The organism is Anaerofustis sp. LCP19S3_F7, assembly GCF_052119445.1.
Taxonomy (GTDB): domain Bacteria; phylum Bacillota; class Clostridia; order Eubacteriales; family Anaerofustaceae; genus Anaerofustis; species Anaerofustis butyriciformans.
The window spans coordinates 1-57,671 of the sequence record NZ_JBQKFF010000001.1 but is presented as its reverse complement, the minus strand read 5'-3'; the positions used below and the strand labels follow the sequence as shown (position 1 = coordinate 57,671).

57 protein-coding genes and 3 pseudogenes (1 of these 60 running past the window's edge) are annotated in these 57,671 nt (G+C 44.1%); 57 read left to right on the top strand and 3 right to left on the bottom strand.

What is annotated here, in order from left to right; all coding sequences use genetic code 11:
• The 35 genes and pseudogenes from ACTQYZ_RS00300 to ACTQYZ_RS00130 form a co-directional block, all read left to right on the top strand.
• A protein-coding gene (locus tag ACTQYZ_RS00300; protein ID WP_050618025.1) for a ParB/RepB/Spo0J family partition protein crosses the window boundary here: on the top strand, nt 1–318 show its end. 618 nt of this gene lie to the left of the window's left edge; the window shows 318 of its 936 coding nt (coding positions 619–936); the start codon falls outside the window, past its left edge; its stop codon occupies nt 316–318.
• A 232-nt stretch (nt 319–550) separates the two neighbouring features.
• Complete coding sequence (locus tag ACTQYZ_RS00295) at nt 551–1,255, top strand: hypothetical protein (RefSeq protein WP_080908676.1); 705 nt, start codon at nt 551–553, stop codon at nt 1,253–1,255.
• Nucleotides 1,256–1,325: 70 nt separating this feature from the next.
• Nucleotides 1,326–5,576: a SpaA isopeptide-forming pilin-related protein gene (locus ACTQYZ_RS00290; protein WP_441415798.1), complete on the top strand. Its 4,251-nt coding sequence runs from the start codon at nt 1,326–1,328 to the stop codon at nt 5,574–5,576.
• Between the two features lie 148 nt (nt 5,577–5,724).
• Nucleotides 5,725–6,018 (top strand): hypothetical protein, encoded by a 294-nt coding sequence (locus tag ACTQYZ_RS00285; RefSeq protein ID WP_003525240.1) that lies wholly within the window; start codon nt 5,725–5,727, stop codon nt 6,016–6,018.
• 9 nt (nt 6,019–6,027) lie between these two features.
• Nucleotides 6,028–6,621, top strand: coding sequence for a hypothetical protein (locus ACTQYZ_RS00280; RefSeq protein ID WP_135660704.1), 594 nt, complete (start codon nt 6,028–6,030; stop codon nt 6,619–6,621).
• A 13-nt stretch (nt 6,622–6,634) separates the two neighbouring features.
• Nucleotides 6,635–6,868 carry a hypothetical protein gene (locus ACTQYZ_RS00275; RefSeq protein WP_014635905.1) on the top strand — a complete coding sequence of 78 codons (234 nt, stop codon included), beginning with the start codon at nt 6,635–6,637 and terminating at the stop codon, nt 6,866–6,868.
• Nucleotides 6,869–7,094: 226 nt separating this feature from the next.
• Nucleotides 7,095–7,403 (top strand): hypothetical protein, encoded by a 309-nt coding sequence (locus ACTQYZ_RS00270; protein ID WP_441415797.1) that lies wholly within the window; start codon nt 7,095–7,097, stop codon nt 7,401–7,403.
• 5 nt (nt 7,404–7,408) lie between these two features.
• Nucleotides 7,409–8,092: a hypothetical protein gene (locus tag ACTQYZ_RS00265; protein WP_441415796.1), complete on the top strand. Its 684-nt coding sequence runs from the start codon at nt 7,409–7,411 to the stop codon at nt 8,090–8,092.
• 15 nt (nt 8,093–8,107) lie between these two features.
• The gene (locus ACTQYZ_RS00260; RefSeq protein WP_441415795.1) at nt 8,108–15,772 is read left to right on the top strand and encodes an N-6 DNA methylase; all 7,665 of its coding nucleotides are present in this window, start codon (nt 8,108–8,110) and stop codon (nt 15,770–15,772) included.
• Between the two features lies 1 nt (nt 15,773).
• Complete coding sequence (locus ACTQYZ_RS00255; RefSeq protein WP_441415794.1) at nt 15,774–16,154, top strand: hypothetical protein; 381 nt, start codon at nt 15,774–15,776, stop codon at nt 16,152–16,154.
• Nucleotides 16,155–16,170: 16 nt separating this feature from the next.
• Nucleotides 16,171–17,124: a DUF3991 domain-containing protein gene (locus ACTQYZ_RS00250; RefSeq protein WP_441415793.1), complete on the top strand. Its 954-nt coding sequence runs from the start codon at nt 16,171–16,173 to the stop codon at nt 17,122–17,124.
• Nucleotides 17,121–18,038, top strand: coding sequence for a DUF3846 domain-containing protein (locus ACTQYZ_RS00245; protein ID WP_441415792.1), 918 nt, complete (start codon nt 17,121–17,123; stop codon nt 18,036–18,038). Before ACTQYZ_RS00250 ends, ACTQYZ_RS00245 begins: the two co-directional genes overlap by 4 nt.
• 134 nt (nt 18,039–18,172) lie before the next feature.
• Nucleotides 18,173–18,316: a DUF3789 domain-containing protein gene (locus ACTQYZ_RS00240; protein WP_074017777.1), complete on the top strand. Its 144-nt coding sequence runs from the start codon at nt 18,173–18,175 to the stop codon at nt 18,314–18,316.
• Nucleotides 18,317–18,329: 13 nt separating this feature from the next.
• A complete protein-coding gene (locus ACTQYZ_RS00235) occupies nt 18,330–18,638 on the top strand; it encodes a MobC family plasmid mobilization relaxosome protein (RefSeq protein WP_261291988.1) in 309 nt (102 codons plus the stop codon).
• Nucleotides 18,629–19,999, top strand: coding sequence for a relaxase/mobilization nuclease domain-containing protein (locus ACTQYZ_RS00230; RefSeq protein ID WP_441415791.1), 1,371 nt, complete (start codon nt 18,629–18,631; stop codon nt 19,997–19,999). The genes ACTQYZ_RS00235 and ACTQYZ_RS00230 overlap by 10 nt, the downstream gene beginning before the upstream one ends.
• Nucleotides 19,983–20,777, top strand: a complete 795-nt coding sequence (locus ACTQYZ_RS00225) for a PcfB family protein (RefSeq protein WP_441415790.1) — start codon at nt 19,983–19,985, stop codon at nt 20,775–20,777. The genes ACTQYZ_RS00230 and ACTQYZ_RS00225 overlap by 17 nt, the downstream gene beginning before the upstream one ends.
• Nucleotides 20,778–20,782: 5 nt before the next feature.
• Nucleotides 20,783–21,667 (top strand): LtrC-like protein, encoded by an 885-nt coding sequence (locus ACTQYZ_RS00220; RefSeq protein ID WP_441415789.1) that lies wholly within the window; start codon nt 20,783–20,785, stop codon nt 21,665–21,667.
• Between the two features lie 9 nt (nt 21,668–21,676).
• A complete protein-coding gene (locus tag ACTQYZ_RS00215) occupies nt 21,677–21,880 on the top strand; it encodes a hypothetical protein (protein ID WP_003525217.1) in 204 nt (67 codons plus the stop codon).
• Nucleotides 21,867–23,081: pseudogene (locus tag ACTQYZ_RS00210) on the top strand (VirD4-like conjugal transfer protein, CD1115 family); the annotation flags it as partial. The gene ACTQYZ_RS00215 and the pseudogene ACTQYZ_RS00210, both read left to right, overlap by 14 nt.
• A 538-nt stretch (nt 23,082–23,619) precedes the next feature.
• Nucleotides 23,620–25,128, top strand: coding sequence for an LPXTG cell wall anchor domain-containing protein (locus ACTQYZ_RS00205; RefSeq protein ID WP_441415788.1), 1,509 nt, complete (start codon nt 23,620–23,622; stop codon nt 25,126–25,128).
• 82 nt (nt 25,129–25,210) lie between these two features.
• Nucleotides 25,211–25,600, top strand: a complete 390-nt coding sequence (locus ACTQYZ_RS00200) for a TnpV protein (RefSeq protein ID WP_441415787.1) — start codon at nt 25,211–25,213, stop codon at nt 25,598–25,600.
• A 904-nt stretch (nt 25,601–26,504) separates the two neighbouring features.
• Nucleotides 26,505–26,687 carry a hypothetical protein gene (locus tag ACTQYZ_RS00195; RefSeq protein ID WP_441415786.1) on the top strand — a complete coding sequence of 61 codons (183 nt, stop codon included), beginning with the start codon at nt 26,505–26,507 and terminating at the stop codon, nt 26,685–26,687.
• A complete protein-coding gene (locus ACTQYZ_RS00190) occupies nt 26,677–27,711 on the top strand; it encodes an AAA family ATPase (protein ID WP_441415785.1) in 1,035 nt (344 codons plus the stop codon). Before ACTQYZ_RS00195 ends, ACTQYZ_RS00190 begins: the two co-directional genes overlap by 11 nt.
• Before the next feature lie 344 nt (nt 27,712–28,055).
• Complete coding sequence (mobV, locus tag ACTQYZ_RS00185; protein ID WP_441415784.1) at nt 28,056–29,039, top strand: MobV family relaxase; 984 nt, start codon at nt 28,056–28,058, stop codon at nt 29,037–29,039.
• A complete protein-coding gene (locus ACTQYZ_RS00180; protein ID WP_441415783.1) occupies nt 29,040–29,876 on the top strand; it encodes a ParB/RepB/Spo0J family partition protein in 837 nt (278 codons plus the stop codon).
• A gap of 29 nt (nt 29,877–29,905) precedes the next feature.
• Nucleotides 29,906–30,124, top strand: coding sequence for a hypothetical protein (locus ACTQYZ_RS00175; protein WP_177284919.1), 219 nt, complete (start codon nt 29,906–29,908; stop codon nt 30,122–30,124).
• On the top strand, nt 30,108–31,859 hold the full coding sequence (locus ACTQYZ_RS00170; RefSeq protein WP_441415782.1) for a recombinase family protein: 1,752 nt from the start codon (nt 30,108–30,110) through the stop codon (nt 31,857–31,859). The genes ACTQYZ_RS00175 and ACTQYZ_RS00170 overlap by 17 nt, the downstream gene beginning before the upstream one ends.
• A gap of 83 nt (nt 31,860–31,942) precedes the next feature.
• A pseudogene (locus ACTQYZ_RS00165) lies at nt 31,943–32,527 on the top strand (type IV secretory system conjugative DNA transfer family protein); the annotation flags it as partial.
• Between the two features lie 14 nt (nt 32,528–32,541).
• Nucleotides 32,542–32,901, top strand: a complete 360-nt coding sequence (locus ACTQYZ_RS00160) for a glutamyl-tRNA amidotransferase (protein ID WP_080908667.1) — start codon at nt 32,542–32,544, stop codon at nt 32,899–32,901.
• A 73-nt stretch (nt 32,902–32,974) separates the two neighbouring features.
• Entirely contained in the window at nt 32,975–33,811 is an 837-nt protein-coding gene (locus tag ACTQYZ_RS00155) for a hypothetical protein (protein ID WP_003525214.1), read from the top strand.
• Between the two features lie 14 nt (nt 33,812–33,825).
• Complete coding sequence (locus tag ACTQYZ_RS00150) at nt 33,826–34,011, top strand: hypothetical protein (protein WP_332438883.1); 186 nt, start codon at nt 33,826–33,828, stop codon at nt 34,009–34,011.
• Nucleotides 34,011–34,376, top strand: coding sequence for a PrgI family protein (locus tag ACTQYZ_RS00145; RefSeq protein WP_015573062.1), 366 nt, complete (start codon nt 34,011–34,013; stop codon nt 34,374–34,376). The genes ACTQYZ_RS00150 and ACTQYZ_RS00145 overlap by 1 nt, the downstream gene beginning before the upstream one ends.
• Nucleotides 34,369–36,702, top strand: a complete 2,334-nt coding sequence (locus tag ACTQYZ_RS00140) for a VirB4-like conjugal transfer ATPase, CD1110 family (RefSeq protein ID WP_303670724.1) — start codon at nt 34,369–34,371, stop codon at nt 36,700–36,702. Before ACTQYZ_RS00145 ends, ACTQYZ_RS00140 begins: the two co-directional genes overlap by 8 nt.
• A gap of 37 nt (nt 36,703–36,739) precedes the next feature.
• A complete protein-coding gene (srtB, locus tag ACTQYZ_RS00135; RefSeq protein WP_303670727.1) occupies nt 36,740–37,510 on the top strand; it encodes a class B sortase in 771 nt (256 codons plus the stop codon).
• Between the two features lie 42 nt (nt 37,511–37,552).
• A complete protein-coding gene (locus ACTQYZ_RS00130) occupies nt 37,553–39,262 on the top strand; it encodes a CHAP domain-containing protein (RefSeq protein ID WP_441415781.1) in 1,710 nt (569 codons plus the stop codon).
• 38 nt (nt 39,263–39,300) lie between these two features.
• Here ACTQYZ_RS00130 and ACTQYZ_RS00125 read toward each other — a convergent pair whose 3' ends face one another.
• On the bottom strand, nt 39,301–39,519 hold the full coding sequence (locus ACTQYZ_RS00125; protein WP_441415780.1) for a hypothetical protein: 219 nt from the start codon (nt 39,517–39,519) through the stop codon (nt 39,301–39,303).
• An 85-nt stretch (nt 39,520–39,604) separates the two neighbouring features.
• On the opposite strand from ACTQYZ_RS00125, the pseudogene ACTQYZ_RS00120 reads away from it, so the two are divergent.
• The 6 genes and pseudogenes from ACTQYZ_RS00120 to ACTQYZ_RS00095 all read left to right on the top strand — a co-directional run.
• Nucleotides 39,605–39,796: pseudogene (locus ACTQYZ_RS00120) on the top strand (TnpV protein); the annotation flags it as partial.
• 366 nt (nt 39,797–40,162) lie between these two features.
• A complete protein-coding gene (gene tet(O) / locus ACTQYZ_RS00115; protein ID WP_118694314.1) occupies nt 40,163–42,082 on the top strand; it encodes a tetracycline resistance ribosomal protection protein Tet(O) in 1,920 nt (639 codons plus the stop codon).
• Nucleotides 42,083–42,132: 50 nt separating this feature from the next.
• Nucleotides 42,133–43,353, top strand: a complete 1,221-nt coding sequence (tet(40), locus tag ACTQYZ_RS00110; RefSeq protein WP_002578914.1) for a tetracycline efflux MFS transporter Tet(40) — start codon at nt 42,133–42,135, stop codon at nt 43,351–43,353.
• A 596-nt stretch (nt 43,354–43,949) separates the two neighbouring features.
• On the top strand, nt 43,950–44,462 hold the full coding sequence (locus ACTQYZ_RS00105) for a sigma-70 family RNA polymerase sigma factor (protein WP_332438133.1): 513 nt from the start codon (nt 43,950–43,952) through the stop codon (nt 44,460–44,462).
• 94 nt (nt 44,463–44,556) lie between these two features.
• A complete protein-coding gene (locus ACTQYZ_RS00100; RefSeq protein ID WP_441415779.1) occupies nt 44,557–45,219 on the top strand; it encodes an HIRAN domain-containing protein in 663 nt (220 codons plus the stop codon).
• An 11-nt stretch (nt 45,220–45,230) separates the two neighbouring features.
• On the top strand, nt 45,231–46,061 hold the full coding sequence (locus ACTQYZ_RS00095) for a GIY-YIG nuclease family protein (RefSeq protein WP_233105241.1): 831 nt from the start codon (nt 45,231–45,233) through the stop codon (nt 46,059–46,061).
• Between the two features lie 41 nt (nt 46,062–46,102).
• Here the strand turns inward: ACTQYZ_RS00095 and ACTQYZ_RS00090 are convergent, their stop codons facing one another.
• Both ACTQYZ_RS00090 and ACTQYZ_RS00085 read right to left on the bottom strand, forming a co-directional pair.
• Nucleotides 46,103–46,636, bottom strand: coding sequence for an ImmA/IrrE family metallo-endopeptidase (locus ACTQYZ_RS00090; RefSeq protein WP_044761228.1), 534 nt, complete (start codon nt 46,634–46,636; stop codon nt 46,103–46,105).
• Nucleotides 46,637–46,736: 100 nt separating this feature from the next.
• Entirely contained in the window at nt 46,737–47,147 is a 411-nt protein-coding gene (locus ACTQYZ_RS00085; RefSeq protein WP_015573052.1) for a helix-turn-helix domain-containing protein, read from the bottom strand.
• Nucleotides 47,148–47,297: 150 nt separating this feature from the next.
• Here ACTQYZ_RS00085 and ACTQYZ_RS00080 point away from each other — a divergent pair, with 150 nt between their 5' ends.
• The 16 genes from ACTQYZ_RS00080 (at nt 47,298) to ACTQYZ_RS00005 (ending at nt 57,463) form a co-directional block, all read left to right on the top strand.
• Nucleotides 47,298–48,533 (top strand): DNA polymerase Y family protein, encoded by a 1,236-nt coding sequence (locus ACTQYZ_RS00080; protein WP_044761227.1) that lies wholly within the window; start codon nt 47,298–47,300, stop codon nt 48,531–48,533.
• 12 nt (nt 48,534–48,545) lie between these two features.
• Entirely contained in the window at nt 48,546–48,845 is a 300-nt protein-coding gene (locus ACTQYZ_RS00075) for a hypothetical protein (RefSeq protein ID WP_003525179.1), read from the top strand.
• A gap of 2 nt (nt 48,846–48,847) precedes the next feature.
• The gene (locus ACTQYZ_RS00070; RefSeq protein WP_014635881.1) at nt 48,848–49,099 is read left to right on the top strand and encodes a hypothetical protein; all 252 of its coding nucleotides are present in this window, start codon (nt 48,848–48,850) and stop codon (nt 49,097–49,099) included.
• A gap of 19 nt (nt 49,100–49,118) precedes the next feature.
• Nucleotides 49,119–49,850, top strand: a complete 732-nt coding sequence (locus ACTQYZ_RS00065; protein WP_121959897.1) for an ImmA/IrrE family metallo-endopeptidase — start codon at nt 49,119–49,121, stop codon at nt 49,848–49,850.
• Nucleotides 49,851–50,288: 438 nt separating this feature from the next.
• Nucleotides 50,289–50,873, top strand: coding sequence for a hypothetical protein (locus ACTQYZ_RS00060; RefSeq protein WP_003525175.1), 585 nt, complete (start codon nt 50,289–50,291; stop codon nt 50,871–50,873).
• 109 nt (nt 50,874–50,982) lie between these two features.
• A complete protein-coding gene (locus tag ACTQYZ_RS00055; protein WP_107208984.1) occupies nt 50,983–51,543 on the top strand; it encodes a type II toxin-antitoxin system PemK/MazF family toxin in 561 nt (186 codons plus the stop codon).
• On the top strand, nt 51,497–51,757 hold the full coding sequence (locus ACTQYZ_RS00050; protein WP_321529612.1) for an excisionase: 261 nt from the start codon (nt 51,497–51,499) through the stop codon (nt 51,755–51,757). The genes ACTQYZ_RS00055 and ACTQYZ_RS00050 overlap by 47 nt, the downstream gene beginning before the upstream one ends.
• Nucleotides 51,758–51,854: 97 nt before the next feature.
• Nucleotides 51,855–52,088 carry an excisionase gene (locus tag ACTQYZ_RS00045; RefSeq protein WP_024532706.1) on the top strand — a complete coding sequence of 78 codons (234 nt, stop codon included), beginning with the start codon at nt 51,855–51,857 and terminating at the stop codon, nt 52,086–52,088.
• Nucleotides 52,089–52,109: 21 nt separating this feature from the next.
• Nucleotides 52,110–52,322 carry an excisionase gene (locus ACTQYZ_RS00040; protein WP_024532707.1) on the top strand — a complete coding sequence of 71 codons (213 nt, stop codon included), beginning with the start codon at nt 52,110–52,112 and terminating at the stop codon, nt 52,320–52,322.
• Nucleotides 52,323–52,337: 15 nt separating this feature from the next.
• On the top strand, nt 52,338–52,571 hold the full coding sequence (locus ACTQYZ_RS00035) for an excisionase (protein WP_024532708.1): 234 nt from the start codon (nt 52,338–52,340) through the stop codon (nt 52,569–52,571).
• A 12-nt stretch (nt 52,572–52,583) separates the two neighbouring features.
• Nucleotides 52,584–52,835, top strand: a complete 252-nt coding sequence (locus ACTQYZ_RS00030; RefSeq protein ID WP_228478237.1) for an excisionase — start codon at nt 52,584–52,586, stop codon at nt 52,833–52,835.
• Between the two features lie 12 nt (nt 52,836–52,847).
• Nucleotides 52,848–54,107 (top strand): tyrosine-type recombinase/integrase, encoded by a 1,260-nt coding sequence (locus ACTQYZ_RS00025; RefSeq protein ID WP_024532710.1) that lies wholly within the window; start codon nt 52,848–52,850, stop codon nt 54,105–54,107.
• Between the two features lie 180 nt (nt 54,108–54,287).
• Complete coding sequence (metG, locus tag ACTQYZ_RS00020; protein ID WP_441415778.1) at nt 54,288–54,737, top strand: methionine--tRNA ligase subunit beta; 450 nt, start codon at nt 54,288–54,290, stop codon at nt 54,735–54,737.
• A gap of 72 nt (nt 54,738–54,809) precedes the next feature.
• The gene (locus ACTQYZ_RS00015) at nt 54,810–55,253 is read left to right on the top strand and encodes a GNAT family N-acetyltransferase (RefSeq protein WP_441415777.1); all 444 of its coding nucleotides are present in this window, start codon (nt 54,810–54,812) and stop codon (nt 55,251–55,253) included.
• A gap of 119 nt (nt 55,254–55,372) precedes the next feature.
• On the top strand, nt 55,373–55,819 hold the full coding sequence (locus tag ACTQYZ_RS00010; protein WP_329385502.1) for a zinc ribbon domain-containing protein: 447 nt from the start codon (nt 55,373–55,375) through the stop codon (nt 55,817–55,819).
• Between the two features lie 156 nt (nt 55,820–55,975).
• Nucleotides 55,976–57,463, top strand: a complete 1,488-nt coding sequence (locus ACTQYZ_RS00005) for an NAD(P)H-hydrate dehydratase (RefSeq protein WP_441021387.1) — start codon at nt 55,976–55,978, stop codon at nt 57,461–57,463.
• Nucleotides 57,464–57,671 lie beyond the last annotated feature (208 nt).

Sequence of the window (57,671 nt, the reverse complement as noted above, 5' to 3'; positions counted from 1 at the left end):
GAATTGTCTTTTCTCGATGAGGACAGTCAGCGTGATGTGGTTGATGAAATCGACCTGAACGACGCAACCCCGTCTCACGACCAAACAATCCGTATGCGAAAGTTCTTTGAGGAGGGCAAGCTCACAACCGAAGCAATCCAAGCGATTATGTCGGAGGAAAAACCAAACCAAAGGGAGAAAATTGTTTTGAGGGGCGACAGGGTTCGACAGCTTATCCCGAAAAACATTCCCATAAGCCAAACGGAGGATTTTGTGTGCAAGGCATTGGAGCATTACAACAAGTTTCTGCGAAGCAGAGCCGACCGTGACAGCCGATAGCCTTCCCCCTTTCTCACACTCTAACCCCTATATATACCGGCTATTAACCTGCTGAAAAATATACTCTATCTCCCTTGAGTATATCTATCTCAATAACATATAGCTGTCTATTAAAGGGTTTGCACATTTGGAGCAAAAGCAAAATGTCTGCTACGATAAAAAGTTCAGCCAATCGCACCTTTGATGTTTTGACCGGTTTTGATTACGATTAAAGCAGAAAGGAGCGATGGATATGAAAAACAGGCTGATACCTTGTGTTCTTGCCTGCCTGATGATTTTCCTCGTAGGTTGTAACGGTAACACAGCCAAAGAAGCTGCACAGGAGATAACGAAAACGGAGACTTCTTTTCCGGCTGGTAATACCGAAACAAATTCTCAGGAAGATACGGCAAAAGAACCGGAAAGCACGGCAGTTCAGGAGGAAACACCGATTACGGCAAAAGAAAGCCAATCAACCGCTGAAAGTCAGACGGTTATGACGGTACAGACAAAACCGGCGGAAGAAAAAACGGCTGATACTCCTGCAACCGAAAAGCCAAAGGCAGAGCCACCGAAGCAGACAACCACGCAGGCTGAACCCGAAAAACAAACGGAACAGCCAAAAGAACAGACAACTGCCGAACAAAAGCCGGTTGAAAAACCGACTGAAAAGCCGGCAGAACCGAAACCGACAGAGCCGCACAAGCAGACATTCGATGTCAGCCCTTATGTTAGTTACGCAAAAGAGTATGCGGTAAGCATAGGGCTTTCTCTTGACATCACGGCGACAGAATGTTGGGACAACCCCATATCCGCAAATCCTAACCGAAGCGGTATCAAGTCTGATATTGAAAGCAGACTGAACCGATACAAGAACAGCGAGGGTTTTACCGCTGTGTGGATATGGACAGAAAAGCTATCCGATACGGATTACAACATCTATATCGGCTACTGCTAAAACAAAATAATTTTAAGCGGACGCACTGAGTAAAATCGGTGCGTTTTTGCATTTCAAGGAGGAAAACGCAATGGTTAAAACAAAATTCAAGAAAGCCGTCTCGCTTATGTTGGCGGCGGTTATGAGCCTTACTGCTTTTATGGGCATTGGGGCAACGACAGCCTTTGCAGCCGTAGGCGAAAAAGCCGATGTGTACCTCGTCGATTATCCCCGAAGCGGAGATACCAATAACAACGGCGAATGGGGACACGGCAATCTCAACTATATGAACGGTTGGAAAGGCTTGTCCACGAAATATACGGGACTTCGTGCAATGGGTTCGTATTCGGGCAATATCGCCTACTGTATCGAGCCGGGTACAGGTCAGCGGACAGGAGATACTCTCACCGAAAAGGACGAGAACTTCTTCAACAACATCAGTCCGAACGGTACGATTTCCGGCGATGATATTCGCCTGCTTATCGGTCGTATCTTGCAGTACGGCTACCGTGGAGGTATTTCGACAAGCTGGAAGTCGCAGAATGAAAGCGACGCAAACTGTATCGCACACGCTTATGCCACTCAGATTTTGATTTGGGAAACGATTGTCGGAGAAAGAGACGCAAGCTTCAATCACGTTTCTACCGGAGGGTACAATGCCGTGCTTGAATGTGTAAGCTCAGCACACCCTCTCCGCAGCAAAATCTTGTCGTACTACAACAGTATGGTAACAAGCGTTCAGAACCATACGAAAGTTCCGAGCTTCTGCACAAGGTCAAGCGGTTCTGCCAAGGTGAACGAGCTTGAATGGAACGGAAGCAAGTATGTTGCAACTCTCACCGATACAAACGGTGTGCTTGGCAATTACAATTTCTCGGCAAATATTGACGGCGTTTCGTTCTCTGTCAGCGGAAACAAATTGACTGTTTCGATGGAGAAAGCTCCGAGCAAGGAATTTACCATCACAGCCGCAAAAAAGAACGGTGTCCGCAGAGGTGTTGTCGTATGGTCTGACGGTATCCATCAGAATGGCAACGGCATTCAGGATGTGGTCACTTATGCTCAGGAGGTCAGCGACCCTGTCAGCGGCTTTGTCAAAATGAAGGTAAGCTACGGCTCTTGTCAGATTGTAAAGACAAGTGAGGACGGAAAGGTTGACGGTATTCAGTTTACCATCAGCGGTAACGGTGTCAATCAGACTGTTACGACTGCAAACGGCGGTAAATTCCAGCTTGATAACCTTATGCCCGGTGTTTACACGGTAACAGAACAGTCTATCGACAAATATGTACCGCAGGAGGTTCACAGAGTTACTGTTGTTGCCGGTCAGGTGGCAAAGGTCAACTTCAATAATGTTCTCAAGAGAGGTAATCTTCAGGTTATCAAATCTTCGGAGGATAATCTGGTCGAGGGTGTAACTTTCCACCTTTACGGAACTTCGCTTGCGGGTATTGCCGTAGATGAATATGCAGTGACAGATAAGAACGGTGTTGCTTCTTTCGATGATGTGCTTATAAGCGGCACTACCCCATACACCATTGAGGAAGTGGATACCGCAATCCGTTATGTTGTGCCTGCAAATCAGACCGCACCGATTAACTGGAAAGAAGCAACCACAAGAAACTTCACGAACATTCTCAAAAAGTTCAGCGTAACCGTAACAAAGAGCGACCGAGAGGAAGGCACACCGCAGGGCGACGCTACCCTTGCCGGAGCAGTTTACGGCATTTATAAGGGCGAAACCCTTGTGGACAAATATGTTACGGATAAGAACGGGCAGTTTACCACAAAGGAATATATCTGTGATAATGACTGGACAATCCGTGAAATCACGCCGTCCGAGGGTTATCTGCTCGACGGTACAATCCATAAGGTCGGTGCTGAACCGCAGCTTTATACGGTGGAACACAATCAGACCGCAAATGATGTTACCGAACAGGTTATGAAAGGCAATATCGCCATTATCAAGCACACCGATGACGGCGAAACAAAGATTGAAACACCGGAAAACGGAGCAAACTTTGAAATCTATCTGAAATCTTCCGGCAGCTTTAATTCAGCAGAAGAAGATGAAAGAGATGTGATTGTTTGTGATGAAAACGGTTTTGGTCAGACAAAGGATATGCCTTACGGCGTATATACCGTTCATCAGACCGCAGGCTGGGAAGGTCGTGAGCTGATGAAGGACTTCGATGTGTTCATTTCTCAGAACGGACAGACCTACCGCTATCTCATCAACAACGCAAACTTTGAAAGCTATATCAAGGTGGTTAAGGTGGACGCAGAAAGCGGTAAAAACATTCCGTATGCCGGTGCAGGCTTCAAAATCTTTGACCCTGACGGTAATCAGGTAACAATGACCTTCACTTATCCTACTCCGACAACGATTGATACTTTCTACACCGATGCAAACGGACAGCTTGTTACACCGGAGAAACTGGAATACGGCAAGGGATATTCTCTTGTTGAGGTTCAGGCTCCTTACGGATATGTGCTTGACAGCACACCGGTGTACTTTGATGTGGCAGAGGAACATTCTTCCAATGAGGGTGGTATTACCGTGATTAAGGTCGATAAGCCTAATATGGCTCAGAAAGGTACTGTCAGCATTGAAAAGACCGGCGAGGTATTCTCAGGGGTAAATATCTCCGGAGAGGAAAATGCCGATGTGATTTATCAGCCTGTCTATGAAGTGAAAGGTCTTGCAGGTGCGGTATATGAGATTACCGCAGCAGAAGATATTATCACTCCCGACGGTACACTCCGTTATGCAAAGGGCGAGGTCGTAGATACTGTTACCACAGATGAAAACGGACTTGCCAAGAGTAAGGAGCTTTATCTCGGAAAATATACGGTGGTTGAAATTACCGCACCGGAGGGTATGGTTATCAACAAAGAAGCTCACGAGGTTGAGCTGACTTATGCCGGTCAGGAAGTGTCTGTAACCGAAACCGCCACAAGTTTTGTAAATGACAGGCAGAAAGTAACGGTAAGTCTTGAAAAGACTATTGAAAAGAACGACATCTTCAACATCGGTAACGGCGATGAAATGAAGAATATCAGCTTTGGACTTTTTGCCGCCGAAGAACTTGTTTCTGCAAGCGGTACTTCTATCCCGGCAGACGGTCTGATTGAGATTATCTCTCTTTCCGAAAACGGTAAGGCTGTTATCAAAACCGAAATTCCTTTCGGAAGCTACTATGTTAAGGAGCTTGCCACCGATGAGCATTATATCCTTTCCGACAGCAAGTATCCGTTTACTTTCAGCTATGCGGGACAGGATACCGAAACTGTTGAGATTGCAGTCAATGACGGCAAGCCGATTGAAAACAAGCTCATTTACGGTTCTGTTTCCGGTAAGAAGATTACCGAAAACGGCGAAGCACTGGGAGGTGCTGTAATCGGTCTGTTTAAGGCTGATGAAACCGAATTTACAAAAGAAAATGCTTTGATGACTGCTACCTCCCAAAAAGACGGTAGCTTTTCTTTTGAGAAAGTACCGTATGGCAACTGGCTTGTAAGAGAAATCGAGCAGCCGGAGGGCTTCGTGCTTGATGAAACTTCTTATGAAGTTAAAATCTCCGAGGTCGCTCAGGTCATTGAGGTCGAAATCGTCAATGAGTATGTTCACGGCAATATCAAGTTGACTAAGGTCGATGAAGATTACCCGGACAACAAGCTGACAGGAGCGACCTTTGAGGTTTACAAAGATGTAAACGGCGATGGCAAACTGGACGACGGCGACGAGCTTATCGGTACACTCAACGAAACTTCTACGGGTATTTACGAGATGAAGGAGCTTCTTTACGGAAAATACCTTGTAAGAGAAACCAAAGCACCGGAAGGCTTTGAACTTGATAAGGGTGTGTACTCTGTTTTCATTGAAAAAGATGAAACCACCTACGAGGTAGAAAACAAAGCCGGCGTCGGCTTTATTAACACGGCTATGAAAGGAAACCTGAAAATCGTTAAGACTTCCTCAGACGGTAAGGTTGAAGGCTTCACTTTCAGAGTTACGGGAGTAAACGGATACGACCGAAGCTTCACGACCGATAAGAACGGCGAAATCGTTATTGAGGGACTTCGTATCGGCGATTACACCGTTTCCGAGGTTCAGGATAGTGTTTCTGCTTCCTATGTGCTTCCTGCGGATAAGATTGCAACAGTAAAGGTCGGCTCTACTACCGTTGTGGAAATGCACAATGAGCTGAGAGACACACCAAAGACCGGAGATAACAGCAATGTGGGCTTGTGGACGGCACTTGCGGGACTTTCTGCCCTCGGTATTGTCGGCACAGCCGTTGTTGCGTACAGAAAAAAGAAGAAGGAGGACAATGAGTAATGGACGCTAAAACAATCGTAGCAGTTGTATTAGTCGCCTTTATTATCGGCGGCTTTATCTTCTTGCAGATTAAGAACAGAAAGAAATAAGGAACACCAAAGTGGGCGGAGTGAAAACTTCGCCCACCGTTCTTTTACGGAGGTGCATTATGAATAAGCAAAAGACGGTTGACAGCAAGGTGCTTGCAATACTCAGAGAATGCCCCGAAACGAGGTATGACGATATGCAGCTTATCCTTTGCTATTACAACCGATACAGCTATATGAGAGTCGGAGATTTACCGCTTGAGGATATAGTCAACAACTATAAAGGCTACGGCTTGCCGTGCTTTGAGACTATCCGCAGAGCAAGACAGAGAGTGCAATCCCTGTTTCCCGAACTGTCAAGGCAGTGCAGTGGCTGCGACTGCGGAAACATCAGAATTGTGATTGAAGTAAGCTGAGGTGTGGATATGAACGAGGAAAAAAGAAAAATCGGTGAATACACTGTTCTTTGCTCGGTCAATGTGGGCGAAAAGGAAGTAATCTTGGCTTCCAATGAGCAAAGCACAAACGGCGATAAATATATGTGCGGCTTTGCAGAGCGAAACGACCTGTTTGAACTGTGTTCGGAATGTATGGTAAGCGATGACTATATCGAAATCGTACACCTTTTCGGTAGCCGTGTGGCGAATGAAGCGGAGCTTTTCAAGGAACAGGTCGAAAAGCTGGATATTCCAATCACACTCATAACGGAAGCCGATTGTATCCCCGACCACTATTCTAAAGACATCAACGGCAAAATTATAGCTATTGACCCCAAGGTATTAAAGCCCGAATTTCAGAGAGCCGACAGACAGCTCTACTATGTTACGGGAGGTTTCGGTGCGTCGGCAAACAGCCGTGGAAGTGCTGTGTTTTGTACCAATCTTCACACCGGCAAATCCACCCGATACGAAAGAATGGACGTTATGGGCGAGGTAAAGCCTGAGTGTCTGCCTGAATGGGCAAAGGAAAAGGCACAGGAGCTTTTACACAAGAAGCGAAACAAAGACAAAGAACGATAAGGAGGACAAAGCAATGAAGGAAAAATTCACTTTTCAACAGAAAACAAAGCTTCTGACGAAACTGTTTGACGCAGGCTGCAATACCGAAAAGAAATTGCAGCAGCTTGATATGGAGAGCATTTTGAAAATTCCGGGTATCACTATTCCGGATATGAGCCTGATTATCGAGCTTCAGAAGCAGACCAAAGCCAATAAGCTGTTCTCTTATTTGGGAGGTGGCACTGATGAGCAGTCAGGAACAGAATGACCGCCATATCATTTGGAGCGACATTAGCCTTGACCTTGATGATTGGCGAGAGTCTTTGGAGGAACTGTATCCCGGATATTCCGATGATGAGCTTTACGACATTATGGTAAAATCCAATGCCGAAAATCTTTATGATGAACGAGCAAATCTCAACATTCAGCTTTCACAGCCGATTATCGTAATCGGCGACCTCGGCCGATGGAACGGCAGAGTGTCGGGATACAAGATGATTGATTCAGGCAACATTAAGGACTGCCTTTATTCTGACACCGACTACACAGAATGGTATGTTGACAAATACGGAGACCTTCGAGCCGACGCTGTTCATCACGACGGTACAAACCATTATCTTTACCGTGTATTCAAAGACGGTGTTACCGATACGCAGATTGAAAATCTGCAAGTTAAAATCTACAACGGGAAAGCCACAAGAGCCGACATCACACGAGTTACCAAAAGACTCGGCGATGATATTGCCGGCGTATATGGTTTTTCTATTCCAAAGCAAAGACAACCAAACGAACAAGCGAGGTGATGAAAATGGATTACAGAGTATTGACCGAAGCAGAGCGTAAATACACCTTCAGCCAAAGTCAGCAGCTCTCTATGCAGACCGGTCTTATCGGATATTTGAGAGCCGACTTCGGTTCTACCGGGAACGAGTTTTGGACGACTTGGAACGATTTCAGAAAAGACCTGAAAACCGATGAATTTAAGGCTGAATTTGACGATGTGATAAACGGATTGCGTGACGGCGATGTTTTGTCCGGCAGAAAGTCTATGTCCTCTTACTGCTATTCCACTCCCGACAGCTCCTTTAATGATGACCGCAACCACTACGGTATTCGTCTTGATACGGAAAAGTACAGCTATCTTATGAGGTTTAACCCCAACAGGGGCGAATACAATCTGTACTGCTATTGCTATCAGAAAGAGTGGCTGAACAGCCACTTGAAAAATACCGAGCGTGGTATCCGATTTATTGACCCGCACTATCAGGAGCAGTTTCGCATTGCGGACGGAGAGAAAATTTCAATCAAGCTCAGCGACGGTAAAACAATGGAGAGGACTTGCAGATATATCGACGACTACCATTTGGAGGTCGGCACTAATCTCTACCACATCTGCGAATTTGCCAAGCTTTGCGAGAGAAACGATCATACCGTAGAACCAGCCGCAAAAGAAAATACAAAACCTGCAAAGGACAAAGAAAAATCACGATAAGGAGGTGCAGACGAGGTGGCAAGAAAATTTGACCTGATTTCGGAGCTGTATGAAAGAACCTGTTTTGCAGTTACGGATAATCCGGTAAACTGGCAATCGTTTCTGAAAACAGCAGGCAGAAATTTCAGGCTCCGATTTGATGAACAGCTTCTCATATATGCCCAAAGACCCGACGCGACAGCCGTGCTTGAAATCGAACGATGGAACGGCACTTTCGGTCGTTGGGTAAACCGAGGGGCAAAAGGTATTGCCGTATTTGAGGACGCAGACAGAAGCCGTCAAAGGCTGATTCACTACTTTGATATATCGGACACCCACGAAAGCCGATATTCCCGACCTGTGCCGATTTGGGAGATGAGACCCGAATTTGAAGCAGAGGTTATTGAAACGCTTGAAAATACTTTCGGGGCGGTAAACGATACAACGAGTATTGAAAATGTCGTTAAAGAGAGCATTGCCAATGCCGTCGAGGATAATATCGCAGACTATATCACCGACTTTATGAGCTTGGGTGCAGGAAGCGATATGGAGTATTTGTCTGCTGACGAAGCAAATGCCTTGTATTTGGAGCTTGTCAGAAACAGCGTGTCATATATGGTTATGGCACGATTGGGACTGGACGCAGACAAGGTGTATTCTCCCGATGACTTTGCCGGTATTTCAAACTTCAATTCACAGGAAGTTCTCAATGCGGTGGGTATTGCTACAAGTGACATTGCTGAAATGGCGTTGCTCCCTGTCAGCAGAACAATCAGTACGCTCAGCAAGGAAAATCGCATAATTGATGAACAGGAGCAATCCGAATACAATAAAGACATCAAAGACGAAAGGAGTCAAAGCGATGAGCGAAATCACATACACGATGGTGGGAGACTACAATCTTCCGAACCTGAAACTGCCGGAGCAGACGGAAGTGACTCTCGGCAGATGGTCGCAGATGAGGAGAACTTATCTGAGGGAACATCACAAAATCCTGTACTACAATCTTCTGACGAAAGGGATTCTGAACAGTCACTTGGCGGAGGTTCAGCAGAGAGCGAGCGAACTGGAGGAAACTCTCGTGAAGCAGATGGCAGAGAAAGCCGGGCTGACGGAGCAGATGAAAGCGGAAGATATGATGAAATGGGTTCGCCTGATGAACAACATCAGGAACTCGGCACAGGAAATCGTGAAGAATCAGGTAATATTCGCTTAGAGTATTACGACAGAAACCACGAGGACAAGAGCCTGCCGTTTTTCGGTGGTGACGATACTATCCGAGAAATACTCGGTACTACCCCGCATTTGTCCGCTTCAAAGGAAGAAATCAAAGACTTCAATGAGAGAAATACGGATAATGCGACCCGTACCGAATATATCAAGGGTATTTTCAACAACGATTACACCCAGCTTACTTTAAGCGACGGCAGGCTTGTGGGGTATAAAACATTTCAGAATGTCCTCCACTTGTGGGAGGGCGAATACGAAAACAGAACAGCTCAGAGCTTCTATGACTGGGGCGTTATCGCACAGCATTTTGAAGCAATGAGACTTTTGGGAGAATTGACCGATACAATGAAGCCGCTTCCGTCTATGGACGGTCAGTTGACTCTCATAATGGGCAATCAGGCAGAGGAACAAAAAACCTCTGCCTTTACTTTTTCTCAGGAAGTCATAGACGCTGTACTGACCCGTGGAAGCGGAGTTTCCGAGGGCAAAATGCGTATCTATGAGCAGTTTGAAAAGAGCCTTTCCGCCAAAGAGAACGCCGACTTCTTGAAGAATGAATATGGTTGGGGCGGCTCTTATCCTGTCATCATCGGTGCAGGCATTGACGAACAGCACGACGGAAAAGGTATCACAATTTCAAAAGGTATCGGAAGCGACAAGCCGCACATTACGCTTTCTTGGTCTCAGGTAGAAAAGCGTATCGGAGACCTTATCCGTATGGACAGATACTTAAACCCAAAGGAAAAAGAAAAGTACCCGGAATGGCTTGAAAAGCAGGAAGAAAGGCGAGCCGAGCTTGCAGAGCAGAGAAAAAACCGTGAGATACTCTCTACCGCACCGCCTGAGCCTGAAAACAAAGAGGACGAAACGGAAGTAAAGTGTGAATACCATCTCGGTGACAGCGTGTATATCGGGGCTTCGCAGTATGAGATTTTGTCCTTTGATGAAAACCGTGTAATGCTCTATGACTTCGATATGCCCCTTTTCAACAAGGAGTTTTCAAGGGAAGAATTTGACCGCAAAGTGCGTGAAAATCCAATGAACGACCACTTGAAGGTCAGTGCATTACCGGCGGAAGAAAAAACCGTTACAGGCGAAAATGAAGCTCAAAATGATACCGAAACCGTACAGGATTTCAGTCCGAAAACCGGTTATGACGACGCCTTCTTTATCAACCGGGAGAATGAAAGTGTAACTTGGATGTACTATAACCCCGACAGCAATGCAGGAGGACAGTATATTATAAATACGCTTTCTTTCGACGAAATACAGCAAGCCGCACAGGAGTATGACTCGGCTGAGGATTTCTTTGATTACCTCGGCAGTATTGCAAATCAGGAGCTTGCTGATGTAGGTACGGAATGGTTTGAGGACGCAGAGCGAGAGTTTCACAGGACACCGGATTTGACCGACTGTACCTCTGCCACAATGGAAGCACTCATTGAAAACGCTGAAAGAGCTGATATGGTGGCAACGAATATCGGAAATGTACCGATTGAGGATTACAGAGAAATCGTTGCAGCTCAAAACGGTTTTGACAGCTATGAGGAAATGTATAACGAGGGTGTTCGTATCGGCAACGGTTACGACAAAGTGCCTGAACCGATTGTACCCGCTTGGGAGCAAAAGAAAAAGTCAAAGGTAAAGAGCTTTGACCCCCACCCGGATATTCCGATGTCCGAGCGACACAACTTTGACCTTGCTAATAATCAGGTTGAAGAAGTGAACAAGAAAGAGCGTTTTCACAGAAACTATGCGGCGATTAGGGTCTTGAAAGACTGTCAAAGCGAAAACCGTTTTGCGACACCCGATGAGCAGAAAATCTTGTCGAGATATGTCGGTTGGGGCGGTATTCCCGAAGCCTTTGACGAACGAGCAGGAGCTTGGCATACCGAGTATGCAATGCTGAAAAATATCCTGACGCCGGAGGAATATGCGTCGGCAAGAGAAAGCACCTTGACTGCATTTTACACTCCGCTCGAAGTATCTACCGCCATTTACAAGGTATTGGAACAGATGGGATTTCAGGAGGGCAACCTGCTTGAGCCGTCCTGCGGTATCGGTAACTTCATCGGTATGCTGCCTAAGTCAATGGAAAACGCAAAGGTTTACGGCGTGGAGCTTGATACCATTTCAGCCGGTATCGCTCAGCAGCTTTATCAGAAATCTTCCATTGCGGCACAGGGCTTTGAGGAAGTAAATGTCCCCGACAGCTTCTTTGACGGTGTTATCGGCAATGTGCCTTTCGGAGATTTCAAAGTCTCCGACAAACGATACGACAAGTACAACTTCTTAATCCACGATTATTTCTTTGCAAAATCGCTTGATAAATTACGTCCCGGCGGCGTGATGGCTCTTGTGACAAGCAAAGGAACTATGGACAAGGAAAACTCCAATGTGCGTAAATATATCGCACAGAGGGCGGAGCTTCTCGGAGCAATCAGACTTCCGAATGACACCTTCAAAGGCAATGCCGGAACAGAGGTTGTATCCGATATTCTGTTCTTGCAAAAGCGAGACAGGCTCATAGATATTGAGCCGGATTGGGTTCATCTTGACACCGACGAAAACGGTATAAGGATGAACTCATATTTTGTTCAGCACCCGGAAATGATACTCGGCGAAATGAAAATGGTAAGCGGTCGCTTCGGACCGGAAGCAACCTGTGAGCCGTTTGAAAATGCCGACCTTTCGGAGCTTTTGAACGAAGCAGTCTCAAACATTCACGGAGAAATCTCCGAATACGAAGTTGCCGACGAGCTGGAGGAAGAAGATAATTCTATTCCGGCAGACCCTACGGTAAGGAACTTCTCATACACGGTTTTGGACGATAAAATCTATTTCCGAGAGAACTCCCGTATGTCCCCGGTGGAGGTATCGGCAACCGCCGAGAACCGTATTAAGGGTATGATTGGGATAAGAGATTGCGTCCGCAACCTGATTGAACTGCAAACCGAGGATTATCCCGACAGCGAAATCAAACAGGCACAGGATAAGCTGAACACTCTGTATGACAGTTTTACAAAGAAGTACGGACTGATTAACAGCCGTGCCAATACTTCTGCCTTTTCAGATGACAGCTCCTATGCTCTGTTGTCTGCTCTTGAGGTCATCAACGAAGATGGCGAACTGGAACGCAAGGCGGATATGTTCTTCAAAAGGACGATTAAACCGCACAAGCCGGTAACGGAGGTTGACACCGCAGACGAAGCTCTCGCTGTCTCTATGGGCGAAAAAGCAGCCATTGATATGGAATATATGATGGAGTTGTCCGGCAAAAGTGAGGAGGAATTATTCGCTGACCTAAAGGGTGTAATCTTCTTAAATCCCCTTTATGAGTACGGCAATTCTTATGAGCCGAAGCACCTTATGGCAGACGAATATCTGTCGGGTAATGTTCGTGAGAAGCTGGCAACCGCCAAAAAGTCTGCGGCACTGTATCCCGAAGATTATACCGTCAATGTGCAGGCACTTGAAAAGGTGCAGCCAAAGGATTTGACGGCAAGCGAGATTTCCGTAAGGCTCGGTGCGACTTGGATACCTCCCGAAGTATTCCAGCAGTTTATGTTTGAGTTTCTCGACACCCCACGCTATGCACAGTGGAATATCAAGGTTCACTACTCTCAGTTTACCGGAGAATGGAACATTGAGGGAAAGAGCTATGACCGTTCCAATGTAAAGGCGTACAGCACATACGGTACTTCCCGTATCAATGCCTATAAGATAATTGAGGAAACGCTGAACCTGAAAGATGTCCGTATCTTTGACTATATCGAAGATGACGAAGGCAAAAAGAAAGCCGTTCTCAATAAAAAAGAGACGGCAATCGCACAGGCAAAGCAGGAACTTATAAAGCAGGGCTTTCAGGACTGGATATGGGCTGACCCTACCCGCCGAGAAAAACTCACGAAGATGTATAACGAAAAGTTCAACAGCATAAGACCCCGTGAGTATGACGGAAGCCACATTGTTTTCAACGGTATGAACCCGGAAATCAAACTTCGTGAACATCAGAAAAATGCGGTTGCACACATTCTGTACGGCGGAAATACGCTGTTGGCACACGCAGTCGGTGCGGGTAAAACCTTTGAAATGGTGGCGGCTGCTATGGAGTCCAAACGACTTGGACTTTGCAATAAGTCGCTGTTCGTAGTCCCGAATCACTTGACCGAACAATGGGCGGCTGAGTTCTTACAGCTCTATCCGGCGGCGAATATTCTCGTAGCGACAAAGCGAGATTTTGAGACGAAGAACCGTAAAAAGTTCTGCGGTCGTATTGCTACGGGAGATTATGACGCAGTAATCATCGGTCATTCTCAGTTTGAAAAAATACCGATGTCCATTGAAAGACAGAGGGCAATTCTTGAGCAGCAGCTTGAAGAACTGACAGACGGTATTATGGATTTGAAGCGAAACCGTGGAGAAAATTTCTCCATTAAACAGCTTGAAAAGTCTAAAAAGTCCGTGAAGCAAAAGCTGGAAAAGCTCAACGACCAAAGCCGCAAGGACGATGTTGTTACCTTTGAAGAACTTGGCGTGGACAGGCTCTTTATTGACGAGAGTCATTATTACAAGAACCTCTATCTTTACACCAAAATGCGTAATGTGGGCGGTATCGCTCAGACGGAAGCACAGAAATCCTCCGACCTTTTTATGAAGTGCCGATACCTTGACGAGCTTACAGGCGGTCGAGGAACGGTGTTTGCAACCGGTACTCCTATCTCAAACAGTATGGTGGAACTCTATACCATTCAGCGATACTTGCAGTACAACACGCTTGTAAAAAACAATTTACAGCACTTCGACTCGTGGGCAAGTACCTTTGGAGAGACTGTAACTGCCGTTGAGCTTACCCCGGAGGGAACGGGATACAGAGCGAAAACACGCTTTGCAAAATTCTATAACCTTCCGGAGCTTATGGCGATGTTTAAGGAGGTCGCCGATATTAAGACGGCGGATATGCTGGAGCTGCCTGTGCCGGAAGCGCACTTCCATAATGTTGCGGTCAAGCCGTCGGAAATGCAGAAAGAAATGGTTGCTTCCCTTGCGGAACGAGCCGAGAAAGTTCGTGGCGGCGGTGTGGATTCGAGTGTAGATAATATGCTAAAAATCACAAACGACGGCAGAAAGTTAGCTCTTGACCAGCGTATGCTTAACGATATGCTGCCTGATTTTGAGGGCAGTAAAATCAACGCCTGCGTCGATAACATCTACCGTATTTGGGAGGAAACAGCCGATAAAAAATCGGCACAGCTTGTGTTCTGTGACCTCTCAACCCCAAAGAATGACGGCACATTCTCGGTGTATAACGACATCAGAATGAAGCTCATTGAGCGTGGTGTCCCCGAAAGTGAAGTCCGCTTTATCCACGAAGCAGATACCGATGTGAAGAAAAAAGAACTGTTCCAAAAGACCCGTAAGGGCGAGGTCAGAGTGCTTCTCGGTTCTACGCAGAAGATGGGAGCCGGCACGAATGTTCAGGACAGACTTATCGCACTTCACGATGTGGATTGCCCGTGGAGACCGTCAGACTTGGAGCAGCGTTCCGGTAGAATTATCCGTCAGGGTAACTCAAACCCCGATGTAGATATTTACCGCTATGTAACGGAGCAGACCTTTGACGCATATCTTTATCAGCTTGTAGAGGGAAAGCAAAAGTTCGCCAGTCAGATTATGACGAGCAAATCCCCGGTGCGTTCTGCCGAGGATATTGATGAAACCGCTCTGTCCTATGCAGAGATTAAAATGCTTGCCACCGGCAACCCGTATATTAAGGAGAAGATGGATTTGGACATTCAAGTTCAAAAGCTGAAGCTCTTAAAATCCAACTTTCTATCTGAAAAATACGCTTTGGAAGATAAGATAATCAAATATTATCCGCAGCGAATTACAGCTTTGGAAAACCGCATTGAAGGCTTGAAGCAAGATGTAGATACTGCGAAACAGCACCCGAAACCAACGGACGACCGCTTTGTCGGTATGGAGGTTAAGGGTGTTTTTTATTCCGAAAAAGCCGACGCCGGTAAAGCAATCATTAATGCCTGCAAGCAGATGAACAGCCCCGACCCTATTCCTCTCGGCAAGTACCGAGGGTTTGAAACGGAGCTGCTTTTTAATACCGCAGAGCGCAATTATGAGGTTCGACTGAAAGGTGCGACAAGCAGAAATGTTCCTCTCGGCGATGACGCACACGGCAATATTATCCGTCTCGATAACGGTATTGATAGATTTGCCGAGAGCTTATCGCTTGCGGAAAACGACCTTGAGAACACCAAAAATCAGTTGGAAACCGCAAAGAAAGAAGTCCAAAAACCGTTTATCCAAGAGGAAGAACTCAAGACAAAGCTTGCCCGATTGGACGAGCTGAATATCTTGCTCAATATGGATAAGCGAGATAACGAAATTGTCGGCGGCGAACCCGATGAGGGCGAAGTGCCGAACACACGAAAGGAGAAAACCTATGAACGATAAAATGACACCCGATAAGGAAAGAGAAAACTGCCCTTGCAGAAAAGCAATCATTAACCCTTTTGACGCAATGATGATGGTTGTGGTCAGGAGACTTGATAAAGCATATCTCGAATTGAAAAGAAGCAAACCGCCCGCAAAGGAAGCAGAATTTGCCCTTAGAAATGCAAAGCTTTCTTTCTACGGAGAGTTGGTTCGACAGAGCATTGAAACGGTGTTTTCGCCGGAAGAAATCATTGCTTTGTATGAAAACGACGACCTTGCGGGAGGTGCTTGGACTGTTTGGAATGACATCGGCTGCCCTGTTGATAAGATACTTATTATCATTGCAAAGCTCAGTATCAACGAACCAATACAGAAAGCGGTTGCCGATTTGCTGATGTAGAACGGCGGTGATACCTATGCCGTATATTGCACCGGAAGTCATAACCGAAGCCAAACGAATGGACTTATTAACCTATCTCAGAGAGTATGAACCGGGCGAGCTTGTTAAGTTTTCAAGCAACACCTACACCACAAGAACCCACGACAGCTTGAAGATTTCCAACGGAAAATGGATGTGGTGGTCGAGAGGTATCGGGGGCAAATCCGCCCTCGATTACCTTATCAAAGTCCGTGGAATGGATTTTGTCGGGGCGGTTCAGACCATTATGGGAAACGGTTCAGTCAGCTTTCCGACTTGCGATAATATCAAAAGCTATGAGGAACAGCCTTTGCTTCTGCCTGAAAAAAGCCCCACTGCCGATGTGGTATTTGATTACCTTTTCGGGCGTGGGCTTGATTTTGAAATCATCAACTACTGCTTGGAACAGGAGCTAATCATTGAGTCGCTCCCATATCACAATGCTGTTTTTATCGGTTATGACGAAAACAAAGAACCCAAATACGCCGCATACAGAGCAACAAATCAATCAAGGATTATGGGCGACTGCACCGGCAGTAAAAAGCAATATTCTTTCCGCCTGACTGCCGAAAACACCGGAGAGGTTCATCTTTTTGAGTGTGCCATTGACCTGCTTTCCTACGCAACTTTGATGAAGCTGGAGGGCAAAGACTGGCGACAGTTTAACCTTGTTTCTCTTGCGGGAGTGTACTCCCCAAAGCAGAAAATTGAGGACTCGAAAGTGCCTGTTACACTCGGCAGGCTGCTTGAAAAGGACAAAACAATCAGGCGAATTGTTCTTCATTTGGACAATGATATTGCCGGAAGAAAAGCGACCAAAGCGTTGCAGACGATTCTTTCAGATAAGTATGAAGTCTTTGACGACCCTCCCAAATACGGGAAAGATGTCAACGACTTTCTTTGTAAACGCTTGGGAATAAAAGATAAAACCGAAAGGAGTTTTGCACGATGAAACTAAAAGAAATCAGAGAAATGTACCCGGAGGGTACGCAGATTGTACTCACTGAAATGGCTGGCGAAAGTCAAATGCCCTATGGGTTAAAAGGAACGGTCAAGTTCGTTGACGACGCCGGACAGATTCATATGAAATGGGAAAACGGCAGCTCTCTCGCTTTGAATATTCACGAGGACACCTTTGAAAAGGTCGAAGCACCGGAGAAGATTTCCGTCATTCTTGTTGAGCCGGGCAGGTATCCGAAACTCATTGAGATTGAGGATACGCTGGAAGCAATGCAGTCTCTTGTGGAGGGAGATATTGAAGAATATATGCCCTTTGAGGACGAGGTTGCCATCATCTGCAACGAGGAAGGAAAGATGAACGGTTTGCCGTTGAACAGGGCTGTTTATTCCGAGCCTGAAAATGTTGAGATGAGTTATCCGCAGTTGAAAGCTCATTTCCGGCAGGCAGAAAAAGAAAGAAACCACACGACCGGATATATTGTTTTTACGGCTGACAGCTTTGACAAGCCTTACACAGAGGAACAAAGAACCTATGTTGTCAGCAGTAACAATAAGGCTTTCATTGAGGGGATGGGCGGATATTCTATCTATGCTTCTTCCCTTGACGGTTCGGATAAATGTGTGCGACTGGAAGCGTATATGGCTGATGAACACGGCGGCAAGGACGGTTGGAAGATTGAAAAATGTTATGTGAAAGATGACAGCAACCGTGAAATGCTCGACATTATTGCCGGCAAGTTCTTCATTGCTTACGCACCGATTGAGTCGGAAAAGTTTCTCAGTATGCCGAAAGAACTGGCTCGTAAGTACGAGGAAAAATTCAAATATCCGGAGAGGTTTTACAAGTCTTTGGACGGTATTGAAGCAAAGCCGTATAAGCCTGTCTCAAAGGATATGGAGAGATAAGAGTCAATCTATGGGGCAACCCTGAGTGTCTGCATAATCTTAGCGAGCAGACCATTTATGGACAGGAATGTCCAAAACGGTACACTCGTTAGGGGTTGCCCCTAATACCCCCAAGTAAGAAAGGAGCATAAGCAATGCGGGAGATAGTATTGGTTGCCGCCGGGTTAATTATCGGCGGCTTTTTCGGAGTAACAACAATGTGCCTGTTTCAGATAAATCGGGACAGGCACTATATTTACAGAAAGGACAGCGATAAAAATGAGCAAGAGAAACATTGAAAAGCACATTCTGATGAACAAGGCAGAAGCTCAGGATTTGCAGAAAAAAGCAAAACGGGCGTGTCTTTCCGAAGGCGGTCTTATCCGTTTGCTTCTCAAAGGATACGAGCCGAGAGAAAAGCCCGACGAAAGATTTTACGATGTTATGCGTGAGCTTTCTGCTATCGGCAACAACATCAATCAGCTTGCGGCGAAAGCAAACACCCTCGGATTTGTGGATGCACCGCAGCTTAAAAAGGAAGCCGAGCGTTGGCATAAGTTTCAGGCTGATGTGGAGCGTACTTTTTTAAGACCCGATAAGAGCGATATGAAATGGCAGTAAGTAAATTGTGGTCTGTCACATCAAGGCTCGGTCAGGTAATCGACTATGCAGCCAATCCCGAAAAGACGGCGGCAGATATTTACACCGAGGAACAGTATCAGGCTCTCCGTGATGTTCTCAGCTATGCAAAGGACGAAGAAAAAACCGAGCGTGAGTTTTTCGTTGAGGGTATCAACTGCAATCCGGCTACTGCAAGAGACCAGTTTATATCTGTGAAAAAAGCATACGGAAAAGACGATGGCATTCAAGCCTATCACGGATACCTGAGCTTTAAGGAACAGGATATTTCCCCGGAGCTTGCACAGAAAATCGGAATGGAATTTGCAAACGAAGTGTGGGGCAAAAGATTTCAGGTGGTGGTTACTACTCATCTGAATACGAAGCACCTGCACTGCCACTATGTAATCAACTCCGTTTCCTTTGTGGATGGCAAGCGGTTATGGGGCGATGAAAAAGCGTGGTTCAAGTTCCGCTTGGTTGCCGACCGTCTCTGTGAGAAGTACGGACTGTATTACAATCCGAACCCAAACCGCAGTAAGCAATCCTCTTATTACTACAAACAGGAGCAAGCCGGTATGCCGAGCCGATATTCCATTACCCGTGACGCCATTGATGAAGCGATTGCACACAGCACCAACTTAAAGACCTTTGATTATATCCTGACTCAGATGGGCTATGAGCATTGTCTCAGCGACAGTCGAAAGTATTGGACGATTGTTCCGAAAGGATACAAGAAGCCGATACGACTTAAATCACTCGGAGAAAAATATACCGAGGACGCAATCAAGCGTAGGCTTATGGAAAATCAAAAGGTTCTTATCGTTCCTTTTGCAAAGGAAACGGTAAAAGTCAGACAGTACCGACTGCCCACAAGAGAACACAAAATCAAAGAGGTCGGCGGACTGTATGGGCTGTATCTGCATTACTGCTATAAGCTCGGTTATTTGCCGAAGTACAAAAAACAGAATACCGCAAGGCTTCACTATCTTTTGAAAGAAGATTTGCTGAAGCTTGACAAAATTACTCAAGAGACAAGGCTGCTTGGACGGGAGAACATTTCTACCGACGAGCAGCTTTTCTCATATAAAGAGTCCGTGTTGTCGCAAATCAAATCCCTGACTAACGATAGAACGCACCTGCGAAAACAGTTAAGAAGAAATTTGAGTGACGATGAGCTATCAAATGTCAAAGAGCAGATTGCGGCAATCACGAGCAAACTGTGGACTCTCCGCAAAGAGGTCGGTCTTTGTGATGACATAGCCGAAAGGTCAAAGGTCATTGAAGCTAACCTTGAGACGGTTAGAGTTTACGAAGAAAAACAAGAAAGAAAGGAGCAGAACCGTAATGACAAACGGAGGTGATGCGGCAGAACAGGTCGTCAGGCTATCGCTTGAGGGCTTTGAAGTAGCCGCAAAATTGAGCGGAGCGGCAGCAAAGAATATTGCCGTTCTATTAGTCTCTGTTCTCAAACAGGAACAGAAAACAAAAGGCAAGGCTCGACTTACCAATATGATTAAGTCGGGCAAGGAGCTGAAGGTGTTTTCTATCCCCAACAAGGACTTGAAGAAGTTTACCGAGCAGGCAAAACGCTACGGTGTTCTATACTGCGTACTCAGGGATAAAAACACAAAGGGCGATAATGTACCGATTGATATTATTGCCCGTGCAGAGGACGCTTCCAAAATTCAGAGAATCGTTGAGAGATTTGAACTCGGTAAAGTTGATAAGGCTGCGATTGTCACCGAGTCTCAGAAGGCTGTCGAAAAGCGTGAAGCTTTGGAAAAAGACAAGCCGACGAAAACCAAAAACGAAATCATCACTGAGGAAGCCGTCAGAAAACCTATTCAGAAAGAGGGGTATTCCCAGTCAAACCCCACAGTCGCCAAAACGGACAAAAACCCTCCGTCAAGGCACGACTCCGAGCCGGTAGATATGCAAACTGATAAGGGTACTGTAAGCGACAGACAGAGAAAGCCGTCGGTAAAAGCAAAGCTTGACCGATATAAGGCTCAGTCCAAGCAGCAGAAAGAAGCAGAACGCAAAGAGCCGGAGGTAACAAAGCCGGAGGTCAAGAACGCCCCGGCACAGACCGTACACCAGCAGCCGAAACCCAAAAGCAAAAATGTGAAAGAGAGGTAATCACAATGACAAACAATTTTACCCCTGCTAAGGCAGGACAGCAGAGAAACAGACTTTCCAAAGAGGAATATGCCGAGAAGATGAAGGCTGAAAAGGAAGCCGTATATCAGATGGCGGACGACACCGCAAAGGCGATTGTTTCCGACCCGGAAAAGTTCAAAGCCTTCCTTGATACGCAGAGCCGTCTTGACCGATACTCTGCGGTCAATGCACTTCTGATTTTTAAGCAGCTTCCCGAAGCAAGCCAGCTCAAAAACTTTGATGACTGGAGCAAGGACAATGTGAAAATTCAGAAAGGTGCGAAAAGCATTTCCATTCTTGAACCTGTCGAGTATGCAAAGAAAGACGGTACAACCGGTATTTCCTACAATGTGAAAAAGGTCTTTGATGTTTCTCAGACCAACGGCAAGAGACCGCCTGCACCGACTGTCAATCGTGACCCGAAAGCACTCATTACCGTTATGCTGGATTCTTCTCCGGTTGAAGTGGAAGCAACAAATGAGCTTCCGTATCCCAATATGGCGGCGTTTTATAACAACGAGGAACAGACCTTGTATGTTAAGCGTGATGTGGGAGACAGCGTAGCGGTCGCTCAGTGCGTAGCACAGGAACTTGGCCACGCACAGCTCTCCATCAACAGCGACAGTTACAGCAGAGCGGATATGGGCTTTCAGGCGGTTTGTATCGGCTATATGCTTTGCAAGAAGTACGGCGTCGATACACAGAATTTTGCAATCAACCGTATCCCTGAGAAGCTCGCCGGCAAAGAGCCGAAGGATATTCGCTATGAGCTTTCCAAAACGAGAAATGCGATGGCGGATATTCACTCCCGTGTTTCCGATGAGCTTTACAAGAAGAAGCAGGAACGAAGCAAAGACTACGAAAGATAAGGTGAGACTATGGCGAAGGAAGAAATGTATCATATCGCATTGGACGATTATGAACACGGCATTATTATCCGTTCTCTCAACGACGAGAAAACAGATTTGATGAACGAGGGCAAATCTACCGATGCGGTGGACGACCTTATCATCAAGGTCGGAACTGCCCCAAAGAAAAAGTTTAGAGTTATCGAAAAGGAACGCTCCTGTGAATCGAGATAACGAAAGGCAGTCTGCGATTATTCTTTCCGTCATCGGTATTATCCCGGTCGTATGGCTGGCACTTCTGATTGCACCCTCTGTAAAAGGAGGATTGCCGGAAATACTGCCGAGCCTATTAACAGCGTTCAACAACCCATTCCATATTGAGCTATGCGAGGACAGCCTAAAAACTGTCCTCGTTTTGCTTCTCTGCTATGCAATGGGTATCGGGATTTACTTCTCAACACAGAAGAATTACCGAAGGCGTGAAGAGCACGGCTCTGCAAAATGGGGCAACGCAAGAGCCGTAAACAAAAAATACAGACAGTCTCCGGCTTCTGCAAATAAGCTGATGACGCAAAATGTCTGTATCGGACTCAATGCGAAGAAGCACCGAAGAAACTTAAACACACTTGTGTGCGGCGGTTCGGGAGCCGGTAAGACAAGGTTTTACTGTAAGCCGAATCTTATGCAGTGCAACACATCATTTGTCATTCTTGACCCAAAGGGCGAAATACTGAGAGACACCGGAAAGCTGCTTGAAAGCAAAGGCTATGAAGTCCGTGTTCTCGATTTGATTTCAATGGAGAAAAGCCATTGCTATAACCCGTTTGTCTATTTGCAGAACGACAACGATGTGCAAAAGCTCGTGACGAACCTTTTTAAGAGTACCACTCCGAAAGGCAGTCAGGCACAAGACCCCTTTTGGGACACCTCAGCTTCAATGCTTCTGCTTGCACTTGTATTTTATCTTCATTACGAAGCACCCGAAGATGAACAGAACTTTGCAATGGTAATGGAAATGCTCAGAGCCGGTGCGATTGAGGACGAGGAGGACACAAGACCTTCTCCCCTTGACGAACTGTTTGCGGAATTGGAAATGTCAAATCCCGACCACATCGCTTTGAAGTATTACCGTTCCTATCATTCGGGTGCGGCGAAAACCTTAAAGTCCATACAGATAACCCTTGCGGCAAGACTGGAAAAGTTCAACCTTGAAAGTCTTGCTTCTTTAACCACCACAGACGAGCTTGACCTCCCATCACTCGGAGAGAAAAAGGTCGCTCTGTTCGCTTTGATACCGGACAACGATTCCAGCTTTAACTTCTTGGTATCTATCCTTTACACACAGCTTTTTCAGCAGTTGTTTTATGCTGCCGACCATATTCACGGAGGCTCGCTTCCCGTTCCCGTGCATTTCCTGATGGACGAATTTGCGAATGAAACACAGTTATAAAGATGACGATGTTGTATTGGAGTGCAAAGGAAGGATGTAATAATTCAAAATGTATCGTTGACCCCATTTTTTGAACCAATTCTGAAATTTTCGCAATAAGACTTGAAATTCGGGCATTTTCTGTGTATAATATTCATGTATATATATACTCACTACCACTGCGCCCATTTTCAGGTGGCAAGGTTTAGAGTATAAACTAATTTTATAGAAAAGGAGTTGACAATTATGACTGCATTTGCGACAATCATTAGCAAGCAAGCGGTCATAGTCTGCCCTTTTTTCGAGAATATACGCAATATGTGCGTACTGCTCTATTGGCATTTTGCTGATAGGGCGGTGCGTTTTTGCGTTCAAAAGAGAAGGTGATGGGCTAACTGAGTGGAGAAGCATGCTCGGTTCGCCGTTCACCGACGCAGGAACGAATGGCAGAAGCTCTCCTTGCCGTGCGGGAGAGCAGGCAGAACTTTCTACACGGTATAAATCTCCGGCAAATAGCTGGAAAGAACTAAAGGAGGAATTGATTATGAAAGCAAAGAAAAGTAAAATAATAAGCATACTCTTGTGCAGTGTTATGATTCTGGCTTTATTACCCACAGTTGCTTTTGCAGAAGGTACTTCAGTAGCATGGATTGGGGAAACAGGATATGAGACATTGGAGGATGCAGTAAACCATGCTGTAAGTGGTGATACCATTGTATTAGGGGAAGGGAAATACACACTTTATGGCAAAAATGCAGATACAAAGGAGAAAAACCTCACCTTTGTAGGACAGGGTGCTGATAAAACTGAATGGGGAATTGGAGCAACAATACCTGACCCTGATAAATTCGGCACAGAATACAACGGAGATTACAGCTTTGACGGTTCCGGCACAATTACATTTAAAAACATGACTCTGCAGTCTGGTACAGCTGATTATCTGGGATTCATCCGTGCAGATAACACAGTTGCAGAAAATTGTGTAATAAACGGCAAGACCTTCTACTGGGGCTATACTTCGGCAAAATTCAAGAACACTACTTTCAATGCTCCGGAGGGGGATTATGCTATCTGGACCTATTCCTCACCGACGATGACATTTGACCACTGTACGTTTAATGTTTCCGGAAAAGCAATCAATGTTTATACAGACTTCAGTGCAGGAAAGTATGACATTACTGTTAATTATAATGATTGCGTAGTTAACAGCAACACGCCAGAAGAAAAAAAAGATAAGGCTGTCATGAACATAAACGACAGCAATATGGGCGATTACAAATATATCATCAATATTTCCGGAAACAATACGGTGAACGGCGTTACTCCGGATAACTTGAACAAAGAATACCCTAAGGAACAGAAGGACATCACATGCTCAAGGCTCTTCGAATTCAACACAAAGTATGGAAATGGCAATTCCGGCCGTACAGTTGTATCCATAGATGGTATTAAGGTTTGGGAAAATGGGAACATGATTGCCCATGAAATAGACACGGCAAACGATAGTTATACAGATGGTTACAAGGATGATGCTTACACGATAACCATTAGTGATTGGGAAAAGACAGACGATGATTACTATATCAGAGTCGTCAAAAAAGTTTGTGATTATTGTGGCTATACAAGTGAATACAAGGAAAAAGGTTATTCTGTAACATATACAGATGGTGTGGACAATGTTGAAATCTTCAAAGATCAGACAACCATTGTTCTTGCCGACGATGTCACTCCTGTGTTTGATGGTGGTACTCCCACAAGAGATGGATACATTTTTGATGGTTGGAATCCGGATGTAAATGAAACAGTAACTAAGAGCATTACTTATACAGCAGCATGGAAAGAAGAAGTGGTTCCGACCGACCCGACAACACCGCCAGACCCGACAACACCGCCAGACCCAACAAGACCGACAGAGACCAATCCTGACACAGGTGTTACAAGTCCGCAGACCGGAGATAACAGCAATATGCTTCTGTGGGTAGCTCTGCTGGTTGTAAGCGGAGCGGGCGTAATCGGAACAACGGTTTACAGCAAAAGAAAAAGAGTAAGATAACATGGCATAAGCTGCGTGTGCGGCGCACATTCGCAAAGCTCCCTCCTGTCGGGTACAATGTATCTGACAGGAGGAATTTTTTATGGAACTGAAAAAGCATATCACAGATGAAAAGACAGGTATCAGCTACACGCTCTGCGGAGACTACTATCTGCCGGACATAGTACTTCCCGAAGAAAAGTACTATGAACTCGGACGCTTCGGTCGTGCAAAGTTCCGTCACTTACAGCAATGCCATAAGGTACTGCTGACGAGCCTGCGAACAAGCGGGACGCTGAATGAATATCTGCACAGAGTAGACGAGGACTGCGAGGAAATGTTTTCCCGGCTGGTTAAGCAGTATGCAGAGCGCGAGGGCGTGACCGAACAGATGAAAGCTGACGAGATGATGAAGTGGCTCGGGCTGATGAATAACATCCGAAGCCGTGCGGAGGAGGTCATTATGAGGGAGTATATCTATGAGGAAAATTAAAATCCAAGGTGGACAGTATTGAACTGCAGCTCATTATCCGAGCCTTGGCGGAATGGCGGAACGCCTTGATTGCCGAGAATAAACCGACGGAGGATTTGGATGAGCTACTGATACGCTTCTGCAAATGACCGCTTACAACTGAATACAGAAAGAGAAAGCACTTATTTTCAGGGAATTATCCCACAAGAAAATAGGTGCTTTTTTTGTACCTAAGTGGCGGTATTTCCGATAAACCGGCAAGACGTTATAAACTCCTTACCCTGCTTTCTCCAACCCCTTACAGCGAAGAAAAACGGCAATTTTCATCCCGAAACTATGTCATTTCGGCACTTGATTACACAATCAGGTGCTTTTTGCTTTTCCGGTTCAAACAAGCGAGCTTCAAATTTCTTTGGGAAAAGGGTTGCCGTTCCATCTTTCTCAGTGGGAATTAGTGAAAGGATATTTTTTTCAAAAATATTTTTGAAAACACCCCCCCCAGAAACGCTCTCCCATTTCAAACAAGTGAAGGGGTAAAAATTTTTTGAGAAAAAGGGTGTCCATTTCATCTCCCCCGGTGGGAACAAGTGAAAGGATAAATTTTTTTGGAGTTTTTCTCGCAGAGCACAGATTTTGGGTGTGCATTTTGACCCCCTTTGTCCAAATGAGTGAGGGGGATTTTATCTTTGGTTTCCAAAACACCCGATAATTTTTCCTTTCCCAGTCCGAACAAGTGAAGGGACATAGTTACCCTACACCTTTTTACAACTGAATGACCGTCCGATTGGGATATGACTTTGCGATGATACGAGCAGGGCAACGCCGCTTAGATGGGGGCAGGCATACAAAAACGACAATCGGGTAAAGCGGCGGTTACATACCCACGCCTTACGGCTTGGGTTGAAAACTATGGGAGGTGGTGAAAGTGCCACGAATGAGTAAAAAACGGAAACAGGGATGGGCGCTGTTTCTGAATGAGAGAAACCGTATCACCTATAACGAGCTTTGCAGGAAGTGTCAGAACGACTGCAAGCAGAGCTTTCGGGTGCTGGTAATCGAATGCCCGAAATTTTTGAGAAAGGAGAGAAAACGAAAAAATGAAGCTTGAGATTACAAAGGCAAGCGATGTTCAGGTAAAGAGCGTGGAATGGCTGTGGTATCCGTATATTCCTTATGGCAAGGTCACGGTCTTGCAGGGCGACGCCGGTGACGGCAAAAGCACTTTGATTCTGAAGCTTGCCGCAATGCTGACAAGGGGCGAGCCAATGCCCTTTACCGACGGCGAGGGCGCAGAACCGGTCAATGTCATTTACCAGTCCACAGAGGACGACGCAGACGATACAATCGTTCCTCGATTTATTGCCGCAGGCGGCGATACGGACAGACTGCTGTTCATCAATGAGAAGGAACAGTATCTGAGCTTTTCCGACGAGCGACTGCTGGAAGCCATCCGACAGACCAAAGCAAAGCTCATTGTCCTTGACCCCTTATCCGCATATATCGGGGAGTCAACATCGATCAATTCCGCCAATGAAGTCCGCAGACAGTTTCGACCGCTGATTGACATCGCAAAGGAACAGGGCTGTGCGATTGTCATCGTTCATCATATGAACAAGGCAATCGGGCAGAAAGCACTGAACCGTGGCGTAGGTTCGGTGGATATTGTGGGTGCGGCAAGAAGCGTTCTGCTCGTCGGGAGAACCGATAAGGAACGTCCCGATGAGCGAATACTGGCACAGGTCAAAAGCAATCTTGCCCCGACAGGAAATGCCATTCTCTTTTCGGTTGACGAGGGCGGTATTCACTGGCTGGAGGAAACTGCAAGGACAGCAGATGAAGTTTTGGGGAATGTATTTGCGGGAGTCGGCAGACCCGATGAGCAAATGCAGAAAGCAAAAGAAATGCTGTCCGCTTTACTCGCTGGCACCCAGCCAAAGCCGCAGAGCGAAGTGATGCGTCATCTGAAAGAGGCGGGGGTCAGCGAGAGTACGGCAAAAAAAGCAAAAGCACTGCTGGGCATACGCTCTGTGAAACAGGGCGTGCAGTGGTTTTGGTTGTTGCCGGAGGGCAAGGACGAACAGAATTTCGTGACGGATAAAGACACGAAAAGCTGTGAGGATTTGCCCTTTTAAGGGAGTCAAGGGGGAACGCCTTGCCCACCACCTTGCTTGCAAGGTGTAGTGGGTTACACTGCAATGCACCGGGAACGGAAAACGCACGGTTTCCGTTCGGTTGGCAGTGATTTTTGCGAGCCGCCGGATATGGCGAGCAAAATATCACGGACAACAGCATTGAGGGATTGTTTACGAGCCGCAAAGGACGGCGAGCAAACAAGACCGAAAGGCGGTAAGAGGTGCTTTGCTGTGTATCAACCGTCTCTCCCGTTCACCGCAAAATGATACAGAGGAAGATAATTCAACGATACATTCTGAATTATTACTTCCTTGAAAATGAAACGACAAGGAGAGAAATGCCTATGGCAAATTACGCGATTATGCGCATAGAAAAACGCAAGCTCGGCGCTGTCGGCAGGATATGCAATCATCACGAACGACTGAAAGCCGAGTATAAAAGCAATCCCGATATTGACCCTTCGAGGACGCACCTGAACTATCACATTGTCGAGCCTACGGCAAAATACCGCAAGGCAGTACTGGACAGGATTGAAGAAGTCGGAGCCAAGCGAAGAAAGGACAGCGTGGTTATGCAGGACTGTTTCGTGGGCGGAACTCCTGACTGGCTGAAAGGAAAATCCGTTGAGGAACGGAGAGAATACTTTGATTATGCCTACCGTTTCTTTGAGAACAACTTCAAAAAAGAGAACATCATCTCGGCGGTTGTGCATTTGGACGAGGCGACTCCCCATATGCACCTTTGCTTTGTTCCGATAACGGAAAAAGGCAGATTGTCTTCCAAGGATATTATCGGAGGACCGAAAGGGCTTGTGGGCTGGCAGGATAAATTCTACGAATATATGCACGAAAAATATCCCGACATCACAAGAGGAACGCCTGCAAAGGTATCCCACAGAAAGCACATTCCTCCCTTTATGTTTAAGGTTGCCGGCGAGCTTTACGACCATTACGGAGAGATATGCGGTGCAATCAATGACATCGGGCTTGTGAACAACGCAAAGAAAAAAGACGCAGCTATTGCCCTTCTCGGCAGGTATGCGCCGGAGATGGCTCAACTCAAGGTGCAGCTTCAAAGCACGGACAAACACATCGCCTATCTGGAGCGTGAACTGTTCAGCGAACGTGACAGCAATTCCAATTACCGCAGTATCAATTACGAGCAGGAACTGGAACTCAAACAGGCAAACCGAAAAATTTATGAGCTGAACCAAAAGCAGAAGGAGCTTGAAAAAGTGATTTCCAAAATACCGCCGGAAGTACTTCAGCAGATGGCACAGCAGGAAAAAGAAACGAGAAAACGCAAATCGAAAGGATGGGAAAGATAAATGAATGTTACAGAAATCAGGGTCGCTGACTGCGTACCCTTTGAGAATTATCCGTTCAAGATACAGGATAATTCCGATATGGAAATGCTGATTGACAGCATAAAGGAAAGCGGTGTGCTGATACCGATAGTGGTACGCCCGAAAGGTAAGGAGTATGAAATCCTGTCGGGTCACAGAAGAATTTATGCTTGCAAAATGGCAGGGATCGACAAAGTCCCTGCCATTATCCGTGAGCTTTCCAGAGATGAAGCGGTCATCTTTATGGTGGATTCCAATCTTCATCGTGAGGGACTGTTACCCTCCGAAAAAGGATTTGCCTACAAGATGAAGCTGGAGGCAATGAAACATCAGGGGCGGACTTCTGACCAAGTTGGTCAGAAGTTAACCTCCGTTCAGGCGCTTGCCGATTCTTCTTCGGACAGTAAAACACAGATACAGAGATATATCCGACTGACCTTTTTGGAAAAGCCATTGCTTGACTTGGTGGACGAGGGGCGCATTGCTCTGACGCCTGCGGTGGAGCTTTCCCATTTACTGCCCGAAGAACAAAGGAACTTAATCGAAACCATAGAAAGCGAGGACTGCACCCCCTCTCTTTCTCAGTCGGTCAGAATGCGAAAACTGAGTAATGACGGATTGCTGACAATGGATAAGATATTCGAGATTATGACCGAGGTTAAGGGCAATCAGGTGGAGGTTTTGAAGATACCGACCGACAGAGTACGGCAGTATTTCAAGCCGAACACCACCTACAGGCAGATGGAAGATTATATCGTAAAGGCGTTGGAACACTATGCGCTTTACCTGAAAAGACAGAGAAACAGAGACAGCCGATAACGGCTGATTATTGTAAAGGAGGTTTTCAGATGAACAGAAACAGCAACAGACCGGTAATAGATATTCAGCGAATTCCCGTTGGTGAAAAGCCGCTTGAGGAGCTTGCGGCGGAGGTTTACGGCTGGCTTTTTCAGAGCAAAAGCACAGCGAAGTCATCAGACGGCACATTCGCAAACCGTAAAAAACAGTACTACAATGACAGTATAAAGATGATTTCAGGAGGAAAAGAAGATGACACAGCAGCTTAAGAAAACAGCCCTTTATTGCAGGCTTTCCAAGGACGATGAAAGGCAGGGTGAGAGCCTGTCCATTGAAACTCAAAAGTCCATGCTCGTGCGCTATGCACAGGAGAACGGACTGATACCCTACGAGATTTATGTGGATGACGGGTATTCGGGTTTGAACTTTGACAGACCGGACTTTCAGCGAATGATTGATGATGTTGCAACCGGTAAAATCGGTGTGGTCGTTGTTAAGGATTTAAGCCGTTTCGGTCGAGACCATATCGTTGTCGGGCAGTATCAGGAATTGTATTTTCCCTCCAAAAAGGTGCGTTTTATCGCATTAAATGACGGAATTGATACCCTGAACAGTCACAGCACCGACTATGCGGCACTGAAAAATGTAATCAACGAGTTTTACAGCCGTGATACTTCAAGGAAGATAAAAGCCGCCTTCCGTTCCAGAGCGAAAGACGGAAAGTATCATTCCAAAACTGCGCCGTTTGGGTATCTGAAAGATCCGGACGATCACAATCATCTCATTCCTGACCCGGAAACCGCACCGGTGGTGGTCAAGATTTACGACCTTGTGTTGAAGGGTTGGGGCAATCACCGTATCCGTGATTATCTGAGGGAAACCAAAGTGCCGGTGCCGTCCTGGTATATGCACATCAGGGGCATTGAGGATAAATCCCATATGTTTCCCGATGAAGAATCCAAATATATCTGGAGACCCGATACGCTTCGTCTTTTGATTCGAAACCGTGTTTACTGCGGCGACTGTGTTCTCTGTAAATCCGATACGGTTTTCAAGACAAAAAAGCACTTCAAGACAGATGAAGCCGACTGGATTACGGTAGAAAACACCCACGAGCCTATTGTATCAAGAGAGACTTGGGAAAGAGCAAACGAGCTGGTTGCCGTTAAGCGCAGAGAATACAAGGAAACGCTGAAGGACGATTTGAATATCTTTTCCGGGCTTCTTAAATGCGCTGACTGCGGAAAGGCACTGAGCCGAAGAAAATACGGCTCCAACAGTTCCCATATGATTTATGTCTGCGGAACCTATGCCACCTACGGCAGTCATAAATGCACCCAGCACAAAATTTTTGAGGAGGACTTAACGGCGGCAATGCTTGCCGATATACAGGAATTGTTTTCAGCCGTTAAAAAGGACAAGGCGAAGCTGATTGACCTGCTTATAAAGAACAAGGCAAAAAACGAGGGAAAGGCTCTGAACACGAAAGAAGCACAGTACAAGCGAGTCTGCAAGCGTTTGGAGGAGGTCAATCGCCTTGTGGACAAGCTGTATGAGGACAATATTTCGGGGAAAATCAATGAAACCAACTTTGTCCGTCTGCTCAGTAAATATCAGCAGGAACAGGAAAGCATACTTGCCGAAAAAGGAAAGCTGGAAAGTGAAACTGCCGCTGTGCGTGAAATCCGCAGTGATGCAGAGCAGTTTGCAGACCTCTTGGAGCGTTACGGAGACATTTCCGAACTGACGCCTGAAATTCTCAATATGCTGGTGGATAAAATTATGGTGTATGAGCCGAGGGCTGTTGAGGGTGTTATGCGACAGCAGATTGATGTTTATTACCGTTATATCGGCGTGGTAAAGCTGGTGGATTACGGCTCTACCACCTACTACAAGTCTGGCGAGGTGCTTACTGCCGCAAAGAAGCGTGAGAACGCAAAAATGGAAAAGAGAATTGCTGCCGTTAAGGAAGAAATGCAGAGCGATGAAGCCGTTTCAGCATAATTTCCTTTTCAGCCGGTAAAGTGTCACTCTATGTGGGTGACACTTTTCTTTTGCGGTGATGTCATCTTTATGCGTATGTCACTAATGTGAGCCTGCCCGATGACTTTGACAAGATACTGTCGGTTATGCGTTCCCGTGGAGTATCGGTAAGTATCATCTTGCAGAACTTGGCTCAGTTAAAAGCCTTGTTTGAAAAGCAATGGGAAAGTATTGTGGGCAACTGCGACGAGTTTCTGTATCTCGGCGGCAACGAGCAAAGCACCCACAAATATGTGTCCGAGCTTCTCGGTAAGGAAACCATTGATACCAACACTTTCGGAAAGAGTACCGGTCGAAGCGGTAACTACTCCACAAATTATCAGATTAGCGGTCGAGAGCTTTTAACCCCTGATGAGGTTCGTATGCTTGATAACCAATACGCAATTCTGTTTATTCGTGGAGAACGCCCCGTTATGGACTTCAAGTATGACATCTTGAAGCACCCGAATGTGGCACTTACAACCGATGGAAAGGCTTCTGCCTATAAGCACGGCGAAGTTACCGTCAAGCACTCATCAATTTCCGTTCTTTCTATTGACCCGGAAGAACTTCCGGAGGAAAGCTACGGAGAAACCAATTACGAGCTTCTGTCCGACGAGGATTTTGAAGTAAATAAAAACTTATTTTAACGGAGGAAAACACAATGAACATTTTTAAGAAGAACAACGAAAAGAAAACTACTCAGAAGTTGCCTATGACCGGAAAGGTTCGGAAAGGCTTCCGTGCTTACTGCGCCGTAATCGCAGCAGCAACTCTTGTTTGCGGTATGAGCGTTACCGCTTTTGCCGCCAGCGACCCGATTACCGTGGTCAACAATCTGTCCGATTTCATCTTCGGTCTTATCCGTGCCATCGGTCTTATCCTGCTTGGCTTCGGTATCGTTCAGGTCGGTCTCTCTTTGAAGTCTCACGACCCGTCTCAGAGAGCCAACGGCTTCCTGACCCTTGCGGGCGGTATCATCATCACCTTTGCAAAGGAAATCCTGACCCTTATTACCGGTTAAGAGAACACAGTTATCAAACGGGGCATACCTGGCATTTCAGGTATGCCCCTAATCTTAAAGGAGGTGCAAACAGATGAGTGATAACTGGGTAGTTCAGAACCTCGAAAATGCCCTTGAAACTTGGAACAGCAAGCTATCGGAAATATGGCAGTTGCTAACCACTTCGCCGCAACAGTTCAAAGGCGGCAGTATTTGGTCGGTAATGGTGAATATCAACGGAGCGGTTCAGGCTATCGGTCTTGCCTTACTTGTTCTGTTTTTTGTTGTCGGTGTGGTTCGCACCTGCGGAAGTTTTACCGATGTAAAGAAACCGGAACACGCATTAAAGCTGTTTATCCGCTTTGCCATTGCCAAAGGTGTGATTACCTACGGGCTGGAGCTTATGCTTGCCCTGTTCGACATCGTACAAGGTACGATTTCAACCATTATGACATCTGCGGGATTCGGTACGCCCAATCAAACAACCTTACCTGCTGAAATGGTAACAACCATTGAAAGCTGCGGATTTTTTGAGAGTATCCCATTGTGGGCGGTTACTCTTATCGGCGGACTTTTTATCACGGTCTTGTCGTTCATTATGATAATGACGGTGTACGGACGATTTTTCAAGCTGTATATGTACACGGCTCTCGCTCCGATACCGCTTTCCACATTTGCCGGAGAACCGTCGCAGAATGTGGGTAAGAGCTTTATAAAGAGCTACTGTGCCGTTTTGCTTGAGGGAGCAGTAATTGTACTTGCTTGTATTATCTTCTCCCTATTTGCTTCTACGCCGCCGGTAGTGAACCCTGACGCAGCAGCCGTTACTCAGGTATGGGCATATATCGGAGAACTGGTATTCAATATGCTTGTGCTTGTCGGTGCGGTTAAGATGAGCGACCGAATTATCCGTGAAATGATGGGCTTATAACGGGAGGTTCTCTGATGAAGAAAAACAAGAAAAATAACGATAGATGGCAGGGCTATATGCCTGCCGACTGCGACTGCAAATATTGTGTGTACTACGGAGGAAAGAAAAACGGCAATGTGATTTGCCTTGCGGACACCTGCGTCTGCTCTGATGAAATCCGTCACGCAAAACAAGCATATCGCAGAGAAAGGAGCTTTTGATGGAAGTCAAAATTAACCGAGAGATACGAAATTATACAGAGTCAATGTTTTTTGGACTGTCGCTCAGACAGTTCATTTTTTCTGTTCTTGCCTGTGCGGTAGCGGTAGGACTTTACTTCCTTCTAAAACCATACCTCGGAACAGAAACCGTATCGTGGGTGTGCATTTTGGGAGCTGCCCCTTTTGCGGCTCTCGGCTTTGTGAAATACAACGGAATGACGGCTGAGAAATTTATATGGGCGTGGATTAAGTCCGAGTTCCTTATGCCGAAAAAGCTGGTTTTTCATTCCACCAACACCTATTACGAATTGATGAAACCGACAATCGAACAAAAACAGAAGGAGGCTTATAAGAACAATGATTAAAACCCTTACAAACCTGTTAAAGCAGGACAAAGAAAAGTTTGTAGTACCAAAGGGCGTACAGGATTGTATTCCCATTACCGCAATCTATGATGACGGCATTTTCCGTGTGGGCAAGGACAAGTATTCCAAGAGCTTCAAGTTCACGGATATTAACTTTGCCGTAGCAAGCCGTGAGGACAAGGAAGCAATGTTCCTTGAATACTCCGAGCTTCTCAACTCTCTTGACAGCGGAGCTACTACAAAACTGACTATCAACAACAGACGGCTTAACCGTTTGGACTTTGAGAAAACCATTCTTATCCCCGAAACCGGCGATGAGCTTGATGTTTACCGAGAGGAATATAACAAAATGCTTCTCGACAAGGCGACCGGTGCAAATGCAATCGTTCAGGATAAGTATGTTACTATCTCCATCAACAAAAAGAGCGTGGAGGACGCAAGAACCTATTTTGCCCGTGTCGGTGCTGACCTGATTGCCCACTTTGCAAGACTCGGAAGCAAATGTGTGGAGCTTGAAACCGATGAAAGGCTGAGAATTGTCCACGATTTCTTCCGTGTCGGTGAGGAAACCGCCTACCACTTCAATATTAAGGAAACGAGAAAAAAGGGACACGATTTCAAGGATTATGTTTGCCCGGATACAATGGAATTTGAAAAGGACTACTTCAAAATGGGAAACCGTTACGGGAGAGTCCTTTTTCTTCGTGAGTACGCTTCCTATATCAAGGACAGTATGGTAGCTGAGCTTACCGACCTGAACCGCAATCTGATGATGTCCATTGACATCGTACCTGTTCCTACCGATGAAGCGGTGCGAGAAGCAGAGAGCAGACTGCTTGGGGTTGAGACGAATATAACCAACTGGCAGAGAAAGCAGAATCAGAACAATAACTTTTCTGCTACCGTTCCGTATGATATGGAACAGCAGAAAAAGGAAATGAAGGAGTTCCTTGATGACCTTACCACTCGTGATCAGCGAATGATGTTCGCTGTACTCACTATGGTTCATACTGCGGACTCCAAAGAACAGCTTGATAACGACACCGAAGCTCTGCTTACTACGGCAAGAAAGCATTTGTGCCAGTTTGCCATTCTCAAGTATCAGCAGATGGACGGACTGAATACGGCTATGCCCTTTGGAACACGCAAGATTGACGCATTCAGAACCCTTACCACAGAAAGCCTTGCGGTCTTTATTCCGTTCAGGGTTCAGGACATTTACCACGAAAACGGCATTTACTACGGTCAGAATGTCATCAGTAAAAATATGATTATTGCCGACCGCAGACAGCTACTCAACGGTAACTCCTTTATTCTCGGCGTATCCGGCGGCGGTAAATCCTTTGCGGCAAAGGGAGAGATTGAAAATATCATTCTTTCCTCCAACGCAGATGTTATTATCATAGACCCTGAGCGAGAGTATTCGCAGCTTGTAAAGGCTCTCGGCGGCGAAATCATCAATATTTCCGCTACTTCTCCGAGCCATATCAATGCAATGGATATGAACAAGGAATACGGCGACGGTGCAAACCCGGTTATCCTGAAATCCGAGTTCATTATGTCCCTTTGCGAACAGCTTATCGGCGGCACAAACCTCGGAGCAAAGCAGAAGTCTATCATTGACCGTTGTACGGCGAGCGTTTACCGAGACTATCAGCAGAGAGGTTATACCGGCACAGTTCCTACTTTGCAGGACTTCCGTGCGGAGCTTTTGAAACAGGACGAGCCGGAAGCAAAAGAAATCGCCCTTGCTATCGAGCTGTTTACACACGGCTCTTTGAATACCTTCGCAAAGCCGACCAATGTTGATACGGATAACCGACTTATCTGTTATGACATTCTTGACCTCGGCAAGCAGCTTATGCCTATCGGTATGCTTGTTGTCCTTGACTCTATTCTGAACCGTATTACACAGAACCGTGCTAAGGGTAAGCAGACATTCATCTTCATTGATGAAATCTATCTTCTGTTCCAGCACGAATACTCCGCAAACTTCCTGTTTACTCTTTGGAAGCGTGTGAGAAAGTACGGTGCTTACGCCACCGGCATTACGCAGAATGTGGACGACCTTTTGCAGAGCCATACGGCAAGAACTATGCTTGCAAACAGCGAGTTTTTGATTATGCTCAATCAGGCGTCAACCGACAGAATTGAGCTTGCCAAGCTCCTTAACATTTCCGACCTCCAGCTTTCATATATCACGAATGTTGACGCAGGACACGGACTGATTAAGGTCGGCAGTTCGCTTGTGCCGTTTGCAAATAAGTTCCCGAAGAATACGAAACTGTATAAGCTGATGACAACCAAACCGGGCGAGGGTGTATAACCCTTGCCCTATTCTGTATATGAGAAAGGAAACACCTATGAAAAACAAAATCTATATTGCCATAATCTGTGCTTTCAGCATTGTATTTGCCGTCAGTTCAGGTTTTCTCATCAAGCACTATTACGACTCTGCAAAGCAGGCGGAGATGTACGACAATCTGATTGAGGTTGTGGAGACCGAGCCTGAAGAAACCAAAGAGCCGATGAACTACTCCGAAGAAAAAACCCTTATCCCAGAGTATCAGGAGCTTTATCTGCAAAACAACGATATGGTCGGTTGGATTAAGGTTGAGGACACAAAAATCAATTATCCGGTTATGCAGTCAAAGGACAACCCGAACTTCTATCTGAAGCACGGCTTTGATAAGGCATACACCGACTACGGCTGTCCTTATGTTCAGGAAAACTGCGATATGGAGCTACAAAGCGACAATATCATCATCTACGGTCATCATATGAACGACGGCTCTATGTTCGCCGGTCTTATGAAATTCAAGGACAAGAACTTTTGGGAAAAGCACAAAACAATATCCTTTGATACGCTGACCGACAGACAGACCTATGAAGTAATTGCCGTGTTCAAAACCGTGGTTTATACGGACAGTCCTGAAAGCTTCAAATATTATCAGTTCGTCAATGCGGAGAATGCCGAGGATTTCACAGCCTATGTTGAGAAGTGCAAGGAACTGTCGCTTTACGATACCGGCGTAACCGCCGAATACGGCGACAAGCTCCTGACCCTTTCCACCTGTGAGTATTCCCGGACAAACGGCAGACTTGTTGTAGTGGCGAAGCTAATAAACGAATAATGCAACAGATATGGTTCAGCCTGCATAGAAAGGAGGGATTGTATGGCTGATATTAAAACGAAAGACAATGCAAAAGGTACGATACGAACCATAGATAAGGCTGCCGTTGCAACCCAACGAATGAAGCAGGCGTATATCGCTACAAAAGAAAAGGCAGAGCGGTCGGTAAATGCCAACAGCAGTTCTGCCGAGGAATATGCTTCCGATAAGCTGGAAAGCGGTATTGACGAGGTGGTTCACGATGGTGCTTATGCGTTCGATAAGGCGGGACGAAAAGGTGTAGAAACCACAAAAGAGAATATCCGCACCGCAAAGGACGGTATTCAGCGTTTCAAGCAACAGCGAGCCGAGCAGTCTTTACGAAAACAGGCTTCGCAGAATACAAGCTCGGCAATTAAGACTGTCGATAAGGCGGAAAAGACCATAAAGCAGTCTGCCACTTCCTCCGGAAAGAAAACCATTAAGTTTGCCGGAAAAGAAGCAACAAAGACTGCACAGAAATCGGTTAAGACGGCTGAGCAGACTGCAAAGACTGCGATAAAAACCAGTCAGCAAGCGGCAAAAGCGGCACAGAAAACAGCTCAGGCGACAGTTAAGGCTTCGCAGAAAGCGGCACAGGTGGCAAAAGCCACAGCCAAAGCAACTGCCGCTACGATTAAAGCCGCAGCCAAAGCCACCGTTGCCGCAGTAAAAGCAATCATTGCGGCGGTAAAAGGTCTTGTTGCCGCCATTGCTGCCGGCGGCTGGGTTGCGGTGGTGGTTATTATTGTTCTGTGTCTTGTCGGATTAATTGCCGGTTCTGTGTTTGGTATCTTCTTTTCGGGAGAGGATTCCGGCACGGGAATGTCTATGCAGACAGTCGTTCAGGAAATCAATCAAGAATATGATGACCGATTGGAACAGGAAAAGAACTCTGTAAGCTATGATGTGCTTGAAATGAGTGGAAGCCGAGCTGTGTGGAAAGAGGTTCTTGCGGTCTATTCTGTTAAAGTAAATACCGACCCTGATAATCCGATGGAGGTTGCCACGGTTGACGAAACCAAGAAGCAGCTACTGTCGGATATTTTTTGGGAGATGAACGATATTTCTTCCCAAACGGAAACGAAAACCCATACCGAAATCGAGGAAAGCGACGACGGACACGGCAATATCGTACAGACTGAAACCACGGTAACCGAAACATTTCTGTATATCACGGTAACGCACAAGACTGTTGATGAAATGGCGGCTATGTACGGCTTTAATCAAGAGCAGAAAGATTATCTTGCTGAGCTACTAAAGGACGAAAACAATCAGCTATGGTCGCAGGTGCTTTACGGTATCGGATACAGCGACGACCAAATCGTTACGGTTGCTCTGTCTCAGGTTGGTAATGTAGGCGGTCAGCCTTACTGGTCTTGGTACGGATTTGACTCCCGTGTAGAATGGTGTGCCTGCTTCGTTTCTTGGTGTGCCAACGAGTGCGGATATATCGACGCCGGTATTATTCCGAAGTATGCCGGCTGTGTAAACGGCGTTCAATGGTTCAGAGACCGAGGACAATGGGCAGACGGTTCGTATGAACCTTCGCCCGGTACAATCATCTTCTTTGACTGGGAGGGCGACGGTGTGACAGACCACACCGGAATCGTACAGAAATGCGAAAACGGTACAGTCTATACCGTCGAGGGCAACTCAGGCGACACTTGCAGAACCAAAACATATCCTGTTGGAAGCTCAGTTATCTACGGATACGGTATTCCGGCATATTAAAAAAAGATGGCTGCTCGTTTGAGTAGCCATCAAGTACATTATTCAAAATCAGTTATTTCTCTATCTTTCAGATAGACATTGTGCGTGTGATAAGTAAAACACATCAACAAATCGCTGTCTCTATTATCTTTTGCTTTGAACATAGAAAAGTCGTCGGACAGGATAAAAATAAGTCCCAGCAGTTTCTTTATATATCCATTATATGAAGCATAGTTCATATAGAGAGATGCGGTATATCCGTCATCGTCCTCTATCAAATCTGCGTCAATTTCATAGGTTTCTGATAACTCACGGACTGCCCAAATAAATTTATCTTTATTAGCTATACGCCTTTCATTGGGGATAAACGCCTACCTTGCCGACATCAACAGACAGGCACAGGAACGCTTTGAAAGGCTCATAGAGGGTATGAAACAGGCACAGGGCATAACGGAACAGCTAAAGGCAGAAAACGCCTTAGAATGGACAGGATGCCTCAATAACATAAGGGCTTGTGCGAGGGAGATTGTGGAAAAGGAAATTATTTTTGCATAAACAGATGATTAGTGGCAGGGGGAAATCCTGCCGCTTTTTCTGCTTTAGTTTGTCAGCTTGACAAATAAAGGGTTAAGGAATATAATTAGATTCAGTATTATACAAGGAGTTAATAAATATGCAGCAAGGTATTCTTAAATAAACTGTCAATTTGATAGTGGGAACAAAAAGTAGCAGTCCCGTTTCACTTTTAATATGGGGCTTAGTTTTTTGTACCCAGTTTAAGAATACTTTTATCATGTAATTTTATATGCCCGAAAACATATAAGTGTTTTGGGGCTATTGGAGTTATTTACCCAGTGATAGGAGTATTTATCACTGGGTATTTTTATGCCCTTTTTTGGGTGTTGATAGGAGGAAAATCACATGAAAATAATTAACTTAGGCATTCTGGCTCACGTTGACGCAGGAAAGACAACATTAACGGAGAGTTTATTGTATACCAGTGGTGCAATTGCAGAACCAGGGAGCGTAGATAAAGGCACAACAAGGACAGATACAATGAATTTGGAGCGTCAAAGGGGAATCACTATCCAGACAGCAGTGACATCTTTTCAGTGGGAGGATGTAAAAGTCAACATTATAGATACGCCAGGCCATATGGATTTTTTGGCGGAAGTATACCGTTCTTTATCCGTATTAGACGGAGCAGTATTATTAGTTTCTGCAAAGGATGGCATACAGGCACAGACCCGTATACTGTTTCATGCACTACAGACAATGAAGATTCCGACAATTTTTTTCATCAATAAAATTGACCAAGAGGGGATTGATTTGCCAATGGTATATCAAGAAATGAAAGCAAAGCTTTCTTCGGAAATTATAGTGAAGCAAAAGGTTGGGCAGCATCCCCATATAAATGTAACGGACAATGACGATATGGAACAGTGGGATGCGGTAATTATGGGAAACGATGAACTATTAGAGAAATATATGTCAGGGAAACCGTTTAAAATGTCAGAACTGGAACAGGAAGAAAACAGGAGATTCCAAAACGGAACGTTATTTCCCGTTTATCACGGAAGCGCTAAAAACAATCTGGGGATTCGGCAGCTTATAGAAGTGATTGCCAGTAAATTTTATTCATCAACGCCTGAAGGTCAATCTGAATTATGCGGGCAGGTTTTTAAGATTGAATATTCAGAGAAAAGGCGGCGTTTTGTTTATGTGCGTATATATAGCGGAACATTGCATTTGAGGGATGTTATTAGAATATCTGAAAAAGAGAAAATAAAAATCACAGAGATGTGTGTTCCGACAAACGGTGAATTATATCCATCCGATACAGCCTGCTCTGGTGATATTGTAATTTTACCAAATGATGTTTTGCAGCTAAACAGTATTTTGGGGAACGAAATGCTGTTGCCGCAGAGAAAATTTATTGAAAATCCTCTCCCTATGCTCCAAACAACGATTGCAGTAAAGAAACCTGAACAGCGGGAAATATTGCTTGGGGCACTTACAGAAATTTCAGATGGCGACCCTCTTTTAAAATATTATGTGGATACTACAACGCATGAGATTATACTTTCTTTTTTGGGGAATGTGCAGATGGAAGTCATTTGTGCCATCCTTGAGGAAAAATATCATGTGGAGGCAGAAATAAAAGAGCCTACTGTTATATATATGGAAAGACCGCTTAGAAAAGCAGAATATACCATCCACATAGAAGTCCCGCCAAATCCTTTCTGGGCTTCTGTCGGGTTGTCCATAGAGCCGCTCCCTATTGGAAGCGGAGTGCAGTATGAAAGCAGAGTTTCACTTGGATATTTAAATCAATCGTTCCAAAATGCGGTTATGGAGGGGGTTCTTTATGGCTGCGAGCAGGGGCTGTATGGATGGAAAGTGACAGACTGTAAAATCTGTTTTGAATATGGATTGTATTATAGTCCTGTAAGTACCCCCGCAGACTTTCGGCTGCTTTCCCCTATCGTATTGGAGCAGGCTTTAAAAAAAGCAGGGACAGAACTATTAGAGCCATATCTCCACTTTGAAATTTATGCACCGCAGGAATATCTCTCACGGGCGTATCATGATGCTCCAAGGTATTGTGCAGATATTGTAAGTACTCAGATAAAGAATGACGAGGTCATTCTGAAAGGAGAAATCCCTGCTAGATGTATTCAAGAATACAGGAACGATTTAACTTATTTCACAAATGGGCAGGGAGTCTGCTTGACAGAGTTAAAAGGATACCAGCCAGCTATTGGTAAATTTATTTGCCAACCCCGCCGCCCGAATAGCCGTATAGATAAGGTTCGGCATATGTTCCACAAGTTAGCTTAACAGCTTGCAAAAGTCATATAAAATGAGATTTGAAAGGAGAATGTAACTTCATGTTTGCTAAAAATTCAAAGGCATATTCTGTCTACCTGCTGTTCCGATTTGTCTTTTCCCTGGCGGTTTCTATGTCCACAGTGCTTTCCATCGTGTACCACCTGGAGGTGGTGCAGCTGGATGCTTTCCAGCTTGTCCTGGTAGGGACGGTTCTGGAGACCTCCTGCTTTCTGTTCGAGATACCCACCGGTGTGGTGGCGGATTTGTATAGCCGTCGGCGCTCGGTGCTGATTGGAATGTTCCTCTACGGCCTGGGCTTTCTGATGGAGGGTGCGCTACCGTGGTTCGCGCCGGTTCTGCTGGCCCAGGTTGTCTGGGGTTGCGGTGATACCTTCATCACCGGCGCTCTGGAGGCGTGGATTGCCTCGGAGGAAGAGGACAAACCCATAGACAAGGTGTTCCTGCGGGGCAGTCAAATGGGGCAAATCGGCGGCGTTCTGGGCGTGGTGCTGGGCACACTGCTGGGAAACATAAACCTGCAAATGCCTGTCATCTTGGGGGGCAGTTTGTGCTTGTTGTTGGGGCTGGTGTTGGTTCGCATCATGCCAGAAACCAACTTCTCCCCTGCTATTGAGGAACGGCAGGGCTTGCTTAAAGACTTTGTCTGCCTGTTCAAGCTCAACCTGGGCTTTGTGAAAGGCGCACCTGTGTTGCTGGCGCTCTTAGCAATCACACTATGCGGGGGACTTGCCAGTGAAGGCTTTGACCGGCTCTCCACCGCTCATTTTCTGGATGACACGGTAATACCCGTTATCGGGCCGCTGAACAGCGTCACTTGGTTCGGTGTTATCAGTCTTATCGGCAGCGGCTTAGGTATTCTGGCTTCTCAGTTGCTCATCGCCCGCATGGAGAAAAAAGGGACTGTCAGCCGAACCAGTGTGGTCATGTCCACCAGCGCCGGGTATATCCTGTGCCTGGTTCTCTTCGCGGTGGGGCGGAGCTTTTGGTTCATGTTGTTGGTGTTCCTGCTGGCGGGGCTTATGCGCACCATCAAGGAGCCTGTGCTGGCCGCCTGGATGAACGACCATGTGGATGAGAAAATGCGCGCCACAGTCTTTTCCACCAGCGGACAGCTGGACTCTTTCGGGCAGATCATCGGCGGGCCTATTGTGGGGCTGGTAGCCCAGCAGGTGTCCATACCCTGGGGGCTGGTCTGTACCGCTTTCCTGCTGTTGCCCGCGCTGTTCTTAGTGCCGGTGGCGGGAAAGAAGCGGGATTGATATGGCATAGTTAAGTTTACTGACGAGCGGGAGATTACTTCCGCTCGTCTTCATTTAGTAGCGCAAAATTTGAGGACTCTTTATTTCCTTATTCGGTATAGCGGAGGCGGCTGTCAATTCGACATAATTTTCTTGTGATACTTTACCGTACATGAGCATTTGTTTCGTATTTGAAAGAACAAACTCACCAAATAAAAAAAACGATATTCGGGTGGGTTATTTTGTTATACCCTAAATTACCCTCTGAATTTGTTTTTAAATTTGGAGGGATTTTTTTATGTCCTTTTTTCGGGCAGTTATCTATCTGCTCATACGAAGCAAAATTTATCAATACATAGCATATCAGAGAACGGCAGGAAACCAGTTAAAAAAATTTCTGCCAGTGCAACGGTACTTCTCACCTTGAAAGTAGAAGTACAATCTCCATACAATAGAATTACTATTTCCTATAACCGTAAAGGTCACAGAGCCTTTGCGGTTTTTCTTTTGTCGATTTTTGTTGGAAAGTGCCGTAGGGCTGTTTCTGATATGCGGTGTCGTTCTCCGCCTCTCCATCTGGATTTTTTACATTTCAAAAATTCAGATGGGAGGTATTTATGGTGAAATATGCACCAAGAAAGGTATATATCAGAGAAAGTGGCGGCTATGTGGAATTATCCTACACGGAGTTCTGCCGTTGCAGGGAATCCGACCAGACCTATATGGACAAGCTGTTTATCCCCATTCAAGGCTGTCTGCTTGAAGTCGTGAGGGAGCAATACACAGACTTCTACCGTGACAAGGAACGGTGGCGTTATCTGCAAAAATTAGATACAAAGAATAGACTGCTATCTCTCGACGGATTTACGGACAGCGAGGGGAATCCTCTGGACTTTATCGCTGATGAAGCGGCGGACATTGCGGAAACCGTTGTCAATGCGGTCATGGTGGACAGGCTGAATGCCGCCCTGCCTTTGCTGTCGGATAGTGAACAGGAGTTGATACAGGCAATCTTTTTTGACGGACTTTCCGAGCGTGAAGTCGGGGCGAGGTTGGGCATAACCCAGAGCGTTGTAAACAAACGAAAAGCCAGAATCCTAATAAAACTAAGAAAGATGATAGAAAGTTAAAATTTAAGGCGTTCAGCCCCCTTGTTTTTTCCTTTGGGAAAATGAGGGGGCTTTTCTCTGCCCTCTCAATCAATTCTGATTGGAGGAAGAAAGAATGGCATACAACCACGGACGGGAGGACAGGAAATGGCGTATCTGGAAAGAAGCGGAGGAAAAGCTGCTGCGTGAGTGCGGCGTTGATGAAGCGACCATTGAGCAGATACGCATTGCAGACAGGGCAGACTTCAATTCCAACAGGCGGTTTTACCGATGGACGAATGACGTTGCGGAATATCTTGAGGACATGGCAGACAGGGAGCGGCAGACGGAAGTGGGTACGGTTGCGGAGTTACTGGATGAAATTGAAAGTGAAAACCTCTATCAAGTGTTGGTTAAATCCGGCGGCAACGGACTTGTAGGACTCTTGCACGGCAAAGGCGGAGAGCTTTCCATACCCAAACCTTTTGAAAAAGATATATTTCTTTTTGATACATATGTAGCCGGGACAACCCATATTGAGGGTATCGAAGAATTAGAGCCACATCTGAATAACGATGACAGACTTGAGTTTTTCAGAGAACCCGATAACCGATATGATAAGCAAGCGATTGTCATAAAGACTGTTAACGGAGTAAAAATCGGTTATGTGCCGAAGCAGGATAATGTAATATTTGCTCGCCTGATGGACGCCGGGAAGCTCCTTTTCGGTAAGATTACCTCAAAGGAAAAGAAAGGCTCGTGGGTCAAGATTTATATTAAGGTTTTCCTGCACGAATAAGGAGATATGTTATGGATAGGATTCTGATAAATGACTTGCTTAAGATACCGGATTGCGATATTGGCAAAACCAGACTCAAGTTGAATGTTTTTAATGGAAATACAGACCCTTTAGAGGAATACAAAAGAGACCCTGATAAAATAAACATTGAGTGGTTTTTGTGGCACAATCAAAGAAGATATTTCCATACGGGACAGATTGCGATTTGTCTGCTTTACCTCTATGATGATAAATGGTTGCTGACAACAATTAAGAGAATTACAAAAGAGATAGATGTCGTTGATGATGTTGGGTTTGAAGCTGAGGAAATTGAAGAATATCGAAAGTATTATGGCAGATTAGTTTTGAAGTATCACAATACGAAGCGTGGTATGGGAAGAACTTATGAGTCAATGATGGAGGAACTGGAAGTAATAGAAATTCTTTCTACTGCTTATGATGGTGACGAATTTCCGGGTTATGAGAACATAAGATTGAGTTTTTCACAACTGGAAACGATTATTCGGAATAAACGCAGCGGCTGGCTTGATGCTTTGAGAAATCAAAAAGCAGTTTATCTTATAACTGACACCAGCAACGGAAAAATGTATGTTGGCTCGGCAACTGCTCAGTATGGAATGTTGCTTCAAAGGTGGACTAACTATATAGACAATGGTCACGGTGGAAATATCGAGTTGAAACATTTAGTTGACACTAAGGGATTTGACTATGTCAAAGAAAATTTCCAGTATTCGGTTTTAGAAAACTATAATGCACGAATGGATGACAACTATATATTAGGTCGTGAAAAGTGGTGGAAAGATACTCTTTGCACAAGACAATTCGGATATAATAAGAACTGATAAAAATTAGACCGTCAGATCTCATTCGAGACTTGACGGTCTTATATTTTTTTACTGTATTTAAGAAAATCGTTTTGGTGTTCCTGTTTGCGAAGTTGATAGCCTTGTGCAATCAGCGTATCTACTTTCAGAGCAATTAGGTTTATGTCAGAACACATTGCCCGTGCAATCTGCTGAATGTCATAGCCGTTTTCAATGTATTCCAAAATGGTGTCGTCCGGGAGCGAAGCCTGAGAAGCGAAGATATTTGCTTCATACTCCATACGGTTCTCTCTCATATCAAAGATGTTGAACTCTTTGAACCCGCCAACAGCAACCGCTTCTTGCCTGTGTAGAACATCGTGCCCGATTTCGTGCCATAGCACTATCTGCTCCACGACCGGGTGCATACCGTTTTTAAGAAAAACAAAGCGGTTCTTCAGAATAACCTTGTATGCTCCACGCTGCTTGTCAAAATTCCGGTAGATGATATTGATACCAAGCTCTTTTGCGACCTTGTACGGGTCACGAGTACCGCAACGGTCAATGAGCTTGTTTACGATTTTCACAATCTCAGCCGTAGTGTAATACCCCAATCCGGCTCACCTCCCATATTATAGTATATCGGATATTAACCCTATAATAAATTATAAACTATTATGTGTCCCATATATTGGACTTAGTTCACTTTGAGGATTACTCGTCTTTGCGGTATTTCTTCGGGGTGTATTTTTTATTGTTCTTCTTTGCAATAAGATATGCTTCCTGAATAGCGTCAACCATTTCACGCATATCCTCGTCAGCCATTTCGCCGCCGGCAAACAGACCGGTAACTTCTGCAAGCAACTCCTGAGCCTGTCTTGCCCCTCTGCGTCCGTATTTATCCTCTACATCGGCGATGAAAGCGTCATCCTCAGACAGCAGATAATTCACATTTACATTTAATGCTTCTGCCAGCTTCTTGTATCTTTCCGTTCCTCTCGGACGGGATTTATCATTTTCATAAGAACAAATTACACGTCGGGTTACGCCTATTTTTTCAGCCAATTCATCCTGATTAAGACCGAGTTTAGTCCTCTCAGCTTTGACTTTTTCACCGAATGTCATCTTTGATTTCACTCCTTAAAAGAATATTTACAGTTTAACTTCTCATTTACTCTTGACAAGTACACTTAAACTGCGTATAATAAGAAACAGGAAGTTGAACTACTCATAGTTTACACTAAACTTCCCAAAATGTCAAGGGGGGTTCAAAAAATGTTACGAAGCATACTTCATTGTGATATGAACAACTTCTATGCCAGCGTCGAATGTATGCTCGACCCCGCATTGAAGAAATATCCGATTGCTGTCTGCGGCTCTGTGGAGGAACGACACGGTATCGTGCTTGCGAAGAACTATAAAGCAAAGGCTTTTGATGTGAAAACCGGGGACGCAGTATGGCAGGCTAAACAGAAGTGCAAGGACTTGGTTGTAGTACCGCCCCATTATGAGGAGTATATCAAATACTCAAAGCTTGCGAGAAGCGTTTATGAGCGATATACAGACCAAGTAGAACCGTATGGTATGGACGAATGTTGGCTGGATATTAGCGGGACGGAAAGCCTTTTCGGTTCGCCGGAAAAGGTGGCAAATGAAATTCGTGAAACGATGAAGTTTGAACTCGGTTTGACGATTTCTGTGGGTGTTTCCTTTAATAAGATATTTGCGAAGCTCGGCTCGGATATGAAGAAACCGGACGCAGTAAGCGTAATTCCAAAGGACACATTCAGAGAAAAGATTTGGGGACTTCCTGCCGCTGACCTGCTCGGTGTAGGACGGGCAACCCAGCGAGTGCTTGACAGCTATTGTATTCGTACCATCGGGGATTTAGCGAATACCGACCCTGAGTTCTTACGCAGAAGATTAGGAAAGAACGGAGTAGTTTTATGGAACTATGCCAATGGTAACGACCTTTCCCTTGTTGCCAAGAAAGACTTCGTTTCTCCTATAAAAAGCGTAGGACACGGTATAACAACGGTAGCAGACTTAGAGAAACCGGAGCAGGTGTGGCCCGTGTTTCTCGAGTTAACCCAAGACATCGGACACAAGCTCCGTGTTCACGGACTGAGTGCAGAAGGTGTCGCAATACATATTAGAGACAACACACTCAATACAAGGCAATGGCAGACGAAGATTGCACTTCCTACACAGTCTCCGATGATTATTGCAAAGACCGCTTTTCAGTTGTTTGAAAAAAGATATGGGTGGAATAACCCTATCCGTTCTGTGACGGTACAAGCCATAAATCTTATTCCACAAGACACGCCCCGTCAAATAGATATGTTTATGGACGCCGCCAAGCAGGACAAATTGGAGAGAATGGAAAAGTGTGTTGAAGAAATCAGACGGCGTTTCGGAAAGGACAGCATAAGGAATGGGGTTCTTTGTCAGAACCTGCGGCTACCACCGGAAAAAGCCGAAATCACTATGCCGACAGGTATGGTTGGTTAAGGAGGTCTTAATGTGATTGACGAAAAAGAGGTTACGGCTTATGTTACGATACCCGACTGCTTTTTGCAGGGGTGCAGCGAAGATATTGTTATCTTCCGTGCGGACGGCGGAAACCATTTTACCGACTACGGTATATATGAAGGAATGTTCCTGTTCTTTGACCGAAAAAAACGCTTTAAGAAAGGAAGGCTTTCCTGTTACATCAATACTGCCGGAGATGACCGACCCAAGTACAGGGTGTCGGATAAGAACATCGACGGATACAAGCACTTGGGAAGATTAGTTTTGACTTTGAGAAATTACGAGGTATAAAAATGGAATCCGATAGAAGAAAAGTTTATGTTGAAGTAAATGTAACACACAGACCTGATGGAACGGCTCGTCCGAATTTCATCAAGTTTGAGAATGATGAAAAATATGAGATAGACCGTGTAATTCAGAAATGCCGTGCGGCTTCCACCAAAGTCGGAGGAACCGGTATCCGCTACACGGTACAAATTTGCGGCAAGCCCACATTTCTGTTCGACGAAGAAAACGGAAAGTGGTTTGTAGAAGCAAAATCCTAATGGTAGGAGGTTTTGTAACTTGAAACATTTATCGAGATTTGACATCGAAGCGATTGCCGACAAATATGTTCAGGCATATATGGCACTTCCCGATGTCCGTAACACACAAATATACAGAATTGACCCGGAGCTTCTCTTGGAGAAGGTTCTCGGATTGAATGTCGAATACCAGCACCTATCTTATGACGGTAGTATTCTCGGAATGACCTCATTTACGGAAATGGGTGTTCAGGTATTTGAAGATGATGATAACGAAGCCTTTTTCTTTTTGGACGGAAAAACCGTTCTCGTGGAAAAGGACTTGAACTTTGACAGCAAGCTGAAAGGCAGAAAGAATTTCACCTTAATGCACGAGGGCAGCCATCAGATATTTAAGATGTTGTTCCCGAATGATTACGGTGTGACACAGAAATCTGCCGGAGTACATTATTACAAGGCAAATTCCGAGAGGAATAAGCCAATATCTGATTGGGAGGAATGGCAGGCAAACACGCTTGGAGCTGCTATTCTTCTTCCTGAAAACCTCATAATACAAGGAATGTATCTGTTCAGTCTCGGCGAAAAGATTGAATGCCTGAACAAGATATACTATCCGAGTGTATATAAAAGGTTTGACGCACTTGCGGATTTTTTAGGGTGTTCCAAAAAGGCTCTTGCCATACGAATGAGACAGCTCGGACTTTTGAAAAAGGAGTATCTTGATAATCCTTTTGATTTGGTTACGGTTTATCCGGAGGTGAGCGAGCTATGAAATCGTTGGAACAAAAGATAATCGTAAGGTGCAAAAACTGTGGCTGGCGTATTTTTGACAAGGTAACAATGACAACAGGCGTTATTGAACTGAAATGTCCGAACTGCCACAGAGTAGTAGAGGTTGACTTGTCCCTCCGCAAAGGAACGGTCAAGTACAGATTAACAAGAAGTAGTAACAGAGCGAACAATTAAATATCGGACAGATGTACCGAGCCACGAGTCCTTGAGCGAAAGCTCTTGAGTCATCAAATTGCCGGACGCTGAGAATTAAGGGATAGAAATATCCTAATGTTCTTGGTGTCCGGCTTTTTTGTCGCTCCCGAAAGGAGCAAGACCGTGACATATAAGTGGCTGGCATATATCGCCAAGTATCCGTAATCTCCGAATTTTTGATTTCAACCAAATTCAAAAATTCAAATTTAAGGAGATTACGACAATGACAAAACTTACATTAGAACAACAGGAATTATTATTTGCGAACGACTGCAAACTCATCAATCTGCGGTATGAATACCACGGTTACACCGGCACGGAGAAATGGGCGATTGTAACAGAACTGGCGGAAGAAGAATTGTGGGTTAAATACCCTGATGTTATCCGTCGGTACACTCCGTTCATTCTGCTTTCTATGGCTCAGGGCGAAGTGATTGACGAGTCATACAGAAACAACGATAAGTACGAAAAGCGAGCAAAAAGAACAATCGATGTGTACGGGTATGAAGATGACATCTCTGAACAATTCCACCGGGAACTGATTACTCCGTTTGTTGACCCGTTTGAGCAAGCGGAAGAAGAACGGATTGAGGAAGAAAAGGAACAGCTTCGCCAGTTAGAAATTGCAAAAGTCAGAAAGGTATTGGAAATGCTGAAACCTGTTCAGAGAGAACGACTGATAAAAGCGATTTTGTTAGGTATGAGTTCAAGAAAAATTGCAAAGGAAGAAGGAGTATATTACAGCGTTGTAGATAAGTCGATTGCTGCCGCAAGAAAAAATTTCAAGAAATTTTATGAAAATCTCTGATTTTGGGTGTGCATTTTGACCCCCTTTGTCCAAATGAGTGAAGGGGTTATTTCAAATCCGGATACGAAATGCACTTTCAAGACTAAATGAACAGAGAGGTTATACATATATGCAGAGAAAAGAAATTCAGCGTGGAGATTTATTCTACTACGATTTTGGAAAAAGAGAGGGGTCTGTCCAGTCGGGCGAGAGACCTGTAATGGTAATTCAGGCAGACAATTTTAACGCCAATGCTCCGACAATTATTGTTGCGGCTGTTACGGCTGTGATGAAAAAGAAGTATCTTCCTTCACACATTATTTTGGGTGAGGACTTTGGTCTAAAGAAGCCGTCAATGGTTCTTCTTGAACAGATACAGACCGTTAATAAAGATGAGCTGACAGACTACATTGGCTCGGTAAACGATGAAAGGCTTTGGAAGCAAATTAACGCAGCTCTTAAAAAGACTTTCGGTTTATGGATTTACAACACAGACAGAAACGGAGATGTTCGCTGCTTATGTCCCAAGTGCCTGAGCGACTATATCCACGACCCGAATTATGTCGTCAGGCGTCTTGACCCGTTTGCGAAAAGCAAAGACCACTGCGATAAGTGCAATAACAGCGGTTGGGATTACATCGTTTATGACAAACGCACCTCGGTCAAAGGAAAGGGGTGCAGAAATGTCTAAACAAATCAGGAACAAGTTCAAATATGATATTCCGATTTATCACAGACCTATTATTTCCGTTGACGAAGCGACAGCTTATTCAGGAATAGGCAGAACCAAATTGTATGAGTTGACCACAATGGAAAATTGCCCCTTTGTAATTTGGGTAGGGACACGAAGGGTGATTAAAAGAAAATCATTTGTTGAGTATCTTGAAAGGCAATACTCAATTTAGCCTAAATGTCAAGTATGCGATGAGTCAATTCGCATCATTGGCTCATCGCAATTTTTCCAGTATCCTTTATGGCAGAAACGGCAAGGAGGTCATAGAGATGTCGGAAAAAAGAGCAACAAGAGTCAGGAATAAATATAAGTATGATGTTCCTTTATGGCACAGACCCATACTGTCTGTGGCAGAGGCTACCGAGTATTTTGGAATAGGCAGCAACAAGATATATGAATTGACAGAAAAAGAAAACTGCCCATTTGTTATTTGGATAGGTTCAAGGAGAGTTATTAAGAGAACTGCATTTGAACGATTTCTTGAAAAACAGTATTCGATTTAGGTAGGAATGGAGGAAATAGAAATGGCAGAGAATAAAAAGCAGTTTGAAATTCCGTTGTATGAAAAGCCTTTTCTTTCGATAGAAGAAGCGTCTGTATATACGGGAATCGGCAGAGACAAGTTATACGAACTTACAAATCCGGAAGATTGTCCTTTCGTTTTATGGATTGGCAATCGCCGAATGATTAAGAGAAGGGTTTTTGATGAGTACATTGAAAAATGCTACTCAATATGATGGGAGGTGTTAGTAATGGACAATAAAGAAACGGCAGAGCATTTTAGAAGCAGGAGTTCAGAAGTACCTTTATGGCACAGACAGAATATCTCAGTAGAAGAAGCCAGTGGGTACACAGGACTTGGAAGAGACACGATATATTCTCTCACGCAGGAAGATGACTGTGACTTTGTATTAAAAGTCGGACACAGAACGATGATAAAGCGAAAAAAGTTCGAGAATTATTTGGAAAACCTTTCGTCGATATAGGAGGTGCTTTAGGTGTTAAGAGTTATTAGTGAAGAAATCACTGCTTACAGAAGGCAGATTGATGAAAGAAAAAATGATTTACCACTATGGGAACGAAAAGTCCTTACTTGTGATGAAGCAGCCGCATATTCCGGAATTGGTATTAGAAGGCTGAGAAAAATGGCATTGGCAAAAGGGTGTCCGTTTGCTATTGCAAATGGTACACAGATTTTGATAGCAAGAGAAAAGTTTGACGCTTATATGGATAAAGCGGAAAAGGTTTAGGAGGAAAATAAAATGGCAAAGACAAAAAGACGAGATAAATCAAGAGTGGTTCTCCGTACAGGAGAATCACAACGTGCAGACGGTACATATCATTATAGTTGGACGGATGCAAATCGCAAAAGGCGTTATGTATATGCCAAGACACTCGATGAGCTTCGCTACAAAGAGGAGCAGATTGAAAAAGATAAAAAAGACGGCATAAAGGCAGAAGCTCGATATACTACCCTCAATGATATGTATGAGCTTTGGAAAGACTTGAAACGAGGTCTTAAAAACAATACCTTTGAAAACTATAAGTATATGTATGAGACATTCGTTCGTAATCAAATTGGCTCAAAGACGGTATCTTCTTTGAAAAAGACAGATATTAAAAGGTTCTATAATTACCTTGCAGATGAAAGACATCTAAAACCGGCGACTATTGACAATATCCATACGGTTCTTCATCAGATTTTGGATATGGCAGTTGATGATGATTATCTCAGAAATAACCCTTCCAATAATGTGCTGAAAGAGTTAAAGCAGTCCCATTGTTTTCAAACGGAGAAACGCAGAGCCTTAACGAGACCGGAACAGGAATTATTTTTGAGCTATCTGAAGAATACACCGTCTGCAAGTTTGTGGTATCCAATTTTTGCGGTGTTGGTTGGAACGGGACTTCGTGTTGGTGAAGCAACGGGTCTCAGATGGTGCGACATTGATTTGGACGAAGGAATTATCAATGTTAATCATACGCTGGTATATTATGACCATAGAACCGACGGTAGTAAGCGTGGCTGCTATTTTAATATCAATACCACGAAAACGCCGGCTGGCAAACGCCAAGTCCCGATGTTGGATTTCGTCAAAGAAGCATTCCTTATGGAAAAAGAAAGACAGGAGCTTCTTGATATTCATTGTGAAGCTGTTGTAGACGGATATACTGATTTTATCTTTCTTAACCGTTTTGGACAACCGCAACATCAGGCAACCCTTAACAAAGCAATCCGTCGTATTATCCGTGACTGCAATGATGAACAGCTTTTGAAAGATGAAAATGCAAAGGTTTTGCTTCCGCATTTTAGTTGCCACTCATTAAGGCATACATTCACGACAAGAATGTGTGAAGCAGGGGTTAATGTAAAGGTTATTCAGGATACGCTTGGACACAAAGATATTTCTACAACCCTTAATATTTATACCGATGTGACGAAGGAGTTAAGGAGGTCTGAATTTGAAGGTCTTGACTCGTACTTCAAAAATGAGTATAATAAGGCGAATGAAGTATTATAAACTGCTCGTTTTCGTGGGCATTAGATTTACATCATTTACACCAATTTCTACAAATAATGCTGCTCCGAGGGTGTACGTTTAGGAGATAGGAAAGTCTAAAAATGGGCTTCAAACAACATATCAGTAGAACTTGGCAGATGATAGAACAGCAAGTGAATGATGTACCATTTCGTCCCGACAATGAAACCACTTGACAGTGTAAATACTAAAGTTAGTGAATTTAATGTAGAAGTAAAAGAAGAGGATAAAAAGATTGATTTTTCAAATGTAAAAATCGAACCTCTTTTTGAAGAAATGGTAGATTTTGAAACATTCTCAAAATCTGATTTCCGTGCTGTAAAAATCGAAAACTGCGAAGAAGTTCCAAAGAGTAAAAAGCTTTTAAAATTTACTCTTAATGACGGAACAGACCGTAAACGTACAATCTTAAGCGGTATTCGTGATTATTATAAACCTGAAGAATTAATAGGTAAAACAGCTATTGCAATAGTAAATCTTCCACCAAGAAAAATGATGGGGATTGATTCTGAAGGTATGCTTATATCTGCAGTACACGAAGAAGATGGAAAAGAAGGATTAAATCTATTAATGGTAGATGATAAAATCCCTGCAGGTGCAAAATTATATTAAGATATAAATTAAATAAGTGGGCAGCTTGGTAATACAAGCTGTCTATTTTTATAATTTAAAACGGAGAGAAAAATGAAAATAAGAAAGTATAGACCTTCAGACTGTGAAGAAGTAATAAAGTTATTTTATGATACGGTTCATAATATAAATAAAAAAGATTATACCAAAGAACAGTTAGATGTATGGGCAACGGGAAAAGAAGACTTAGGAAATTGGAATAGTTCATTAGAGAAACATTTTACTTTGGTTGCTACTAATAATGGAATGGTTGTAGGATTTGGAGATATGGATAGAACGGGATATCTTGATCGTTTGTATGTTCATTCAAAGTATCAAGGTGTTGGGATTGGAAGTTCTATTTGTGATTTGTTAGAAAAATATGCAAATGAAAAAATCGTAAATTATTCCTCAATTACAGCAAAAACATTCTTTGAAAAAAGAGGGTATAAAGTTGTGAAAAAACAACAAATAAACAGGCAGGGAATTATTCTTGTTAATTATGTTATGGAAAAGTAATTTTATTTATAAATTTTATGGGGTCATATATTTATATATAATCAATTGCAGCAACAAACAGTTGCTTGTTAGAAGATTGTATTCATATTATAATGCTTTTAAAGGTGGAGGTTATTAATATGGATACAAAAGATATTATTTATAAACTTAGAAAAGAAAAAGGAATGTCTCAAGAAGAACTTGCAAATAAGGTGTATGTTACAAGACAGGCAGTATCTCGTTGGGAAATGGGAGAAACTCTGCCTAATACTGAAACACTAAAATTACTATCAAATGTTTTTAATGTTTCAATTAATACTCTTTTAGGTTCTCCTATAAAACTTATTTGTCAGTGCTGTGGTATGCCTCTTGATGATTCTATAATAAGTAAAGAACCTAATGGTGAATTTAACGAAGAGTATTGTAAATGGTGTTATAATGAAGGGGAATTTACTTATCATAATATTGATGAGCTTATCGATTTTTGTGTAGAGCATATGTACATAGAAAACTATACTAAGAAGCAGGTTAGAGAATATATGAAAGATATGTTGCCGAAATTGAATTATTGGAAAAATCAAAATTAAATAATTAGAGAAACTTAGATATCTTATTTTTTTATTGTTACATTTTAATTTTAAAATGAGAATACGTATTAAAAGATTGTTTTTAACAATCTTTTTTATTTTATATATTGTTAATATGATAAAATATATATATATAAGTTTAAAAGGAGCTTAAAAATGATAAAAGTTTTATCTGTTGAAAATATGAGGAAAAGCGATGCTTATACAATAGAAAATTATATTTCAAGTAAGGAACTTATGTATAAAGCAGGGGTAGGAGTATTTAAAAGCGTAAAATGGAAAGGTAGTGTTGCAGTCGTATGTGGCAGTGGTAATAATGCAGGAGACGGATATGTTATAGCAAGTTTATTACATGAAAACAATATTCCTTGTACCATATTTTTAATAAAAGAAAAGTTTTCAGAAGATGGGAAGTTTTATTTTGATAAATGTGTTGATGCAGAGATAAAAGTAGAAATATGCAGTGAAGAAACTACCTTTGAAAATTATGATATGATAGTTGACTGTATATTTGGCACAGGCTTTAGGGGAGATATTAGAGGTTTAGCAGGTATGATTATCCATGAAATCAATAAAAGCGGTGCATATGTCGTTTCAGTGGATATAAATAGTGGTCTAAACGGAGATAGTGGTATGTGTTCATTATGTGTTGAATCTGATTTAACTGTTTCCATTGGGGATTATAAAACAGGACACTTTTTAAATATGGCAAAAGACGTAATAAAAAATAAAGTGAACTGTGATATTGGAATAAAACCTGTTGATGAACCTTATTATTTAATTGAAAAAAATGATTTAAAAGAAATTTTTAAGGAAAGAAAAAATTATTCAAATAAAGGCAGTTATGGATATATTGCATTAATAGGTGGATGTAAGAAATACAGCGGAGCAATAAGGCTTGCATATATGGCTAATGCAGCTATGTGCTCGGGGGCAGGCGTTGTAAAAGTAGGGTTGCCTGATAGTATAAGCTCTGATGTAACATCTCATATTTTAGAAAGCACTCTTTATCCTTTGAAAGATAAAAATGGAGAAATAGAATTTGATAAAAAAGAAATTGACGGACTTATTAAAGGAGTAAAGCTCGTTGCTTTTGGAATGGGGGTAGGGTTAAGTGATGAAACTTATAAGGTGTTAAAATATATTTTAGAAAATTATGATGGCAAACTTGTTGTTGATGCAGATGGATTAACTATGCTTTCAAAGATGGATGAAAATATATTTGAAAAAACAAAGTGTAAATTAATTCTGACTCCTCATATAAAAGAATTTTCACGTTTAACCGGTCTTATCATAGATGAAATACTTGAAAATCCATTGAAAATAGCAATGAATTATGCAAGGGAAAAAGGTGTAATTTTGTTATTAAAAGGACCTAGTACTATTATAACAAATGGTGAAAAAGCATATATAACAGATAGAGGTTGTGTAGGAATGGCTACTGCAGGAAGCGGTGATGTATTATCTGGTATAATTTCCGCAGTGTGCGCATATAATGATGATTTATTGCTTTCTACAGCAGGCGCTGCATATATAAACGGTAGAGCCGGAGAATTGGCACAGGAAAAAATAAATTCTATAAGCATGATTGCCAGCGATACAGTAAATAACATTGCCGAAGCAATAAGTGAAATAATAAAATAAAGGTATATAATTCTTTAAAATGTAAATAATGTAAATTGTAAGAGTCAAGTATTAATAATAACTGTAAAAAATATTGCAAAAAACTGTAAAAAAGGTATTGACAATAAGGAAATAAAGTGATAATATAACAAAGCTGTTTCAAGCGGGGAGCTGGATAAGTATACGAGAAGAAGTCAATGAAAAAAAATGGCAAAAAAAGTTAAAAAAG

Coding starts and splice junctions, on each gene's coding strand:
- ACTQYZ_RS00295 (WP_080908676.1), top strand. CDS start 551: ATGAAAAACAGGCTGATACCTTGTGTTCTTGCCTGCCTGATGATTTTC.
- ACTQYZ_RS00290 (WP_441415798.1), top strand. CDS start 1,326: ATGGTTAAAACAAAATTCAAGAAAGCCGTCTCGCTTATGTTGGCGGCG.
- ACTQYZ_RS00285 (WP_003525240.1), top strand. CDS start 5,725: ATGAATAAGCAAAAGACGGTTGACAGCAAGGTGCTTGCAATACTCAGA.
- ACTQYZ_RS00280 (WP_135660704.1), top strand. CDS start 6,028: ATGAACGAGGAAAAAAGAAAAATCGGTGAATACACTGTTCTTTGCTCG.
- ACTQYZ_RS00275 (WP_014635905.1), top strand. CDS start 6,635: ATGAAGGAAAAATTCACTTTTCAACAGAAAACAAAGCTTCTGACGAAA.
- ACTQYZ_RS00270 (WP_441415797.1), top strand. CDS start 7,095: ATGATTGATTCAGGCAACATTAAGGACTGCCTTTATTCTGACACCGAC.
- ACTQYZ_RS00265 (WP_441415796.1), top strand. CDS start 7,409: ATGGATTACAGAGTATTGACCGAAGCAGAGCGTAAATACACCTTCAGC.
- ACTQYZ_RS00255 (WP_441415794.1), top strand. CDS start 15,774: ATGACACCCGATAAGGAAAGAGAAAACTGCCCTTGCAGAAAAGCAATC.
- ACTQYZ_RS00250 (WP_441415793.1), top strand. CDS start 16,171: ATGCCGTATATTGCACCGGAAGTCATAACCGAAGCCAAACGAATGGAC.
- ACTQYZ_RS00245 (WP_441415792.1), top strand. CDS start 17,121: ATGAAACTAAAAGAAATCAGAGAAATGTACCCGGAGGGTACGCAGATT.
- ACTQYZ_RS00240 (WP_074017777.1), top strand. CDS start 18,173: ATGCGGGAGATAGTATTGGTTGCCGCCGGGTTAATTATCGGCGGCTTT.
- ACTQYZ_RS00235 (WP_261291988.1), top strand. CDS start 18,330: ATGAACAAGGCAGAAGCTCAGGATTTGCAGAAAAAAGCAAAACGGGCG.
- ACTQYZ_RS00230 (WP_441415791.1), top strand. CDS start 18,629: ATGGCAGTAAGTAAATTGTGGTCTGTCACATCAAGGCTCGGTCAGGTA.
- ACTQYZ_RS00225 (WP_441415790.1), top strand. CDS start 19,983: ATGACAAACGGAGGTGATGCGGCAGAACAGGTCGTCAGGCTATCGCTT.
- ACTQYZ_RS00220 (WP_441415789.1), top strand. CDS start 20,783: ATGACAAACAATTTTACCCCTGCTAAGGCAGGACAGCAGAGAAACAGA.
- ACTQYZ_RS00215 (WP_003525217.1), top strand. CDS start 21,677: ATGGCGAAGGAAGAAATGTATCATATCGCATTGGACGATTATGAACAC.
- ACTQYZ_RS00205 (WP_441415788.1), top strand. CDS start 23,620: ATGAAAGCAAAGAAAAGTAAAATAATAAGCATACTCTTGTGCAGTGTT.
- ACTQYZ_RS00200 (WP_441415787.1), top strand. CDS start 25,211: ATGGAACTGAAAAAGCATATCACAGATGAAAAGACAGGTATCAGCTAC.
- ACTQYZ_RS00190 (WP_441415785.1), top strand. CDS start 26,677: ATGAAGCTTGAGATTACAAAGGCAAGCGATGTTCAGGTAAAGAGCGTG.
- mobV (WP_441415784.1), top strand. CDS start 28,056: ATGGCAAATTACGCGATTATGCGCATAGAAAAACGCAAGCTCGGCGCT.
- ACTQYZ_RS00180 (WP_441415783.1), top strand. CDS start 29,040: ATGAATGTTACAGAAATCAGGGTCGCTGACTGCGTACCCTTTGAGAAT.
- ACTQYZ_RS00175 (WP_177284919.1), top strand. CDS start 29,906: ATGAACAGAAACAGCAACAGACCGGTAATAGATATTCAGCGAATTCCC.
- ACTQYZ_RS00170 (WP_441415782.1), top strand. CDS start 30,108: ATGACACAGCAGCTTAAGAAAACAGCCCTTTATTGCAGGCTTTCCAAG.
- ACTQYZ_RS00160 (WP_080908667.1), top strand. CDS start 32,542: ATGAACATTTTTAAGAAGAACAACGAAAAGAAAACTACTCAGAAGTTG.
- ACTQYZ_RS00155 (WP_003525214.1), top strand. CDS start 32,975: ATGAGTGATAACTGGGTAGTTCAGAACCTCGAAAATGCCCTTGAAACT.
- ACTQYZ_RS00150 (WP_332438883.1), top strand. CDS start 33,826: ATGAAGAAAAACAAGAAAAATAACGATAGATGGCAGGGCTATATGCCT.
- ACTQYZ_RS00145 (WP_015573062.1), top strand. CDS start 34,011: ATGGAAGTCAAAATTAACCGAGAGATACGAAATTATACAGAGTCAATG.
- ACTQYZ_RS00140 (WP_303670724.1), top strand. CDS start 34,369: ATGATTAAAACCCTTACAAACCTGTTAAAGCAGGACAAAGAAAAGTTT.
- srtB (WP_303670727.1), top strand. CDS start 36,740: ATGAAAAACAAAATCTATATTGCCATAATCTGTGCTTTCAGCATTGTA.
- ACTQYZ_RS00130 (WP_441415781.1), top strand. CDS start 37,553: ATGGCTGATATTAAAACGAAAGACAATGCAAAAGGTACGATACGAACC.
- ACTQYZ_RS00105 (WP_332438133.1), top strand. CDS start 43,950: ATGGTGAAATATGCACCAAGAAAGGTATATATCAGAGAAAGTGGCGGC.
- ACTQYZ_RS00100 (WP_441415779.1), top strand. CDS start 44,557: ATGGCATACAACCACGGACGGGAGGACAGGAAATGGCGTATCTGGAAA.
- ACTQYZ_RS00095 (WP_233105241.1), top strand. CDS start 45,231: ATGGATAGGATTCTGATAAATGACTTGCTTAAGATACCGGATTGCGAT.
- ACTQYZ_RS00085 (WP_015573052.1), bottom strand. CDS start 47,147: ATGACATTCGGTGAAAAAGTCAAAGCTGAGAGGACTAAACTCGGTCTT.
- ACTQYZ_RS00080 (WP_044761227.1), top strand. CDS start 47,298: ATGTTACGAAGCATACTTCATTGTGATATGAACAACTTCTATGCCAGC.
- ACTQYZ_RS00070 (WP_014635881.1), top strand. CDS start 48,848: ATGGAATCCGATAGAAGAAAAGTTTATGTTGAAGTAAATGTAACACAC.
- ACTQYZ_RS00060 (WP_003525175.1), top strand. CDS start 50,289: ATGACAAAACTTACATTAGAACAACAGGAATTATTATTTGCGAACGAC.
- ACTQYZ_RS00055 (WP_107208984.1), top strand. CDS start 50,983: ATGCAGAGAAAAGAAATTCAGCGTGGAGATTTATTCTACTACGATTTT.
- ACTQYZ_RS00050 (WP_321529612.1), top strand. CDS start 51,497: ATGACAAACGCACCTCGGTCAAAGGAAAGGGGTGCAGAAATGTCTAAA.
- ACTQYZ_RS00045 (WP_024532706.1), top strand. CDS start 51,855: ATGTCGGAAAAAAGAGCAACAAGAGTCAGGAATAAATATAAGTATGAT.
- ACTQYZ_RS00040 (WP_024532707.1), top strand. CDS start 52,110: ATGGCAGAGAATAAAAAGCAGTTTGAAATTCCGTTGTATGAAAAGCCT.
- ACTQYZ_RS00035 (WP_024532708.1), top strand. CDS start 52,338: ATGGACAATAAAGAAACGGCAGAGCATTTTAGAAGCAGGAGTTCAGAA.
- ACTQYZ_RS00025 (WP_024532710.1), top strand. CDS start 52,848: ATGGCAAAGACAAAAAGACGAGATAAATCAAGAGTGGTTCTCCGTACA.
- metG (WP_441415778.1), top strand. CDS start 54,288: ATGAAACCACTTGACAGTGTAAATACTAAAGTTAGTGAATTTAATGTA.
- ACTQYZ_RS00015 (WP_441415777.1), top strand. CDS start 54,810: ATGAAAATAAGAAAGTATAGACCTTCAGACTGTGAAGAAGTAATAAAG.
- ACTQYZ_RS00010 (WP_329385502.1), top strand. CDS start 55,373: ATGGATACAAAAGATATTATTTATAAACTTAGAAAAGAAAAAGGAATG.
- ACTQYZ_RS00005 (WP_441021387.1), top strand. CDS start 55,976: ATGATAAAAGTTTTATCTGTTGAAAATATGAGGAAAAGCGATGCTTAT.